Raw genomic sequence first — 40,442 nt, 5'->3', positions numbered from 1 at the left:
GCTCCCGAAAGACCTCTCGATCACCCTTGTGAGCGGCTACAACGTGGTGGCAGACATTCGCAAGATGCTGGATGAACTGGGAAAAGATGTCCTGAGTTTTCAGGAACGGCTCTCGTGCCCGGTCCCAACAACTCCATGCGCCCGGTCCCGGTCTTCAACCTCCCGAAGGGCCTCAGCAATGTGCATCGGGACATCCGCACCATGCTTGATGAACTGAAACTCGACCCGTCCAAATTTGGATCGGTCTATGTGGATGCCAAGGGCGAGAAGCGTAGCGCCTGCTGCCTCCCCAAGGACCTCACGATCACCCTCGTGTCCGGCTACAACGTCACCATGCGGCATCGCATCGTGACCCGCTGGATGGAGCTTGAAGAGGCCGCCAAGCCTGCTACCTGGAAACGTCAAAAAGTGTGTCTTTCGGCTCTTCAGGCTCCCCGGCAGGGGCCCTGTGAGGGCATCGAAAACCGCTTGACAGGACCGAATAAATCTGAATAAAGAGCCTCGAAAATCGAGCCTGAAAATGGAAGATTGTCTTTTAATATCAATGACTTACATAACAAACCATGACCTAAACCCCGGCTTTAGCAGAAAGGCCAATAAAGATTCACTAAAGACTCTCTAAGGACTTCTTTGTTAAGGAGACCAGATAAAGAAGTATCACTTCAGATGCTTCTAAAGAGCCTCTTACTTCGCCCTCTGCATCCCAGGTCACCCTATCCGCCCATTGACCTAAACCCCCTCGACCTCTCGGCAGGCTCTTCCCGGAATCCGGGGATGGTTCTGCAAACTTCCCGGCCTGCCGCGAGGTCACCCCCATCCCATGAACTTCAATCCCAGTCCCATCACCTAGCGTGCTGCCCTTGTGGCGGCCTCACATTCCATCCGTCACAAGGAGAGCACACCCAATGAACGACAACACCATCAACAGCCGGCAAGGCATGGACGGTCAGGCCGTTACCACCTTCCAAGCCGGGCGCCCCGCCCAGGCCCCGGCAGACATCCCGCGGGTCACCATCGGCAACATTCAAGGCGTCACCCGCTACACGGTCGGCGAAGAGACCCAGCAGCCCCAGGAGCCGCCCGCCTTCAGTATGCAGAACGGCCGCATCGGTGACGGCCTCACCCGCTTCACCGCGGGCCAGCGAGGCGGCATTGAATCCGGCAGCATCACCCGTCAGACGGCCGCAGACCTCGCCCCGGCCTCTTCGGGCATCCTCGGCACCCTCCGCAACAATGCAGGCTTCCCGACCGGCATCGTCAGCCCTAACGCCACCGTTGAGCTGCCGGGCATGGGGCGCACCTCGGTCAAGGTCGCGGCTAACCTCGGCTTCCTCGCCCTTACGGCAGATGGCCGCTATGTGGAGGCAGGAGCCCCGGGAAACGCTGAAGGCGGTCTGCGTCAGGGCTCCGCACAGGAGCAGCAGGCCGCCATCAACAACAACGGCAACACCCAGGAGCAGCAGGCCGACGAAGGCCCGGCGCTCTTCGCCACCACGGCCACCGGCAACAACCTGGAAGAGGCTTACGGCAACTTGATCGAGCCCATCCAGCAGGCTACCTACGATTCGATGATGGCAGCGGCTACCGCCTACCTGACCCAGGACGGCGGCCTTGACGGCCTTATCGACTCCCTCGCCGGCCGCTTCGGGTCCGACCTCGCCAACGATTACAGCGCCCTCCGCGGCGAAGACATCGCCATCGAAGGGGACGCCCGGGAGCGGACCGCAGCCGCCATCAGGGCCGGGGCGGAGATGTGGCAGCACCAAGCCGACACCCACGTCAAGGCCGCCGGAATCGACCCAGCAGACTTCTACGAATGGGCCCGCGAGAGCAGCCCGGATGCCCTCAAGCAAGCAATTCAGGGCCAACTCTTCGGGCGCTCTCTGAAGGGTTACACGGACTTGATGAACAGCTACTTCGACAACGTCCCGCCGACCCTGGAAGCCCTGCAGCGGGGCGGCATCCCGACCAAGGAGCAAGGGGGCAAGACCTTCGTGCAGCTCGCCGGCTCCTGGATGCCCCTGGATGTGGCCGTCAAGGCCCGCTTGGTCTGACCGGGCAATGAAGCCAGCCCACGCCCCCACCACGGGCCACCACAGACCCCGGCAGAAGCCCGTAGAGCTCCGCGCCCAGGCTTCCCGCTGGGTGTGTAAGACCATCCAACCCATTGCAGCCTAGGCCCGCTAAAGGGCCTTCACACAGGACACCAAACCCCCATGACCACCTTTGATCTGAACTCCCGTCCCGCCGCTCTCGTGAGCGACACCACCAACGCCACCAACACCCGCCGTGAGGTCGTCTTCCAGCCCCTGCGGTCCGTCACCTCGGCGCAGCCCGGCGACGCCCTCACCGTGACCCTTCAGGCGCCCCCGTGGGCCCGCTCCGTCATCGCCATGCAGGCCACCGACCCGGGCACCGCTCCGGGCAACATGGCGCTTGAAGTCGGCGGCCTGGACATCGCCGGCAACGGCGCCCCCCTGCCCATCTTCCCCGGCACCTCGCCGGGCGGCCGCAACATCCGGGGCGTCATCGTCTCCGATAGCGTCCGCTTGAATGTGTCTCTCGTGCGCGTCCCGTCCGCCCTGGACCTCCGCGTCATCTTCCTGGATCACTGACCCTAAACCATCAAGGGGAGTCGGAATTGCCGACACCCCCAACCAACGAACAGAAAGGAGCCCGGCACATGCAGGAGCTTTTCACCTTCACGCCCTTCGCCTCAAGCGGTGACGGGTTCAACCTCTCGGCCACCGTCAAGGACGGTCAGCCCTGGTTCATCGCGGCCGACGTGTGCCGCTCCCTCGGCCTTGACCGCTCTGCCGTCCGACGGCTGGACGACGACGAAAAGGGTGTGCGTACTATGCACACCCCCGGCGGCCCGCAGTCCGTGGGCGTAATCAACGAGTCGGGCCTCTACTCGCTCATCTTCAGTAGCCGCAAGGAATCCGCCAAGCGGTTCAAGAAGTGGGTTACCTCCGATGTCCTGCCGAGCCTGCGCAAGCACGGCGGCTACATCAACGGGCAGGAAGCACTCCGCCCCGAAGCACAGGCGGAAGTCGTCAAGGTCGTCCATGAGGCCGCCCGCCGGGTCCGTAGCGAACTCGGCGAGGAGCATCGGGACCGTCATCGCCTCTTGAAGGCGGCCTTGCGATGATCGGCCGTCAGGGCCTCGCCATCCCCGCCACCGGGCAGCCGCAAGCGGCGGGCCTGGAAAAGGAGAAGGCCCCCGAAATCCGGGAGCCCTCCGTCAAGTTCAAGCTACCAAGCCAGCACTTCAGCGCCGGCCGCAGGCCCCGCTAGGCGCCCTTAAACCGCCTCTAGCGCGGTCTTCCGGGCTTCCGTGGTGAGCACCCACAGGCGGCCCCGATAGGCCACCTCGAAGCCGCTGCCGTCCCCGTAGGCAAGGACCGTATCCGACAGTCGGCGGGCCTTCATCCAGTCTTGCCCGGCCTCTTCAACAACGACACGGCGGGACGAGGTGACGGCGGAGCGAACGAGGGACACGAGAGCACGGAAGGCGGCGGCGGAGATGATGGATTGCATGTGATGGTTCCTTTCAGCGTATGGGCGTGACGAGACGGGGCCACGATGCCCGGTCTTGACCCCGGATGATTCGGGGGGTCAGGACTCGCCTACGGCGGCCTGCAGATGCTTCTGACGGATGCTCAAGGTGTGGCCGTCGCCATACACCTTATCGCCCACGAACTCCTTCGCCCAACCGCCTATTTCAAGGGCGACCTCTGACGGGCAGCCGGTATTCCGCAGCCGGTCCCGCAAGGTGTGGCGGAAGTCGTGGGTGGAATGCTCTTCAAAGCCTTGCGCCTTGATCCACTTATTCAGCGTCGCGGAGGCGGAGCCGTTCTTAGCCTTGCCGTCCTCGCCCACGTACTGAGGGAAGGCGAACACCTGCCCCGGTGCGGCAGTCTCGTGGATGCGCTTGGCAGCCCACAGGGCCACGCCGACCAGCGGGACACCCCTGAAGCTGTCCTTCTTCCGGCGCCCGTTCGTGGCGGCCTTGTCGGTCTTGATGCCCCGTGCCGAGTTCTTGGTGAAGACCACGTAAGGGATGGGCGCATCAAGGATCACTTCCGCCAGGGTCAGGCCCACAATCTCACCCACCCGGGCGCCTGTGCCCATCTGGAGCGCGATAGCCCAGCGGGCGGAGTCATCGACCTTCCGACAGATGCCCGCCAGCTTCGACCAATCGGCATCACTCAGGGGGCGGCCTTCCTCGGTGTCCTCGCCCTCGTTCTTGATGGTCGGCTTCTCGAAGGGGTTCGGAAGGTGAAGCTCTTTCTCTAGGACGTACTTCGAGAACACCGCCCGCAACTCGTTAAGATAGCGCCGGATGGTCCCGGTCTTCAGCCCGCGGGCCGTCTCATGCTCGATGAAGACCCGGACATGGTCCCGGCGGATGTCCCTGACGGGCTTGTCACCCACGGCGGCCACGAAGACCGCGATAGCGCCTTCCGCAGCCTTCCGGCGGCCCTCGTTGTCGCCCTTCTGGTGCGCCCGCAGATAGACCTCAAGGGCGTCCTTGAGCTTGTCCTTCTTCGGCTTGAGCAAATCGAGGGCGGCCACCTGCACAGGCCCCAGGTAGGACCGCGGATCAGCCTGCCGGTAAGTCTCGTCACAGTCCCCCGCGTAGGCTTCCCGGGCGGCCTCGAAGGGCCTCAGGAGGGCGTCTAGTGAGGCCTCGTCCTGCGTGGGGACGTGGGGGGTAAGACCGTGCTCAAGGAGCAGGTGAAGGGCCTGGACCTCGGCGGCCTCTGCGGAGGCGTTCGGATCAGCCCGGAGCAAGTCCCATTGGCGTTCGTGCTTCGCGTTCAGGAGCTTGACCTTTTTCAGGGCCACGGCGGGATCAGCGGTCCCCAGGGGAACCTTGATGATCTTCGTCGGGAGCCTGCCGCGGAGGTCCGTAGGGACAGCCCGTTGATAGTAAAAAAGCCCGTTGTCGCGTTGCTCGGTGTAACGAATAGCCAAGAGAAGAAGAGAGCGGGAAGGCCGCCGGTGTCGCCTTTTCATGTGGTCCTCTACCATGAAACTACCACAGGCAACACCGGGAAACCGGCTTAACTACTTGATTTTGATTGGATTTTTCAATCCTAGTGGTCCCCCCGACAGGAATCGAACCTGTATCTGGCGCTTAGGAGGCGCCCGTTCTATCCATTGAACTACGGAGAGACTCAAGCCCGACATTCTATCCTGCCGACGCGCTTGAAAGCTACGCCCCTGGCGGCTTGTTCAGGCTGGAACGATGAATTTGCCTGGTACGACCTGGCTCAGCGTGCCGGATGAAGGAGGATGGCTGCGCCGGACTTGGGGTGAGGGGGCGGGCCCATCTGTTCGATGGTCTTGTCCATGCACTGTTTGGCACAGCGGGCGCAGCGGCCGCAGTCTTCGATGATGCCGAGTTCGGTGCGCAGGTCACGCAGGTGGCGTGCCCCGTCCTTGACGGCGGCTTCGATTTGCCTTTCGGTGACAGCCCGGCAGACGCAGACATACATGGCGCGGTTTCCAGATGTAGGTTGGCCCGGCCTCAGCCTGCCGGAAAAAGCCTGATGACGAGACCGAAGGCCGCCAGCCCGCCTGTTGCGCCGAGGCTTACCAAAAGGATGATGCCAGAGGCTGACACGCCCCGGCGGCCCTTGAAAGGCGGGTGGGCTGCAGAATGCCCGGAGAGGTGGCGGAGGACCTGGCTCATTTGGTGAGGATCAGTTTGCCCGCGCGGGTGCTCCGCAGGGCGTAGATCATTCCCTCGTGCTCGATGTAGATGCAGGCGCGTTCCTTGAACAGGTCCTTGCTGCGGATCGGGGTATCGAACTGACCGCTCGGCAAGGCCGCATCGGCGATGGGCTGGGCATCGGCGGGTTGGGCTGGTGGGCTTGTAGTCACTGGACAACAATCGAAATGCGAATAATTCGTATTGTTAATTCGATTTCGGGTTTCGTCAACAAAAGTTGTGAAAATCGCGGCTCTTCCCCGGTGGCGCGCCCGTGAGCCGAGCCCCACCGCGCCGGCCTGCTGGCAGCGTCGGGCAGGGCGGTGCGCTGTTGGCGTGCCAAGGCCAGCGGCTGCCGGCAGGCGGGCCATCGATCCGCAGCCTTCATCGCCGCCCGTCAGGCCCCTCCGGCGGGTTAAAATCGCGCCCTTTCCGTTTGTCACACCTTATCCATGCCGCTGATCACCCTTGATGATGCCTGCCTCGCCTTTGGCCACGTCGCCCTGCTCGACAAGGCCGCCTTTCAGCTCGACCTAGGCGAGCGGGTGGCGCTGATCGGGCGTAACGGCAGCGGCAAGTCCAGCCTGCTCAAGGCCCTGGCCGGCCAGGCGACGCTGGACGATGGCCGGCTGTGGAGGCAGCCGGGGGCGAAGGTGGCCTACGTGCCCCAGGAGGCCGACTTCCCCCTCGAGCGCAGCGTGTTTGCCACGGTGGCCGATGGCCTGGGTGACGTGGCCCAGTTGCTGGTGGATTACCACGCCGCGATGCTGGCGGTGGCCGATGACGCCAGCGAGGCGGCCCTGGCGCGGCTCGAAGACCTGCAGCACCGGGTCGAGGATGCCCAGGCCTGGCGCCTCGAGCAGCGCGTCGAGCAGGTGCTGGGCGAGCTCCGGCTGTCGGGCGAGGCGGTGGTCGGCAGCCTGTCGGGCGGCGGCATCAAGCGGGTGGCGCTGGCCCGGGCGCTGGTGGGCGAGCCCGAGATGCTGCTCCTCGACGAGCCGACCAACCACCTCGACATCGACGGCATCCTGTGGCTCGAAGGCCTGATCCGCGAGTTCCGCGGCGCGGTGGTGGTGATCACCCACGATCGGGTCTTCCTCGACCACGTGGCGACGCGCATCGTCGAGCTCGACCGGGGCATCCTGGCGAGCTTCCCGGGGCGTTTCAGCGATTACCTGCTGCGCAAGGCCGAACAGCTCGACGCCGAGGAGAAGGCCAACGCCCGCTTCGACAAGCTGCTGGCGCAAGAGGAAGTGTGGATCCGCAAGGGCGTCGAGGCGCGGCGCACCCGCAACGAAGGCCGCGTGCGGCGCCTCGAGGCCCTGCGCCGCGAGCGTAGCGCCCGCCGGGATCGCTTCGGCAACGTCAAGCTGGCGCTCGATCGGGGCGACGGCAGCGGCCAGATGGTGGCCGAACTCGAACACGTCACCAAGCGCTTCGGCGAGCGCACCGTCGTGGCGGATTTCTCCACGCGCATCATGCGCGGCGACCGCATCGGCCTGATCGGCCCCAACGGCGCCGGCAAGACCACGCTGCTCAAGCTGATCCTCGGCGGCATCGAGCCGGACGAGGGCCGCGTGCGCCGCGGCACCCGCCAGACGGTGGCCTACTTCGACCAGCTGCGGGCCCAGCTCGACCCGGAGGCCCCGCTCACCGAGGTGATCAGCCCGGGCTCGGATTACGTCGAGATCGCCGGCCACCGCACGCACATCATCGGCTACCTCGGCGATTTCCTGTTCTCGCCCCAGCGCGCCCGCTCGCCGGTCAAGTCGCTGTCCGGTGGCGAGCGCAACCGGCTGCTGCTGGCCCGCCTGTTCGCCCGGCCGGCCAACATGCTGGTGCTCGACGAGCCCACCAACGACCTCGACATCGAGACCCTCGACCTCCTCGAAGAGCTGCTCGCCAGCTACGACGGCACGGTGTTCCTGGTCAGCCACGACCGGGCCTTCCTCGATAACGTGGTGACCCAGGTGATCGCTTCGGAGGGCGACGGCAACTGGAAGGAGTACGCCGGCGGCTACGAAGACTGGCTGCGCGTGCGCAAGCCGGCCGAAGCCGCACCGGCGGCCCAGCCCAAGGCCGCCGCGCCTAAGCGGGAGGCCGCGGCGCCGGTGGCCGTGCCCAAGCCGGTAAAGCTGAGCTGGAAGGAAGAGCGCGAGCTCGAGGCCCTGCCGGACCGCATCGCCGCGCTGGAGGACGAGCAGACGGCCGCCCAGGCCCGCCTCAATGACCCGTCCATCTACCGGGACGCACCCCAGGACGTGCCGGTGCTCAACAGCCGCCTGCAGGCGCTCGAGGCCGAGATCGAGGCGGCGATGCTGCGTTGGGAAGACCTGGAGTCCCGCTCCGGCAAGAAGTAAGGCGGAGGAGGCCCTCAGCCCGGTGGCAGCGCCCCCTCGGCGCGGCCACCTGCGGCGAGCAGGGGTTCGATGGCCTCGTGGGGTGCCGAGACCCGGTTGAGCAGATGCTCCCGGCCGATGTGCAGCAGCGACTCGATGGCGCTCAGGTCGTCAGGGATGGCCGGGTTGCTCCAGCCCTGAGCGGTGTGGCGGGACAGGCTGGCGGCCAGCTGCACGGTGCGCACGCGGGCGTTGTCGATGTGCTTCTCGTCCATCATCGACACCAGCAGATCGGGCAGACGCCAGTGGCGCACCAGCGCCAGCTGGAGCTCCTTGGCCGAAAAATTGAAGATCATGCGCTGGGCTGTGGATGAGCGCAGGCCGGGCTCGGCGTGCTGCATCGCGTAGACGTTTTGGGTGAGGGTGGGCGCAAAGACCCAGCACAGGATCTCGGTGGCCTCCGACAGCAGCGCCGCGACGGTGATCTCGTCCACGTCCAGGTCGTGGCGCAGCACGGCCCAGTCGCGGGCGTAGCGCGATGCCCGCCGGGCGCGGCTGATCACCCGGAGCACGCCCACCAGTGCCTTCGGATAATCCCCCAGCTGGTCCTCGATGGTCGGCACCGCCGAGAACTCCCGCAGGAAGGGCGAGATGCCCATCATCATGACGGCCCGCTCGATGGTGGTGATGTCGTGGTTCTGGCGGGCGCGTCGGTGGGCCTCGATATGGATCAGCACCTTGAGGGTCATCAGCGGGTCGCCCAGCACGAGGGCGGCCACCGTGCGGCCGTTGATGTCGTCCTCCTGCTCGCGCATGGCCTGCAGCTCCCGCACGGTGTGCTTGAGCACGGGCAGGGGCTGCTGGTCGAAGAAGGCGACGTAGCGCTCGAGGCTGTCGAAGGGTTGGGCGATCAGGGCCATTGTGGTGCTCCGCGGGCGATGACCCCATTTACGGCAGCGCGTGCCGCGGATTGAGGCCCGATGCGGTACGGCGGCGAGTCGCTGGCTATAATCTTCCGATCAAAAACACGAGCAGCCAGCCAGGCGCTCGATCGAGAGGAGAAAAACATGTCCACCAGCGTCCCCCCTTTCAAGGCCTACGTCATCCGCCAGGACGAGAACCGCAAGGTGTCCGCCGCCATGGAGCCGCTCAGCGTCGACGGGCTCGACGCGGGCGAGGTACTCATCAAGGTGGCCTATTCGAGCGTCAATTACAAGGACGCGCTGGCGGCCACCGGCGCGGGCAAGATCATCCGGCGCTTTCCCTGCGTGGGCGGCATCGACCTGTCGGGCACAGTGGTCGACAGCAGCGACCCGCGCTTCAAGGCCGGCGACCCGGTGATCGCCACCAGCTACGACATCGGCGTCGCCCACCACGGCGGCTACGCCGAATACGCGCGCATTCCGGCCGGCTGGGTGGTGCCGCTGCCCGACGGCTTGTCGCTGTTCGACGCGATGGCGCTGGGCACCGCGGGTTTCACCGCGGCGCTGGGCATCGTGCGCATGGAAGACAACGGCCTGCGCCCCGAGAACGGCCCGGTGATCGTCACCGGCGCCAGCGGCGGCGTGGGTGGGCTGGCCATCGACATGCTGGCCGGGCTGGGCTACCACGTGGTGGCGCTCACCGGTAAACCCCAGGAAGAGGAATACCTGCGCAGCCTGGGCGCCGCCGAGCTGCGCCTGCGCGACACCATCGACCCGGCCACCACGCGGCCCCTCGACGTGGGCCTGTGGGCCGGCGCCGTCGACAACGTGGGCGGTGACATTCTCGCCTGGGTGCTGTCCACCATGAAGCAGGCCGGCACCGTGGCGAGCATCGGCAACGCCCAGAGCATCAAGCTGAACACCACCGTGTTCCCCTTCATCTTGCGCGGAGTGAGCCTGCTCGGCGTCGACTCCGGCTACATGGGCGAACCGACCCGCAGCAAGGTGTGGGCGCGGCTGGCCTCCGACCTCAAGCCGCGGCACCTGGCGGCCATGACGCGGACGGTGCCGTTTGCAGAACTTCCGGGCGTTTTCCACGACTTCATCGAAGGACGGGTCAAGGGGCGCACGGTGATTGCCGTAAAGGACTGAAGTTACCCACTGTGAGCCCAGCATGAGTGAAGAACGCGATCAGAGCCTTCCCCGAGTCCTGATCATCGACGACTCCCGGATGGTGAGAGCCTCCATCATTCGGCACGTGCGGGGCCGCTTCGAAGTGCGCGAGGAGGCCGACGGCGAGGCCGGCTGGCAGACTTTGCTGGTCGACCCGACCATCCAGGCGGTCATCACCGATATCGGGATGCCGCGCCTCGACGGCTATGGCCTCCTCGAGCGCATGCGTTCATCGCGCCTGTCGCGCATCAACACGCTGCCGGTGGTGGTCATCTCGGGCGACGACGAGCCCGACGTGCGCATCCGGGCCAAGAGCGCCGGCGCCACCGATTTCATCTCCAAGAGCGTCAGCAATGTCGAGCTGCTGGCCCGCCTGGAGGCGCTCACCCAGCTCGCCCGCACCCAGCGCGACCTCGAAGAGAGCCGCGCCGCGCTGGCCACCGCCAGCCCCGTCGACCCCGACTCCGGCCTCGCCACGGCCTCGTATCTGCACCACCACGCCAGCCAGGAGCTCGCCTCGGCCCAGCGCCACAAGGGCGAGCTGTCGGTGCAGGTCATCGAGATCGACCAGTTTGAAAGCCTCGTCGCCCGCTACGGCGCCCACGTGGCCCAGCTGGTGAACCGCAAGCTCTCCAAGATCATGGCCACCAAGCTGCGCAAGGAGGACACCGTCGCCGAGCTGGCGCCGGCGCGCTTTGCGGTGGTCTCGCCCGCCACCAGCATGAACGGTGCGGCGGGCTTTGCGCTGCGCCTGCAAAACGCCATCGACCACATCGTGATGACCTACCGGGAGGAGCGCATCCGCATCCGCCTCACGGTGGGCATCGCCACCTCCAGTGCCGGCCAGGTCGAGACGGTCAGCCACCTGATCGGCGTGGCCGTGCAGCGCCTGGCCCAGGGCCGCGCGGCCGGCGGTAACCGCATCATGGGCGAGAAGGGCGAGATCACCGCCGACATGCTCACCCCCCGTGCGCGCCCGCCGATCAGCATCGACAAGCTGCTCCAGCAGCTTGCCGGCAACCCGGCCGATGCCGGGCTTGTTGCGCAGATCCCCGACGCGATCCGGACCCTCCTGCCGCTCCTGGAATTGATAGAATCCCGTAGCCATTCCGGTGTCCCGCTGGCAAAGCTCGCCAGCTTTGCCGACGCCGAACTGGCAAGCGCCGCCCCCTAAAAAAACATAATTGGCGAACACTGTCCCATGTCGTTTCGTCATGGGCGGCGTCGGTGCATTCGTTCAAGACTGAGGGAGAGAACCCATGACTTCGTACCAGGCATTCCACAAACGCTCCATCGAAGACCGCAACGGCTTCTGGGGCGAGCAGGCCGAGCTGATCCACTGGAACAAGAAGCCCGAGCAGATCTACGATTTCTCCAAACCGCCTTTCGTCAAATGGTTCGTCGGCGGTGAAACCAACCTCTGCTACAACGCCGTCGACCGCCACGCCGAGACCAACCCCGACGGCAAGGCGCTGGTGTACATCTCCACCGAGACCAACGAAGAGAAAACCTACAGCTTCGCCGAGCTGCGCACTGAAGTCATGCGCATGGCAGCGATCTACCAGGCCCTCGGCGTCAAGAAGGGCGACCGCGTCCTGATCTACATGCCGATGATCGCCGAGGCCGCCTTCGCGATGCTGGCCTGCGCGCGCATCGGCGCGATCCACTCGGTGGTGTTCGGCGGCTTCGCCTCGCATTCCCTCGCCACCCGCATCGACGACGCCAAGCCTACCGTGATCGTCTCGGCCGACGCCGGCATGCGCGGCGGCCGCCCGGTGCCCTACAAGCATCTGCTCGACGAAGCCATCAGCCTGGCCGAGCACAAGCCCGCCGCCGTGCTGATGGTCAACCGCGGCCTCGACACCGAGATGAACGTCGTTGCCGGCCGCGACGTCGATTACGCCACCCTGCGCGCCCAGCACATCAATGCCGACGTGCCCGTCACCTGGGTCGAATCGTCCGAGCCCAGCTACATCCTGTACACCTCCGGCACCACCGGCAAGCCCAAGGGCGTGCAGCGCGACACCGGCGGCTACGCGGTGGCCCTGGCCGCCTCGATGAAGCACATCTACTGCGGCAACCCGGGCGAGACCTTCTTCTCCACGTCCGACATCGGCTGGGTGGTCGGCCACAGCTACATCATCTACGGCCCGCTGATCGCCGGCATGGCCACCATCATGTACGAGGGCACCCCGCTGCGCCCCGACGCCGGCATCTGGTGGAAGATCTGCGAGGAGCAGCAGGTCACCGTGATGTTCAGCGCCCCCACCGCGATCCGCGTGCTCAAGAAGCAGGACCCGGCCTTCCTCAAGAAGTACGACCTCTCCCGGCTGCGCGCGCTGTACTGCGCCGGCGAGCCGATGGACGAAACCTCCCACCAGTGGATGATGGACGAGCTGGGCATCCCGGTGATCGACCACTACTGGCAGACCGAGACCGGCTGGGCCATGCTGTCGCTGATGCCCGGCGTCGAAAAGCAGGGCGTGCAGCTCGGCTCCCCCGGCTTCCCGGTGTATGGCTACGACGTGCGCTTGTTCCGCGACGATGGCTCCGAGTGCGGCCCCAACGAAAAGGGCATCGTCGGCGTCGTGCCGCCGCTGCCGCCGGGCTGCCTGTCCACCGTGTGGGGTGACGACAAGCGCTTCGTGTCCACCTACTTCACGCTGTTCCAGGAGCCGCTGGTGTATTCCAGCTTCGACTGGGGCATCAAGGACGACGCCGGCTACTACAAGATCCTCGGCCGCACCGACGACGTGATCAACGTCGCCGGCCACCGCCTCGGCACCCGCGAGATCGAGGAGGCCGTGCAGGCCCACCCGGCGATCGCCGAGGTGGCCGTGGTGGGTGTTGCCGACCAGCTCAAGGGCCAGATGCCGATGGCCTTCGCGGTGGTCAAGGACCCGGCCAGCGTGGACACCCCCGAAAAGGTGGCCGAGCTCGAGAAGGCCGTCATGAAAATCGTCGACGGCAGCCTCGGCGCCATCGCCCGGCCGGCCCGCGTGCATTTCATCTCAGGCCTGCCCAAGACCCGCTCCGGCAAGATGCTGCGCCGCTCCATCCAGGCCCTGGCCGAAGGCCGCGACCCGGGTGACCTGACCACCATCGAAGACCCGAGCACCCTCGAGCAGATCAGGGCGGCTCTGGTCGCCAAGTAAGCCGGCTGCGCGCAGCCAGTCAGAAGGCCGACCGCTCATCCGGTCGGCCTTTTTCGTGGGCGCTGCTGCCTCGATGCGAGCGATCAAGTCAATCCAATCAACACGCCCGCATTGCGCCAGCGCCCCCGGGCAAAACACTCCTTGCGCAGTCCTCAGCGCTCCAGCTTCATAAGGCTCCAATGAAACCCCTGCTACCCGCCGTATTGTCGGCACTGCTCCCATTCACGGCCGATGCCGCGCCGCGCATCGTCTGCCACACCCACTACAACGGCGAGAGCCAGGCCCACGTGGCGCATCCGGTCGCCACGCCCTACGGCGTCGAGGGCGTCACCCTGGGCGAGCGCTTCGTCTTCCGGGTGGTGTTCCAGAACAAGCCGGCCGACATCGCCGCGGTGAAGGTGTTCACCTCCATCCTCCCCGACGAAGGGCCCGCGCAGCCCGTCCATCAGGCCACTTACCGGTGGCCCGTGCCTCGGGGTGCGCAGCCGGAAGGGCAGGGCTTCACCGGCCTGCAGCGGGTGTTCGAGCCCACCTACAACGGCCACCTGGAATACTGGTGCGAAGCCGAGCGGGGGGGCCGGCGATGAAGCGCCTGCGCCGTATCGCCGCCAGCCTCGTACTCGTCGCCGGCACCGCCTGGGCCGGGGATCACAGCGCGACCCTGATCTTCGCCGGCGACGTGATGCTCGACGACGGCCCCGGCCGCCTGATCGCCGATGGCGGTGACCCGCTGGCGGCGGTGGCGCCCCTGCTGGCCGACGCCGACTACCGCATCGCCAACCTCGAGTGCTCGGTGTCCACCCGCGGCGCCAGCCTGCCCGGCAAGCCCTACACCTTCCGGGCCGACCCCCGCGCGCTCCGCGTCATGCAGGGGCGCTTCGATGCGGTGGCCGTGTCCAATAACCACTCGGGCGACTTCGGCCCCGACGCCTTCCTCGACACCATCGACCACCTGCGGCAAGCCGGCCTTCGCAGCTTCGGTGGCGGCCGCAACCTGCGGGACGCCCACGCGCCCCTGTGGCTCCACAAGAACGGCCTGCGCATTGCCGTGCTCGGCTACAACGAATACAAGCCCCGCAGCTTCGAAGCCGGCGCCAGCCGCCCCGGCGTGGCCTGGAGCGAGGACAGCGAGGTGATCTCCGACATCCGCGCCGCCCGCAAGGCCGGCGCCCACATCGTGATCCCCTTCATGCACTGGGGCTGGGAGAACCGCCACACCCCCAGCCTGCGCCAGCGGATGCTCGCCCGCAGGATGATCGACGCCGGCGCCAGCCTCGTCGTCGGCGGTCACCCCCACGTGATCCAGGGCGCCGAGCTGTATCGTGGCAAGCTCATCGTGCACAGCCTCGGCAACTTCGTCTTCGACGGCTTCGATCTGCCCGAGGAGCGCCAGGGCTGGCTGTTGCGGCTGGAGGTCGACCGGCGCGGCCTCAAGGCCTGGCAGACCCGCCTGGTGCAGATCGATGCCGCCGGCACGCCGGTACCGGTGAGCGGCGCCGAGACACCCTGCGGCAGGCGAGGGCGCGGCGTGATCGACGACTGCCGCAATCCCTGAGGGCGTCGTGCGCCGGGCAGGCCGGCAATTGCCACCGACATGCACCCGGATGGTATATCCTGTGCCACCTTGCCCTATTTGCATGACACCCCAGGAGAAACCCTAAATGAAACCCACGACGAAGCCCGTGCTCGCCGCCCTTGCCCTGTGCATCACCCTGCTGCCGGCCTTGGCCCAGGCGGCCTGCCCCAGCGATCTGGAAGCCGCCGCGGTGGCGTCGGCCATCGTCGCGCGCCAGCCGGTGCCGCAACCGGCCGGCACGCTGAGCATGGCCGACGGCCTGTGCGGGCGCGACAAGGTGGTGCGCTACCTGGCCCAGGCCTACGGTGAATCGGTCGGCTACAAGGCGGGCCTCACCAACCCGGCGGTGCAGCAGCGCTTCAAGTACGACGCGCCCCTGCGCGGCACCCTGTTCAAGAGCATGCTCACCACCGACGGCGCCGAGCTGCTGGCCGCCTTCGGCACCCGCCCGGTCTTCGAGGCCGACCTGATCGTCGAGGTGGCCGACCCGGTGGCCCTGGCCCGGGCCGAAACCCCGCTCGCCGCGCTGCGGGCGCTGCGCAGCTACGCTCCCTACATCGAGCTGCCCGACCTGATGGTGGCCGACCCGTCCACCCTGGGCGGGCCGATGCTGGCGATGGTCAATGTGGGCGCCCGCGCCGGCGTGGTGGGCAAGGCGATCCCGGTGAAGGCCACGCAAGAGCTCGCCGACGCCTTCGCCAGCATGACCGTGAGCCTCACCGATGGCAACGGCGTGGTGCTGGACAGCGGCAAGGGCAACGCCACCCTCGGCAACCCGCTCAATGCCGCGATCTGGCTGGCCCGCGATCTGGCCGCCGACCACATGCCGCTCAAGCGCGGCGATCTGCTGTCGCTGGGCTCATTCACCAAGCTGCTGCCGCCCCGGCCGGGCCTGGCGGTGAAGGCGACCTACGAAGGCCTGCCCGGCAAGCCCGGGGTGAGCGTCCGCTTCCGCTGAAGCGCTGCCGGGCCTTATTCGTCCCGCGGCTGGGTGAGGATTGCCCGGCCGTTGTCGAGGTGTTCCACCTGGGCCAGCGTAGACACCGGTACCCCCAGCGATTCGATGAACTGCCGGCCGTGCTTGAAGCACTTCTCGACCACGAAACCGGCCCCCAGCACCTGGGCGCCGGCCTCCCGGGCCATGTCGATGAGGGCCGCGGCGGTGCGCCCGTTGGCGAGGAAGTCATCGACGATCACCACCCGCTGGCCCGGCTTGATGTAGCGCCCCGATATCACCAGCCGGTTGTCGTCGCCCTTGGTGGGCGAGTGGATCAGGCGCGACAGGGCCGGCGCCTCGACCTGGCGTGAATACTTCTTGGCGTACACCATCGGCACGCTGAGGGTCTGGGCGACGATCAGCGCCGGCGCGATGCCGCTGGCCTCGGCGGTGAGGATCAGATTGGGCTGAAAGGCCGACAGGCGCTTGGCGAGCTCGTGGGCCAGCTCGAAGATGAAGGCCGGCTCGATGCGGTGATTGAGAAAATGGTCGATCCGCAGGATCTGCCCGTCCACCGAGGCCTCGGCTTCGATGCGGCGCACGAGGGGGGCGTAGGGGGCGGTGAGGTTCAGGTGGGGGCTCATGGTGAGGCTCTTGACTCGGATGGGGGCGGGGCCGGGGTTCCACTGGAAAGGCCCGCGTTCAGGACAGTTTCAATCTAGCAATCGGCGCCTCAGGGTTGCGTGACGGTTTCCGCAAGGTGACGCAGACGGCGGCGCACCAGGCCGATATGTTCACGCAGGGTGTAAAGCTCGTTGCTGAAGGCCAGCGGCAGCTTGCGCCGGGCGGCCCGCTCCTCGATGCGGTCGAGCCGGCCCAAAAAAGTGTCGAGCGCCGCCAGGCTGTGGCCGTCCTGCCCGGCGCGGTCGATCTCCGCCTCGAGAAACTTGAGCTCCCCGTACCAGCGATAGACCCGCGCGCGCATGCGCCAGTTGTAGATGGCCGGGATCACCTTGGAGAGCGGGATTACCACCGCGAAGAGCGGCAGCAGCATCACGAAGAGGCGGTCGATCAGCACTGCCAGCCAGAAGGGCAGGTAGCGCTGCAGGAGCGGCGGGCCGGAATCGTAAAAGCGCCGCGCCATCGGGTGGATCGGCAGGGCGTGGTCCTGGGGCGCAGGAAAGCTGTTGGCCGCCTGCAGCAGGCCCGGCGGGCTGTGGATGTCCCGGGCATGCTTGAGGAGCAGGGTGACGATGGCCGGGTGGATGTCGGCCTTCACCACCAGGTTGGCGGTGGCCGCCAGCAGCTGCACGTCACGGGGCGGCTGGTCGCCGCGGATGTCGATGGCGCCGCGGGGCAGCGTGATCTTGACGAGGTGGGGAAAGTGCCGCACGTAGCCGTCGGCCTGGGCAAAGCTGAGCAGGCCGATGCCCGGCGTGTGGAGGAGGGCGTCCACCACCGGCGCCTGGGGCGCGCCGACCACAAAAAACGCCTCCACGTCGCCGCGCCTGAGGGCCGCCACCGCGTCCATGCCGCCAAGCGCCACGAGACGCGGGTCGTCGGTGGCGAAGCCGTTGGCGGCCAGGAGCTGCAGCGCAAAGAGCTGGGCGCCGCTGCCCGCCGTGCCGACGGCGATGCGGCGGCCCTTCAGCTGGTCGATGCGGTCGAGGCGGGCGTCGGCCTTGCGGTGGAAGACCCACACGGGCTCGAGGTACATGCTGCCGAGGGTGGCCAGGTCGTCGGAATCCGGCTCGTTGGCGATGCCGCCCTGCAGGAAGCCGACATCGACGCTGTCGTCGGTCTTCAGCCGGCGCAGGTTTTCGACGGCGCCGGACGATGGCCGCAGTTCGACCTCGATGCCGTCCTGGGCCAGCTTGTCCCGATAGCGTTCGCCGAAATAATGGTAGGCCCCGCCGGGCGCCCCGGTGCTGATGACGATCTTCTTGGGCGGCGCCGGGCGCACGAACTGCCAGGCCAGCGCAAACGCCGCGGCGATCAGGACGAGGGCCGGCAGCGCGAAGATCAACAGCTCGCGGCGGCTGGCGGAAGGGGTGTCGGAGCGGCGCATGGCGCGGGCATTCTGCGGGTGGGTGTCGAGGGCTCAGGCCGCGCATCTTACGCCTGTTGCCGCGCGCCCGCCGGGCGGCGTGGGCGCCTATCGGCGGGCGGCGCTTTGCGGTACAGTCCGCCCCCTTGAAAGTCTTGAATCCGCTGGATATTCCTGCCATGCCCCGCCTCTTGCTCGCCCCCATGGAAGGCCTCGCCGACGACGTGCTGCGCGAGGTGCTGACCCGCGTCGAGGGCTATGCCCACGCGGTCACCGAGTTCGCCCGGGTGTCGGGCTCGGTGCTCCCGGCGCGGGCCTTCACGCGGATCTCCCCCGAGTTGCGGGCCGGCAGCGCCACCTCCAGCGGCACGCCGGTGCGGGTCCAGCTGCTCGGCTCCGACCCGGCCTGCATGGCCGACAACGCGGCCCAACTGGTGCGGCTCGACCCGGCGGGCATCGACCTCAATTTCGGCTGCCCGGCGCCCACGGTCAACCGCCACCGGGGCGGGGCGGCGCTGCTCGACGAGCCGGAGCTGCTCCACGCCATCGCCTGCGCGGTGCGCCGGGCGGTGCCGCCGCACATCCCCTTCACCGCCAAGATGCGCCTGGGCGTGGCCGACACCGGCAAGGCCCTCGACTGCGCCCGGGCTCTCGCCGATGGCGGGGTCGTGGGCCTGGTGGTGCATGCCCGCACCAAGAACGACGGCTACCGCCCGCCGGCGCACTGGGAATGGGTCGGGCGCATCGCCGACGTGGTGGTGGTACCGGTGGTGGCCAATGGCGAGGTGTGGACCGAGGACGACTGGCGACGCTGCCGCGCCGTGAGCGGCGCCACCGATGTGATGCTCGGCCGCGGCGCGGTGGCCGACCCGTTTCTGGTGCGGCGCATTCGCGCCGGCGCCGACGCGCCCGCTGACCGCGCCGCCGAATGGGCCGAGCTCCTGCCGCTGATCGCAGAGTTCTGGCTGCGAGTGCTGGCCAAGGTCGAGGCCCGCCACGCACCGGGCCGGCTCAAGCAGTGGCTCAACCTGCTGCGCCGCAACTTTCCCCAGGCCGAAGCCCTGTGCCGCGAGCTGCGCCCCCAGGCCGATCCGCGGCAGATCGACCCCATCCTGGTCGGGCATGGCGTGCCGCTCTTGCGGGCGGCCGCGTAGAATTGCACCGATGTACGCCAATTCCCGCATCCCCGAGAGCGCCCAGCAGGGTGTCCATGAACACCTCGTCGAGCTCGTCGCCAAGCACGTCCGCTGCGAATTTCGCAAGCCTTATCTCGATTACAACAAGGCCGCCTTCGAACACAGCCTGGCCGGCTGGGACGGCAAGGCGCCGCTGATCCTCGACGCTGGCTGCGGCGTCGGCCACAGCACGATCCAGCTGGCCCGGGCCTTCCCCGACCATTGGGTGATCGGCGTCGATCAGTCCGAAGACCGCCTCACCCGCAAGAAGCCCTATCCCGATGCGCTGATGCCCACCAACCTGGTCTTCGTGCGCGCCGACCTGGTGGATTACTGGCGCCTGATGGCCGAGGCCGGCATCCGCCTGGCGCGGCATTACATCCTGTACCCCAACCCCTGGCCCAAGATCGGCCACCTGGCCCGGCGCTGGCATGCCCACCCGGTGTTCCCGTTTGTGCCGCGGCTCGGCGGGCGCCTGGAATGCCGCAGCAACTGGAACATTTATGTAGAAGAATTCAGTGCCGCGCTTAGCCTGCTGACCGGCCGGCCGGCGCCCTTCGAGGCCTTCGAGGCCCCGTCGCCGCTCACCCCTTTCGAACGCAAGTACCGGGATTCCGGCCAGACCCTTTACCGGTGTGTGGTGGAGCTCGATCACCTGGAGGAAAACCCGTCATGACCCAAGCCCGCTCCATCCCCCTTACCGAAGACGAACTCGAGCAGCTCGAAGAACTCCTCGTCTCCGACGAAGTGCCCGCCGACTGCATGAACCTCGAGATGCTCGACGGCTACCTCGCCGCCATCGTCGCCTCGCCGCTGCCGATCCCGGTCGAAGACTGGCTGCCCGCGGTGTGGACCGCCGACGAGGGCGAGGTGGGCTTCGGCTCCGGCAGCACCCTGCAGAAGGCCATCGAGCTCGTGCTGCGTTATTACAACGACCAGCTGGCCGCCATCGCCGACGAGGAAGGTGACGAGGAGGGCGAGGCCGAAGGCTGGCAGCCCTTCTGCTACGCCCAGGGCGGCGACGACGACCCGGCCATCGGCGAGGAGTGGACCAACGGTTTCGAGCAGGGCTTCGAGATGTGGCCCGTCGAGTGGCCCGACAAGGTGAGCGACACCGCCATCGCCGAAGAGCTGCTCGAGCTGATCCTCGGCCCCGAAGAAGAAGTCTCGGTGCCCGCCGATGCCGAAGCCCAGCTCGCCGAGCTCGAACAAAAGGGCTTCGCGGTCCAGCACCTCTTCCAGAACTGGCGCGCCCTCGGCCTGCCGGTGCCGGAGCCCGTCGCAGTGAGCGCCACCGCGGCCGCCAAGAGCGGCCCGGGCCGCAACGAACCCTGCCCCTGCGGCAGCGGCAAGAAGTACAAGAAGTGCTGCGGCGCCGCCTGACCCGTGGCTGACCCCTGCCTCTCGTGTGGCGCCTGCTGCGCCAGCTTCCGGGTGGATTTCCATGTCTCCGACCTGGAGAGCCAGCCCGGCGGTTGTGTGCCGGTGGCCCTGACGCTGCCGGTCACCGCCAGCCTGTACCGGATGCGCGGCACCGACGACGGGCCACCGCGCTGCATCGCGCTGGCAGGCGACATCGGCGGAGAGGTGCTCTGCACCATCTACGACCGCCGCCCCGGGCCGTGCCGCGACTTCGCGCCCTATGCGGCGCTCGGCATCGGCGACGAGGGCTGCGCCCGCGCCCGCCGGCGCCACGGCATGCAACCCCTGGGCGAGTAAGGGCAACGTTGGGGCAAGGTCGGGGCGGCGCGGCGCGAGTTTGCCTTCGGACACACTTTTGGGGTGCATTGGCGGGCCGTTCGCCTTAGTCTCTCATCTCCTCAACATCAGTCAGGAGCACGACATGGGATTGCTGAGCTTTGTGCGTGAAGCAGGTGAAAAACTCTTTGGCCGCAAGGACGTCGAAGCGGCCGCCGCGGAAAGCGCCCAGGACAAGCTGGCCGACCTCAACCAGAAGGCCGCCGCCGCCATCGTCGCCTACATCGACAAGCAGGGCCTGGACGCCAGCGCCCTCACCGTGAGCTTCGATGGCGCCAGCAGCACCGTGACCGTCGCCGGCACCGTTGCCGACCAGGCCACCAAAGAAAAAGTGCTGCTGTGCTGCGGCAACGTGGATGGCGTCGACAAGGTGGACGACCAGCTCACCGTCACCAACCCCGAGCCGCCGGCCACCTTTCATACCGTCGTGCGCGGCGACACCCTGTCGGCGATCGCCAAGGCCTGCTACGGCAACGCCAACGCCTACATGAAGATCTTCGAGGCCAACAAGCCGATGCTGAGCGACCCGAACAAGATCTACCCGGGCCAGGTACTGCGCATTCCGGCCTGACCTGCGGGCTTTGCGATGATTGGCGGATTGTGTCGGCTCTGACACAATCCGCCACTCTTTTTTCATCACGCCGTAACGTACCGGAGCCTCAAGCCATGACCATCCGCTTTCCCGTCGAAGGGGAATTCATCCAGCTCGACCAGCTCCTGAAGGCCACCGGCCTGTGCGGCTCTGGTGGCGAAGCCAAGCAGCGGGTCGCCGACGGTGACGTGTTCGTCGACGGCGAGATCGAGAACCGCAAGCGGGCCAAGCTGCGCCCGGGCCAGCGCGTCGATTTTGCCGGTGAGACCATCGAGCTCGTGCTCGAGGGCTGAGGCCGCGTCAGGCTGGGTGGATGTCGCCGTCGACGTAGAGCCAGCGGCCATCCACGCGCAGGAAACGGCTTGTTTCGTGCAGGCGGTGGGCCCGCCCGCCGACCTTGTAGCGGGCCACGAACTCGACGACGGCGTGGGTCTCGTCGACCCGCTCGTGACGACGCACCTGCAAGCCCAGCCATCGGGTCTGTGAGTCTTCGGCCAGGCCGAGCTCCGCCGGGCGGTAATCCGGGTGCCAGGTGGCCAGCAGGTAGGCCTCCCGGCCCAGCGTGAAGGCAGTGTAGCGGGAGCGCATCAGCGCCTCGGCGTCGGGTGCCGGAGCGCCGCCATCAATGTAGCGCCCGCAGCAGGCGGCGTAGTCGGCGGGTTTGCCGCAGGGGCAGGCTTGGGGCATGGCGGCGTCTGATAGGGCAGGGCGCTCATTCTGGTCCGGCAGCCGCGCCGGCGGCAAGAGTTGCGTGTAGGCTGTGTCCATGAAGTTTTTCACGGTGAGGCCGTTAAAAGCGGCGGGAGACCTGCCTCGCCGTCGGGCGTGTGTCTGCGTGCCCGACTCGATCAATGCCGGCCTGGCCGCAAGGCTCCGGCTCACTTGTGGGTGAGGACATGGGATTCAAGCGCTGGATGATGGGGATTCGCGGCAAGCTGATCGCGATCTTCGTCGTCATCAAGGTACTGCCTTTGCTGTTGCTGGCCCTGGTGGCCTGGACCATGGCCCAGCGCCTTGGCGACACCGTCAGCCGGCAGGCCGGCGCGATGGCCGACTCGATGCTGGCGACCATCCGTCAGATGGGCGACACGGCCACCGGCGACGCCATCAAGGCCCTCGACGACCGGGCCCGCGAGGGCATCGAACGCCTCACCACCGACACCGCCCGGGCGGTGGCCGGCTTTCTGTACGACCGCGACGCCGACATCCTGCAGGCCGCCCAGGTCGAGCCCGACGAGGCGGCCTACCGGCGCTTTCTCGCCCACCGCAGCCGCGCGTTGCATCGGCACGGCAGCTGGCGCCTGTCGGACGATCAGAGCCGCTGGGAGAGTGCCGGGCCAGAGGGCTGGGACGAAGCCCTGGCCGCCGACGCGAGCCAGGCGCTGCCCGACAATGCCAAGCACTTCAATGCTCGCCCGCCCGAGTACATCGGCGTCCCCGAGCAGCGCCCGCTGTTCGTCGAGATGAGCTTCATCGACCTCAATGGCCGCGAGCGCGTCAAGATCACCACCGGCGAGCTGATGCCCACTGCCTTGCAGGATGTGAGCCGGCCGGAGAACACCTTCATGAAGGCCGAGCGCTACTGGCCCGAGCTCAGGAAGCTGAAAGCGGGCGAAATCTACGTTTCGGAAGTGATCGGCGCCTACGTGGGCAGCCGCGTGATCGGGCCCTACCTGCCGGCGTCGGCCAAGAAGGCCGGCATCGAGTTCAAGCCCGAGGAGTCTGCTTACGCGGGCACCGAGAACCCCGTCGGGCGCCGCTTCCGCGGCATCGTGCGGTGGGCGACGCCGGTGCTGAAGGGTGGCCGCATCGTCGGCTACGTGAGCCTGGCCCTCGACCACGACCACATCCGCGAGTTCACCGATCACCTGAGCCCCACCGACTCCCGCTACACCGCGATCAACGACGCGATCGTCGGCAACTACGCCTTCATGTGGGACCACCGCAGCCGCAACATCTCGCACCCGCGGGACTATTTCATCGTCGGCTATGACCCGGCCACCGGCGAGCAGGTCACGCCGTGGCTGGACCAGGGGCTCTACGACGCCTGGCAGGCTTCCGGCAAGCCCTCCGGGGCCTTTCTGGCGGGCGTCACACCCTTCGACGGGCAGTCCCTCAAGAAAAAGCCCGCCGCCGCCCAGGTGAAGGCCGGCACCGTGGCCCTGGATTGCCGCTACCTCAACTTCTCGCCCCAGTGCGCCGGCTGGAACCAGCTCACCGAGAGGGGCGGTTCGGGGTCTTTTGCGATCTTCTTCTCGGGCCTGGACAAGCTCACCACCGCCGCAGCGATCCCCTATTACACCGGCCAGTACGGCTACTCGCAGCGGGGCTTCGGCTTCGTCACGATCGGTGCCAACGTGGATGACTTTCACCGCGCCGCCACCGCCTCGGCCAAGCGTATCGGCGAGGCGATCACCGAAACCGACAAGGAGTTCCAGCAGAAGCGCGAGGCCCTGCGTGGCGACATCGGCAGCAACCTGACCCAGACCGCCGGCGCGCTGACCCTGTCCACGCTGGTGATGGTGGTGCTGGTGATCATCGTGGCGATCTGGATGGCCGAGTTCATCACTCGCCGCATCACCGGCATGATCGACGGGCTCGGGCGCTTCCAGGCGGGCGATCTGTCCCATCGGCTGCAGGCGCGCTCCACCGACGAAATGGGCGAACTCGCCCGCTCGTTCAACCGCATGGCCGACACGGTGCAGGAGTCCTTCAAGCGTTCCGAGGACGGCCGGGCCCGGGCCGAGGAGGCCAACAAGCTCAAGTCGGACTTCCTCGCCAACATGTCCCACGAGCTGCGCACGCCCCTCAACGGCATCCTCGGCTATTCGGAGCTGCTGCAGGTCGAGCTCGAAGACCCGGCCCAGCAGGAGTACGCGGCGAGCATCCACACCTCGGGCCAGCACCTGCTCGACATCGTCAATGACCTGCTGGATCTGGCCAAGGTCGAGGCCGGGCGGATGGAGCTCAAGGTGGCCGAGCTCGAGCTCTCCCGCCTGGTGGCCGACCTGATCGGCGCCCACCGGGCCCACGCCCAGGGCAAGTCGCTCACCCTCACGAGCACGCTGGCGGACGATCTGCCGGCGCAGATCTCGACCGACCCCCAGCGGCTGCGGCAGATCATCAACAACCTCTTGAACAATGCGATCAAGTTCACCGAAAATGGCGAGGTCGAGTTGAAGGTGCGCCGGCTTGACGACCGGCTCGCCTTCGACGTCCGCGATTCCGGCCCGGGTATTCCGCCCGAGGCGCAGGGCGTCATCTTCGAGAAATTCCGTCAATTGGATCAGTTCATCACGCGAGACCACGGTGGCACCGGCCTGGGCCTGGCCCTGGCCCGGGAGCTCGCCCATCTGCTCGGCGGTCAGCTGAGCCTCGAATCCCGTGTCGGCGAAGGGTGCACCTTCACGCTGACCCTGCCCATCGCAGGGCCGTCCACCCCTCCCACCTGACAGGCATCAGCCCATGAGCGATACGTCACCCCCAGCGTCCAGGCGCATCCTCGTCGTGGACGACAACGCAATCAATCGCCGGCTGGCGATGGCCTTCGTGAAGCGGCTCGGCTTCGTGACCGAGGAGGTCGAGGACGGCGCCTCCGCCTTGGCCAAGCTCGCCTCCAGCCCCTTCGACGTGGTGTTTCTCGACATCAGCATGCCGGGCATGTCGGGCGAGGAGGTGCTGGCCAGGCTCCGCGCCGACCCTCGTTTCAGCGGGCTCCACATCATCGCCTACACCGCCCACGCGCTTCCCGAAGAAAAACAACGTCTTGTCGATGCCGGCTTCGACGACCTGCTCATCAAGCCGATCTCCCTGAAGGCAGTCGAGCTCGCCCTGGCGAATTTTCTGCCCGCCTGAACCGCGGGCGGGCGGCGGTTAACGGCGTAAGATCATGGGCTGGGCAAATTTGGATTGTGCAGTCGCACAATTCATGAGGTTTAAAATATAATATATATAAGACTGAATTTTGCTCGAAAAGCCGCATCAGTCTGAGAGGGAGAAGCGTCCGCGGCCGCACAAGGGCCGGGGCGCCAGTCGAAACACCGTCACGTAACCACCGTCTAGGAAGGATCTACCCATGCTTGAAGCCTATCGTCAGCATGTTGCCGAGCGCGCCGCGCTTGGCATCCCGCCGCTGCCCCTGTCGAAGCAGCAAACCCAAGCTCTGGTCGAACTGCTGCAGAATCCCCCGGCCGGTGAAGAGGCCTTCCTGGTGGAGCTGCTGACCTACCGCGTTCCCGCCGGCGTTGACGACGCCGCCAAGGTGAAGGCCGAGTTCCTGGCCAAGGTTGCCAAGGGCGAACTCGCCTGCGGCCTGGTCTCCAAGGTCAAGGCCACCGAGCTGCTGGGCACCATGCTGGGCGGCTACAACGTGAAGCCGATGATCGACCTGCTGGGCGACGCCGAATGCGGCGCGACCGCGGCCGAAGGCCTCAAGAAGACCCTGCTGGTCTTTGACTTCTTCCACGACGTCGCCGAACTGGCCAAGGCCGGCAACGCCAACGCCAAGGGCGTGATGCAGTCGTGGGCCGACGGCGAGTGGTTCACCTCCCGCCCCGAAGTCCCGGCCAGCCAGAAGCTCACCGTCTTCAAGGTCACCGGCGAAACCAACACCGACGACCTGTCGCCGGCTCCGGACGCCTGGTCCCGCCCCGACATCCCGCTGCACGCGCTGGCCATGCTCAAGAACCCGCGTCCGGGCATCGAAGCCGATGAGCCGGGCTCCCGCGGCCCGATCAAGCAGCTCGAGGCGCTGGCCGCCAAGGGCAACCTGATCGCCTACGTCGGTGACGTGGTCGGTACCGGTTCCTCCCGCAAGTCCGCCACCAACTCGGTGCTGTGGTTCACCGGCGAAGACATCCCCTTCGTCCCGAACAAGCGCTTCGGCGGCGTCTGCCTGGGCTCCAAGATTGCTCCGATCTTCTTCAACACCATGGAAGACGCGGGCGCGCTGCCCATCGAGATCGACGCCGGCCAGATGGACATGGGCGACGAGATCGAGCTGAAGATCGACGCCGCCACCGGCACGGTCACCGCCACCAAGAACGGCGCCACCATTGCCGAGTCCCAGCTCAAGACCCTCGTCATTCTCGACGAAGTCCGCGCTGGCGGCCGTATCCCGCTGATCATCGGCCGTGGCCTCACCACCAGGGCCCGTGAAACCCTCGGCCTGCCCCCGTCCACCCTGTTCCGCCTGCCCCAGAACCCCTCCGACAACGGCAAGGGCTTCTCGCTGGCGCAAAAGATGGTCGGCCGCGCCTGTGGCCTGCCGGAAGGCCAGGGCGTTCGCCCGGGTACCTACTGCGAGCCCAAGATGACCACCGTCGGCTCCCAGGACACCACCGGCCCGATGACCCGCGACGAGCTCAAGGACCTGGCCTGCCTCGGCTTCTCCGCCGACCTGGTGATGCAGTCCTTCTGCCACACCGCCGCCTACCCCAAGCTGGTCGACGTGCGCATGCACCGCGAGCTGCCGTCCTTCATCTCCACCCGCGGCGGCGTGTCCCTGCGCCCGGGCGACGGCGTGATCCACTCCTGGCTCAACCGCCTGCTGCTGCCCGACACCGTCGGCACCGGTGGCGACTCCCACACCCGCTTCCCGATCGGCATCTCCTTCCCGGCCGGCTCCGGCCTGGTGGCCTTCGCGGCCGCCACCGGCGTGATGCCCCTCGACATGCCCGAATCGGTGCTGGTCCGCTTCAAGGGCACGATGGAAGATGCCACCAAGCGCGGCATCACCCTGCGTGACCTGGTCAACGCGATCCCGCTGTACGCCATCAAGGCCGGCCTCCTCACCGTCGAGAAGAAGGGCAAGAAGAACATCTTCTCCGGCCGCATCCTCGAAATCGAAGGCCTGCCCGATCTGAAGGTCGAACAAGCCTTCGAGCTCTCCGACGCCGCCGCCGAGCGTTCGGCTGCCGCCTGCTCGGTGCAGCTCAACAAGGCCCCGATCGTCGAGTACATGCGTTCCAACATCACCCTGATGAAGTGGATGATCGCCGAAGGCTACGAGGATGCCCGCACCCTCAAGCGCCGCATCAAGGCCATGGAAGACTGGATCGAGAACGGCGTGCTGCTGCAGCCGGACGCCAGCGCCGAATACGCCGCCGTGATCGAGATCGACCTGGCCGATGTGACCGAGCCGATCCTGGCCTGCCCGAACGACCCGGACGACGTCAAGGTGCTGTCCGAAGTCCAGGGCGACAAGATCGACGAAGTGTTCATCGGCTCGTGCATGACCAACATCGGCCACTTCCGCGCCGCGGGCAAGGTGCTGGACGGCAAGTCCGACATCCCGACCCGCCTGTGGATCGCCCCGCCGACCAAGATGGACGCCCTCATCCTCACCGAAGAAGGCTACTACTCCGTCCTCGGCAAGGCCGGCGCCCGCATGGAAATGCCGGGCTGCTCACTGTGCATGGGCAACCAGGCGCAGATCCGCAAGGGTTCCACCGCGGTGTCCACCTCGACCCGTAACTTCCCGAACCGCCTGGGCATCGACACCCGGGTGTACCTGGCTTCGGCCGAACTGTCTGCGATCGCTGCCCTGCTGGGCCGCCTGCCGACCGTCGCCGAGTACCAGGAGAAGGTTCAGGCGGTCAATGCCAAGGCGGCCGACGTTTATCGCTATATGAACTTCGACCAGATCCCGGCGTTCGTCGAAGTGGCGAACACCGTCGAAGTCTGAGCCTCCGCATGAAGGCCGGGCCAACGCCCGGCTGAGCATGCACTGACAGCGCCCCAGCCGGGTTTCCGGCCGGGGCGCTGTGTCGTTCACCGTCTGGAAACCCGGCGGCAGCCTCAGGCGGGTGGGGTTTCGAAGGCCTGGAGGGCCGCCTCGGCGGCGTCGAAATCGAAGTTCTGGAGGGCCGTGATCAGCTTCGCGTGGGCCTCGGGATTGGCGTGCAGCAGGATCTCCCCCTGAGCCGCCAGCCACGGCAGCGCCGAGATATCACCCAGCCGGATCAATTCACCCAGCTCACGGCGTGCCACCTCGACGGCCGCCGGGCCGGGCCGCAGGCCGGCGGCAAGCGGTGGGGCGACGGGAAGGGCAGGAGCCGCTGCGGGTGCCGCCACGGCGAGGGCATCATCTGACGTGCCATCCGCGGCGATGCCCAGCCGCAGCGTCAGCCAGAAGCGGCTGCCCTGGCCGGGCGTGCTGCTCACCCCGATGGTGCCACCCAGCAGGCTGGCGATCTGGCGTGCGATGGCGAGGCCGAGGCCGGTGCCGCCGTACTGCCGCGTGCTCGACCCATCGACCTGCTCGAAGCCCCTGAACAGGCGGCCCTGATCCGCCTCCGGAATGCCGATGCCGCTATCCTCGACGATGAAGCGCAGCACCAGCGCGTCCGCCTCGCGGGATTCGACCTCGACGGCAATGCACACCGCGCCACGTTCGGTGAACTTGACCGCGTTCTCCGCATACTTGCTGAGCGCCTGGCGCAGCCTCGGCGCATCCCCCACGAGCTGCCGGGGCAGCCCCGGCGGAACCCGCTGCAGCACCTCCAGGCCCTTGGTGGCCGCGGCCTCGGCGATGCCCTGTTGCACCTCGGCCAGCACCTGATCGAGCAGGAAAGGCTGCTGCTGCGGCCTGACCCTCTGGCCATCGAGATCGGAAAAATCGATCAGATCGTTGATGATCACCAGCAACTGGCGGCCCGAGTCGTTGATCAGCCGCACAAACTCCTTCTCGCGGCTCGGCAGCTCACTCAACTGCAGCATGTCCGAGAGCCCGAGGATGCCGTTCATCGGTGTGCGCAGTTCGTGGCTGACGTTGGCGAGAAAGTGGCTCTTGGCCCGGTTGGCCTGCTCCGCCGCGTCCTTGGCGGCCAGCAGTGCGCGCTCCTGGCTGGCCAGGCTGGCCGAGACGTGGTTGAGGGACTGGAACAGGCTGTTGATCTCGGCGATCGCCTCGCAGCCCGGCGCCTGGCCACCGCGGGCGTCGGCGAGGGTGCGGGCAAAGTTGGCCGCGCGCTGCAGTTCGGCGAGCGGGCGATGGAGCAGGATGAACACGCCGCCGATGGAGATGACGATCACCCCCATCAGCAGCAGCAGATTGTTGAGCCAGATCCCGCTCTGGATCTGTTCGATGGGGCTGCTGTCCACCGTCACCCGCACCCAGCCCAGGCCGTCCCGGTCGTTGTGGATGGCCTGCCACAGCACCGGATCACCGTCGTGGCGGTGCAGGCTGAGGCCCAGCACGTTGAGCTCACGCACATTCTCGGTGCGCTCGGCGCCTTCGCCCGGGGGCAGCAGCGGGGCGGCCCGGCCGAAGTGGGTGAGCACCTTCCCATCTTTCATTTCGACGTCGGCGACCAGCCGGCCCCGCGCGTCAAGGATCTGGACGGCCTGCACGCGGCCGTAGCGCAGGTTGCTGATCAACAGTTGCTCGAGGGCCTCCAGATCGCGCATCAGGAGCGGGCCGACGCTGGCGGCAGCCACGCTGCGGGCGAGGTTCTGGGCGCGGGCATTGAGCATCCCGGCGACGGTGGACGACTGCTGCAGGGCGGTCGTTGCGCCATACACCAGCAGCACCGCGCTCAACAGGGACACGACGGGCAACGCAAGGCGCCACTGGAGGCTGCGGGGGATGCGGCTGACGAGGGCTGAGCGGAGGGACATTCAGGCTAGGAACAGTGGTGGCTTGCAGCTGCCGACATGGGGCACAAGGCGCGGGCTCCCCGAGGGGAGGCGACGAACGGGGGGCGGCCCACGAAGCCTTGCGGGTTCATTCTTCGAGAACCAGGTATTTGTCGAGCCGCAGCTTCTCGAGCGGGCCGTAGTCGCGCCCGTAGTCGGCCGCGACCGGGTTGGGCATCCGCACGTCTTTCAGGAGCGCCTTGCCCTCAGCGTCGCTGGCCTGTTTCAGAAAGGCCGCGGTGATACGTTTGCGCACCCCGTCTGGCACGCGGGGATGGGCGGCGAAGGGATGGGGCGCGGCGCCCGGGGTCTCGTAGAGCACCTGCAGCTTGTCGCGCATGACGGCGGGAAGATCGGCAAAGGTCTGGTTGACGCCACCACCTGCCACAAAGTCACCCACCAGAACCTGGCGATACACGTTGCCGTGGGTTTTCACATAAACCGGCTCGATACGCAGCTGCTCCTTCTCGATGAGCAGCGCGCGCATGTAGAGGGATGCCCCAAAGGCGTTCGGCGCCGGGAAGGCGATCTTCTGGCCGGCGAGGTGCTTCAAGGATGACACCGGGCCGTCCTTGGCCACGACCAGGATGCCGGTGAGCAGCTTCTCGTCGCGCACGAGGGGAATGTAGCCCTGCTTCCGCCGGGCCATGACCGCGTGGTAGGGGTTGCCGAAAATGAAATCCGGCTCACCCTGCAGAAAGGACGTCTCGAAGGTCGGGATCGTGCTCGGGAAGCGCATCTCCAGCTTCACGCCGGCCTCGTCGCCGACCCGCTTCAGGAGCGGCTGCCACTCGGCGTGGATCTGCTGGGCGCTGAACTGCGGGACGATGGCGACGCTGTAGGTGGGCGGCGCGGCGACGGCCGCCTTCAGCGTCGCCAGCAGCAGGACGAGCCCAAACACGGGGCGGAGCAGGGAGCGCAGGGGGGTTCTCATGATGCAGGCACAAGGACGGTTCGTGACGGGATGGTTATACGGCGTCGAAAAGCCAGACTTGAGCAACGCATCGAGCGGGCAAACGAGAAATTTCTCCTTAGTCGAAAACGATGAAATGCATAATGATTCGGCAAAGTTGTTAAAAGTTACAAACTTGGTACCTCAACCATGACGCAACGCCCGAATTCGACGATCAACTGTTCAACGCGCATCGCCACCCGGCGGCTCGGCGGGAGCGTGCGCACTGCACGCCTGTTGGCGGAGAGCGGTCAGCCCAAAGGCTGGAAGAGCCGGGCAGGGCGGCCGCGGATTCTGGTCTCGCCGGTGGATACGCTGCTGCGGACAAGGCGTACCGACAAGGCGCGGGGCCTCCTCATCGTGTGCGAGGACGACGAGCGCAGTGCGCTGGCCGCGCTCGCGGGCAACGCTGTGCCGGCGATGCCCACCGATTTCGCCAGTGACGGCTTCGATGCGCTGATCCGCATCGGCGCCGAGGCGCCGGCGGTGGTGCTGACCCACCTGGGCCTCGCCGGCATGGACACCATCCGGATGCTGCACGCGCTGGCCAGCCACGCCCGGGCGCGCGGCACGCTGGTCATCGTCCTGCTGGAGGCCGAGTGCGAGCGGGCGATGGTGCGGACACGGCTGCCCGACGAGGTCGTGCTGCTGGGGCCTGGCGGCAACCCTTCCGAGCAGGCGGCGCGCCTCCGGGCCTGCCTGGACGAGTGGCGCAGCCGAGCCGGTGCCGCTGCGGCGATGCTCGACGGTCACCACTGAAGCCCGCGTTAGCTGATATCGTGGCGGAGCGCGCACCGAACACCTAAGTTGAAAGGGACGGCCGCGGGCAGAAAAAGAGGGGCGGATGCTGACTTCCTTTCAATGGCGCTGGGGCGTTGCCCAGTGGGTGGAGTTCCTTAAGGACAAGGAAATTCCGGTGCTGCTGCGCACCCAGGCCCTGCTGCAGGCGCTTGCCAGCCTCGATTCCGCGTCCACCGAGGCCATCTCGGCCCGCGAGCTGGCCGGCTACGTGTTTGCCGACCCCTACCTCTCCCTCAAGCTGCTGCGCCATGCCGAGAACCGTCGCTCCCGGCGCCTCGGCCAGGAAACCACCACCACCCTTGCTGCCGTGCTACACACGGGCTGGAACGAGCTCGTCCAATTGGTGAGCGCCAGCAGCGTCAGCGACGACAGCTGCAAGGGCCGCAACGATTGCGAGTTCCGCGCCGTGCTCGCCTCCAGCATCGCCCGCGGCTGGGCCAGCCTGCGCTCCGACGTCTCGCCCGACGAGGTGGCCCTGGCGGCCCTGCTGTCGGAGAGCGGCGAGCTGCTGCTGTGGTACTTCGCCCCCGAGCTGCCCCTCAAGGTGGCCGATGAGCTCGCCTCCGGCCGGGCCTTCCGGCCCCTGCGGGCCCAGGAGCAGGCGATCGGTTTCACCTTCCGGCAGATGACGCTCGCGCTGGTGGAGGCCTGGGAGTTGCCCCCCATCATCGCGCTGCTGATCCGTGGCACCGATTCCCTGCGGGCCAACATCGCGCGCATGGCGGTCGACACCGCGCGGGACATCGTGGCCAACAACCGCCACCCGTCGATCCCGGCCCAGCTCGTTAACCTCCAGCGCCTGATTCCGGCGGCCAGCCATGCCCAGCTGCTGGCGCCCCTTCCGATTGCCGACGACTACCGCGAGGAGGTCCTGCTCGCCATATCGGCACAAACCGCGCCGCAGGGCGGCAGGAAACCGTCATGAAACCGCGTCACATCGTCCCCAACGACAGCGAACGTATCCTTCCCACCGATCGCTACATCCTCTCCACCACCGATCTCGCCGGCCGCATCACCTCGGTCAACGACCTCTTCGTCGAGTATTCCGGCTACACCGAGCCCGAGCTGGTGGGCCAGCAACACAACATCGTCCGCCACCCCGACATGCCCCGGGCGGTGTTCCAGCTGCTGTGGGACGCCGTCGCCGAGGGCGAGCAGTTCATGGGTTACGTTAAAAACCTCTGCAAGGACGGCAGCTTCTACTGGGTGTTCGCCCACGTCTCGCCCATCACTGACGCCCGGGGGCAGATCACCGGCTATCGCTCGGTAAGGCGGCATGCCCGCCCAGAGGCCATCGCCCGGGTGCGCGTGCTGTACGCCGAGATGCTCGCCGCCGAAAAGGCGGCCGGCCCCCGCGACGCCATCACCGCCGGCCTGCGCGTGCTGTCGGCCCATCTCGCCGCCGAGGGGCAAAGCTACGAGGCGATGGTCGCGGCGCTGTGAGCGGCCGCCTGCCGCGCTGAGCCTGCTGGAACCCTCCGGCCGCAGCGCGTAGCATTGCGCCCTTTCAAGGCGGAGCGCAGCGTGTTCTACGGCGTCACGGACCTCGGCACCTTCGTGCTCGGCACCATCTTCATCGTCCTCGTCCCGGGGCCGAACTCGCTCTACGTGATGACCATCGCCTCGCGCTTCGGCATCGCCGCCGGCTACCGGGGGGCAGCCGGGATCTTCGTCGGCGACCTGATCCTGATGACCCTCGCCGCCACCGGCGTGGCGTCGGTGTTCCAGGCCAATCCGGCGCTCTTCGTGGCACTCAAGTATGCCGGCGCGGCCTATCTGGTGTTTCTCGGGCTCAGCCTGCTGCGCACGGCCCTTGCTCGCCGTCCCGCCACCGATGCGGCCCCCGCGCTGCCCGAAGCCGGCACCGCCAGGCCGTTCCGGGTGGCGCTGTTGATCAGCCTGATGAACCCCAAGGCGATCCTGTTCTACGTGTCCTTCTTCATCCAGTTCGTCTCGCCCGGCTATGCCCACCCGGCCTTGTCGTTCCTGATCCTGGGGGTGGTCGTCCAGCTCTGCAGCATGGCCTACCTGTCCGTATTGATCTTCGGCGGCACCTGGCTCGCCGACGCCTTCCGGCGCCGGCCGCGGCTATCGGCCACCGCCACCGGCGGCGTCGGCGCGCTGTTCATCGGCTTCGGCGTGAAGCTGGCCGGCGGCGGGCTGGCCTAGCGGTATCCCCTCATCCGACAAACCCGGCGTGCTTTCGCGCTCTCCGCAATCGCCGCCATTGTCGTCCAGGCCAGCCGCACGGCGGGCGCGCAGATCCCGGTACAGCGCCGCGCGCATCAGCAGCATCGCCACCACCGGCGCGGTCATCAGCAAGAACGCCCCGATCAGCAGCTCGTGAACCACCAGCCGCGACTGGGCGGCCGTGAAATACACCATCGACGCCACCAGGATGCAGCCCGCTCCCAGCGAGATCGCAATCGCCGGGCCGTGGATGCGCTGGTAGAAGGTCTTGAGGCGCAGCAGGCCAAGGGTGCCCACCAGCGTGATCAGCCCGCCGATGACGAGCAGGACGGCCACCGGCACGGCAGCCCACCAGGGCAGCGTGGCGACGCTCATTCGATCACCTCCCCACGCATCAGGAACTTGGCCAGCGCGATTGTGGATACGAAGCCGAGCAGCGCGATCAGCAGCGCCGCCTCGAAATACACCAGGCTGCCGTGGGCGATGCCCAGCAGGAGCGCCAGCAGCATGGTGCACATCCACAGCGTATCCAGGGCCAGCACGCGGTCCTGCGCCGTCGGGCCGACCGCCAGGCGCAGCGCGCACAAGACCATGCCCAGCACCACACAGCCCAGCGCAAAGTAAACCGCCGCCGACAGCAGCGTCGTGGTCGTCATGGCTTTTCTCCTTCGGGCGCGCGCCCGGCCGTCTCGAACACCTCGATGATCGGACCCTCGTAACTGGTCTTGATGGTGTCGATCCACCACGCCTCGTCGTGCAGGTCGAACACATGCAGCAGCAGCTCGTGGCGCTCGGGCAGCAAATCCACCCACACCGTGCCGGGCGTCGAGTTGATCAGGCACGACAGCAGCGCGAGGCCGTGGGGGCTGCGCAGGTCGAGCGGCACCCGGATGAACTGCGAGTTCACCGCATCCGGCTTGCGTAGCAGGATGAGCTGGCCGACGTTGAACGCCGACCGGACGATCTCGATCGCCGACAGCCACAAAAGCCGCAGCAGCGCCCGCGGGCGACGCAGGCGGGCGTGGCCGTGGGGCAACAGAGGCCGCACCAGCAGCGGCGCGACGACCGCCAGGGCGCCGCCGAGCAGCCAGTGTGCCGCCGCGACGCTCTCATTGAGCAGCAGCCAGGTGAGCAGCAGGCCGATCGACAGCAAGGGGGAGGGCAGCCAGCGGCTCATCGCGCCACCTCCCCGCCCGCCGGCCGCATCACGGGCGGCTCGCCCAGCACCCGCTCGGTGTAGGAGCCGCTGCGCGCCAGCCCGTCCACCGTGCGGCTCAGGTAATCGAACACCGCGCCGGCCTGCAGGGTCAGCGCCACGCACAGCGCCACCAGCCCGCCCACCGGCAGCACCTCCGAGATTTGCAGCCGCGGCGGCGTGACGGCGCCCGAGGCCCAGAAGGTGCGCACGCCCAGGCGCATCAGCGCGATGATCGCCGCCAGCCCGGCCAGCAGCATCAGCGCGATCAGCAGCCAGGTGGCCGGGGGCACCCGGCCCGGCATCGCCAGGAGCGCATGGAAGAGGCTGAACTTGGCCACGAAGCCCGACAGCGGCGGCATGCCGCTGATGACCAGCGCGCAGGCCACGAAGCTGAGGCCCAGGAAGGCCAAGGTGCCGGGGATGCCCACGCCCACCGGGTCTTCGGGCTTGTCCTCGATGGCGAAGGCCTCCATGGTGATCGCCAGCAGCGCGGCGCCCGGCGGGCGGATGCGCTCGGTGAGCTCGATCAGCAACATGAAGGCCGCCATCGCCAGGGTCGAGCCGATCAGGTAGTAAAGCCCCGACGCGAGCACCGCGCTGCCCGAATGCCCGAGCACCGCCAGCAACGTGCCCGACGAGATGATCGCCCCGTAGCCCGCCATGCGCCCGCCGTCCTGGCTGGCGAGCATGCCTACGGCCCCGAACAGCAGGGTCGCCATGCCGCCCACCGAGAGCGCCGCCAGGCCGAAGCCCTCGAGCTCGCCCGCCGCGTCGCCGAACACCGCCAGCCAGACGCGCAGCAGCGCATACACGCCGACCTTGGTCATCAGCACCAGCATCGCCGCGACAGGCGGCGACGCGGCGGCGTAGGTGGTGGGCAGCCAGAAGCCGAGCGGCCACATCGCGCCCTTGGTCAGGAAAGCCAGCGCCAGCACGCTGGCCCCGATGCGCAGCAGATAGGTGTCCTGCGGCCCGAGCGCCGCCACGCGCAGGGTCAGGTCGGCGATGTTGAGGGTGCCGGTGGCGCCGTAGATCAGCGACACCCCGATCAGGAACAACAGCGACGCCACCAGGTTGACCGCCACATACTGCATGCCGGCCTGGATGCGGCGCAGGTTGTAGCCGTGCAGAACGAGGCCGTAGGAGGCCGCCAGCATCACCTCGAAGAACACGAACAGGTTGAACAGGTCGTTGGTGAGGAAGGCGCCGTTGAGCCCCATCAGCAGAAACTGGAACAGCGAATGGAAATGCACCCCCACCCGGTCCCAGCGGCGTGCCCCGAACACCAGCGCGGCGAGGGCGATGGTCGAGGTGAGCACCAGCATCAGGGCCGAGAGGCGGTCGACCATCAGCGCGATGCCGAAGGGCGCCGCCCAGTTCGAGGCCAGATAGACGCCGATGCCGTCCGGCCAGTGGCCGCCGTCGGCCATGCCCAGCAGGGCCAGCGACAGCAGCCACAGCAGCACGCCGCTCACCGCGCTGGCCGCAAACTTGAACCCGTGGCGGTTCTGCGCAACCGGGATCAGCAGCGCGCCCACCAGCAGCGGCAGCAGCACGGGCACCACGATGAGGTGCTGCATCCAGGGCAGGGCGCTCATTCGCGGGGCTCCTCGCCATCGACGTGGTCGCTGCCGGTGAGGCCCCGCGCGCCGATGATCATCACCAGGTACAGCGCGGTGGTGGCGAAGCCGATGACGATCGCGGTGAGCACCAGGCCCTGGGGGACGGGGTCGGCAAACAGCGCCGGATCGACGGCCGGCGTCGGCGTGATCGGCGGCTGGGCCACCCACAGGCGGCCCATCGCAAAGATGAACAGGTTCACCGCATACGACATCAGCAGCAAGCCGGTGATGAGCTGGAAGGTACGGGGGCGCAGGATCAGCCACACCCCCGCGCCGAACATCACCCCGACCGCGATCGATAACGTGAGCTCCATCAGAGCGTCCTCCGTCCGCTAACAGGTGGCGCTGCCCGGGCCGCTTCGTCGCCGGGCAGGCGATGGGCGCGCAGCGACTGGTGGGCCAGCGCCACCAGCATCAGCATGGTCGTGCCGACCACCACCACGAACACCCCGAGATCGAACACGAAGGCGCTGGGCAGGTGCAGCTCGCCCACCAGTGGCCAATCGACATGCGCGGTGTGGGTGGTGAGGAAGGGGTGTCCGAACAGCCACGCACCCAGACCCGTCGCGCAGGCCAGCACCAGCCCGAAGCCCAGCCAGCGGTGGGGCCGCAGTTGCAGGTGGCTCTCCACCCACACCGTGCCGGCCAGCATGTACTGCACCAGGATCGCCACCGAGAAGATCAGCCCCGCCACGAAGCCGCCGCCCGGCAGGTTGTGGCCACGCATGAAGAAATACACCGCCACCACCCCCATGAAGGGCAACAGCAGGCGCAGGTAGATGCCGGCCACCAGCAGATAGCCGCTGCCCGCCTGCTCGGCCGGCGTCTGCGCGCTGGCCGGGTCCACGTCGTGGCGCTGCTGGGCCGGGATGGCGACGCTCTCGGGGGCCGGGCGGAAGCGGCGGAGCAGGGCATAGACGGTGAGTGCGACGATCGCCAGCACGGTGATCTCACCCAACGTGTCGAAGCTGCGGAAATCCACCAGCAAAACGTTCACCACGTTGCTGCCGCCCCCGCCGGTAAGGGCGTTCTGCAGGAAGAAGTCGGCGATGGTGTCCGAGGCCGGATGCACCAGCACGGCGTAGGTGAGCGCCGCCATGGCGAGCCCGCCGGCCGTCGCCACCAGCAGGTCGCGCGACCGGCGCAGCCAGGCCAGCCGCCCGGGCGCCGGCTGGCCCGCGCCGGCCTTGATGCGCGGCGGGAGCCAGCGCAGGCCGAGCAGCAGGAGCACCGTGGTGACGGTCTCCACCATCAACTGGGTCAGCGCCAGGTCGGGCGCCGACAGCCACAGAAAAGTGGCCGCCGTGACCACGCCCGTGCCGCCCACCAGCGCCAGCGCCGCCAGGCGGTGATACTTGGCCACCCACGCGGCAGCGATCGCGCAGCCCCCGCCGATCACCCAGATGGCCGTAAACAAGGGGTCGAAGCCCTGCCGCGGGCTGTCGCTCCAGGCCGGCGGCGCGCCGGCCAGCAGCAGCGGAACCCCCAGCAGCGCCAGCATCAGCAGCAGCAACTGGGGCTGCAGCCGCAGCGTGCCGAGGTGCTTCAAGAGCCAGCCGGCCCCGCGGGTGAGGCGCAGCATCGTGTTCTCGTAGATCTGCGCGCCGTTGAGGCGGTGCACCAGCGGCACCGTGTCGCGCTCTTTCAGCTGCAGGTAGCGCCGCAGCAGCCCGTAAAGCAGCACACCGCCGGCCAGGGCGAGCGTGCTCATCAGCAGCGGAATATTGAAGCCGTGCCACACCGCAAGGTCGTATTCCGGCATTGCCGGGCCGAGGGTCGCCACGGCCGCCACGTGCAGGATCGGCTCGATGCTGAGGCCAGGCAGCACGCCCACCACCAGGCAGGTCAGCACCAGCAGCTCGACCGGCGAGCGCATCCAGCGCGGCGGCTCGTGGGGCGCGCGGGGCAGCGCCTCGCTGGGCGCGCCAAAAAAGATCGAGATGAAACGCAGCGAATACGCCACCCCGAACACCCCCATCGCCAGCGCCGCGTAGGACATCCACCAGTTGGTGTCGCCGCCCACCAGCAGGGTCTCGGCAAAGAACATCTCCTTCGACAAGAAGCCGTTGAGCAGCGGCACGCCCGCCATCGCCGCGCTGGCGACGATGGCCAGCGTGGCGGTGACCGGCAGCGCGTGGCGCAGGCCGCCGAGCACCCGCATGTCACGGGTGCCCGTCTCGTGGTCGATGATGCCGGCCGCCATGAACAGCGACGCCTTGAAGGTGGCGTGGTTGAGGATGTGGAAGATCGCCGCGACGATGGCCAGCGGCGTGCCGATGCCGATCAAGGTGGTGATGAGCCCCAGGTGGCTGATCGTCGAATAGGCCAGCAGGCCCTTCAGGTCATGCTGGAAGATCGCGATGAAGGCGCCGATCATGAGCGTGCACACCCCGGCCCCGCCGATGATCCAGGTCCACTCCGGCGTGCCGGCCAGCGCCGGCCACAGCCGCACCAGCAAAAACACACCGGCCTTCACCATGGTCGCCGAGTGCAGGTAGGACGACACCGGCGTGGGCGCCGCCATCGCGTGGGGCAGCCAGAAGTGGAAGGGAAACTGCGCGCTCTTGGTCAGCGCCCCCAGGGCGATCAGCACCAGCGCCGGCAGGTACAGCTCGTCCGCGCGGACGCGCTCGCCCGCCGCCAGCACCACATCCAGATCGTAGCTGCCGACGATGTTCCCCAGCACCAGCACCCCCGCCAGCAGGCACAGCCCGCCGGTGGCTGTAACGGTGAAGGCCATCCGCGCCCCGCGCCGCGCATCGGCCCGGTGGTGCCAGTAGCCGATCAGCAAAAATGAGGTGAGGCTGGTCAGCTCCCAGAACACCACCAGCTGCACCAGGTTGCCCGACAGCACCACCCCCAGCATCGAGCCCATGAAGGCCAGCAGAAACGCGAAGAAGCGCGGCACCGGGTCGGCCGGCGACATGTAATAGCGCGCATACACCACCACCAGAAGGCCGATGGCCAGCACCAGCATGGTGAACACCCACGCCAGCCCATCCACCCGCAGCACGAAGTACAGCCCCTGGGCGGGCAGCCAGGCCAGCTCCTCGCGCAGCACCTGCCCGGCGGCCACGTCGGGGTAGAGCGAGCCGGCCATGAGGAGGCCGCCGGCCGCAACCGCAATGGCCAGCCACGACTCGCGGTTGCGGGCATCCGCCGGCATCACCGCGGCGAGCAGGCTACCCAGAAAGGGGACAAGAACGAGGGCGGCAAGCAACATCGGAACCTGGATCAGACAACACAGCGATTCATCGGAGGCGGCCAGGTGGCGCCAGACGGAGTGCAGCAAGGATTGCAGCAGCGCGCCGGCGGTGCTGACTGCAATCTTAATGCCAGACAGGGCAAACCGCTGTAGGTTCCGCCGATTGCACGCAGCCGAGGATGGAACAAAGCCCGACCGCAGCCACCCGCGAAGGCTACAACGGCCCCGTAGGTCGGGTCAGCACAACGTGACCCGACATCGCCGCGCGGCGCTCGAAGGTGTGGGGCGTCGGGTTACGCTGCGCTAAGCCGATCTACCTTGGCTGCCGGCGACCACACCGTGCTGTGCGAGCAAGCTCGCACCTACAAGCAACTCCACGGTTCGTGCCACAAGGCGGCTGGGGAGGGGAGGGCCACCGAGCGCGGTTCCCCCCTGCCAAGGGC

Annotated in this window: 40 protein-coding genes and 1 tRNA gene; 24 read left to right on the top strand and 17 right to left on the bottom strand. The window is 67.5% G+C overall.

Annotation, left to right across the window (positions count from 1 at the left end; genetic code table 11):
* Positions 1–114 precede the first annotated feature (114 nt).
* The 4 genes from ZRA01_RS13655 (at position 115) to ZRA01_RS13640 (ending at position 3,151) form a co-directional block, all read left to right on the top strand.
* On the top strand, positions 115–495 hold the full coding sequence (locus ZRA01_RS13655; protein ID WP_218028726.1) for a Rha family transcriptional regulator: 381 nt from the start codon (positions 115–117) through the stop codon (positions 493–495).
* A 410-nt stretch (positions 496–905) separates the two neighbouring features.
* Entirely contained in the window at positions 906–2,054 is a 1,149-nt protein-coding gene (locus tag ZRA01_RS13650; protein WP_141353110.1) for a hypothetical protein, read from the top strand.
* Positions 2,055–2,216: 162 nt separating this feature from the next.
* Positions 2,217–2,615: a hypothetical protein gene (locus ZRA01_RS13645; protein WP_141353107.1), complete on the top strand. Its 399-nt coding sequence runs from the start codon at positions 2,217–2,219 to the stop codon at positions 2,613–2,615.
* 68 nt (positions 2,616–2,683) lie between these two features.
* A complete protein-coding gene (locus ZRA01_RS13640; RefSeq protein ID WP_141353105.1) occupies positions 2,684–3,151 on the top strand; it encodes a BRO-N domain-containing protein in 468 nt (155 codons plus the stop codon).
* Between the two features lie 152 nt (positions 3,152–3,303).
* Here ZRA01_RS13640 and ZRA01_RS13635 read toward each other — a convergent pair whose 3' ends face one another.
* From ZRA01_RS13635 to hemP, 5 genes are all read right to left on the bottom strand, one after another.
* Complete coding sequence (locus tag ZRA01_RS13635; protein ID WP_141353103.1) at positions 3,304–3,540, bottom strand: hypothetical protein; 237 nt, start codon at positions 3,538–3,540, stop codon at positions 3,304–3,306.
* Positions 3,541–3,618: 78 nt separating this feature from the next.
* On the bottom strand, positions 3,619–5,037 hold the full coding sequence (locus ZRA01_RS13630; RefSeq protein ID WP_141353101.1) for a DUF6538 domain-containing protein: 1,419 nt from the start codon (positions 5,035–5,037) through the stop codon (positions 3,619–3,621).
* Positions 5,038–5,106: 69 nt separating this feature from the next.
* Positions 5,107–5,181: transfer RNA gene (locus ZRA01_RS13625), tRNA-Arg, on the bottom strand.
* Positions 5,182–5,279: 98 nt separating this feature from the next.
* The gene (locus tag ZRA01_RS13620) at positions 5,280–5,504 is read right to left on the bottom strand and encodes a (2Fe-2S)-binding protein (protein ID WP_141353099.1); all 225 of its coding nucleotides are present in this window, start codon (positions 5,502–5,504) and stop codon (positions 5,280–5,282) included.
* Between the two features lie 193 nt (positions 5,505–5,697).
* Entirely contained in the window at positions 5,698–6,162 is a 465-nt protein-coding gene (hemP, locus tag ZRA01_RS13615; RefSeq protein WP_246093676.1) for a hemin uptake protein HemP, read from the bottom strand.
* A 9-nt stretch (positions 6,163–6,171) separates the two neighbouring features.
* Between hemP and ZRA01_RS13610 the strand changes: the two genes are divergently transcribed.
* Entirely contained in the window at positions 6,172–8,079 is a 1,908-nt protein-coding gene (locus ZRA01_RS13610; protein WP_141353097.1) for an ATP-binding cassette domain-containing protein, read from the top strand.
* A 14-nt stretch (positions 8,080–8,093) separates the two neighbouring features.
* Here the strand turns inward: ZRA01_RS13610 and ZRA01_RS13605 are convergent, their stop codons facing one another.
* Positions 8,094–8,978, bottom strand: coding sequence for an HDOD domain-containing protein (locus ZRA01_RS13605; RefSeq protein WP_141353095.1), 885 nt, complete (start codon positions 8,976–8,978; stop codon positions 8,094–8,096).
* A 147-nt stretch (positions 8,979–9,125) separates the two neighbouring features.
* On the opposite strand from ZRA01_RS13605, the gene ZRA01_RS13600 reads away from it, so the two are divergent.
* From ZRA01_RS13600 to ZRA01_RS13575, 6 genes are all read left to right on the top strand, one after another.
* Positions 9,126–10,133, top strand: coding sequence for an oxidoreductase (locus tag ZRA01_RS13600; RefSeq protein ID WP_141353093.1), 1,008 nt, complete (start codon positions 9,126–9,128; stop codon positions 10,131–10,133).
* Between the two features lie 22 nt (positions 10,134–10,155).
* Positions 10,156–11,328, top strand: coding sequence for a GGDEF domain-containing response regulator (locus ZRA01_RS13595; protein ID WP_141353091.1), 1,173 nt, complete (start codon positions 10,156–10,158; stop codon positions 11,326–11,328).
* An 85-nt stretch (positions 11,329–11,413) separates the two neighbouring features.
* Positions 11,414–13,309, top strand: a complete 1,896-nt coding sequence (locus ZRA01_RS13590) for a propionate--CoA ligase (RefSeq protein WP_141353089.1) — start codon at positions 11,414–11,416, stop codon at positions 13,307–13,309.
* Positions 13,310–13,488: 179 nt separating this feature from the next.
* Positions 13,489–13,896: a hypothetical protein gene (locus ZRA01_RS13585; RefSeq protein ID WP_141353087.1), complete on the top strand. Its 408-nt coding sequence runs from the start codon at positions 13,489–13,491 to the stop codon at positions 13,894–13,896.
* On the top strand, positions 13,893–14,864 hold the full coding sequence (locus ZRA01_RS13580) for a CapA family protein (protein WP_141353085.1): 972 nt from the start codon (positions 13,893–13,895) through the stop codon (positions 14,862–14,864). The genes ZRA01_RS13585 and ZRA01_RS13580 overlap by 4 nt, the downstream gene beginning before the upstream one ends.
* A 106-nt stretch (positions 14,865–14,970) precedes the next feature.
* Positions 14,971–15,843, top strand: coding sequence for a 2-keto-4-pentenoate hydratase (locus tag ZRA01_RS13575; protein WP_218028725.1), 873 nt, complete (start codon positions 14,971–14,973; stop codon positions 15,841–15,843).
* 14 nt (positions 15,844–15,857) lie between these two features.
* On the opposite strand, the gene ZRA01_RS13570 is transcribed toward ZRA01_RS13575, so the two are convergent.
* On the bottom strand, positions 15,858–16,466 hold the full coding sequence (locus ZRA01_RS13570; protein WP_141353083.1) for a xanthine phosphoribosyltransferase: 609 nt from the start codon (positions 16,464–16,466) through the stop codon (positions 15,858–15,860).
* An 89-nt stretch (positions 16,467–16,555) separates the two neighbouring features.
* Entirely contained in the window at positions 16,556–17,890 is a 1,335-nt protein-coding gene (locus ZRA01_RS13565) for a TAXI family TRAP transporter solute-binding subunit (RefSeq protein ID WP_141353081.1), read from the bottom strand.
* A gap of 158 nt (positions 17,891–18,048) precedes the next feature.
* Between ZRA01_RS13565 and ZRA01_RS13560 the strand changes: the two genes are divergently transcribed.
* From ZRA01_RS13560 to ZRA01_RS13535, 6 genes are all read left to right on the top strand, one after another.
* Complete coding sequence (locus ZRA01_RS13560) at positions 18,049–19,023, top strand: tRNA dihydrouridine synthase (RefSeq protein ID WP_141353079.1); 975 nt, start codon at positions 18,049–18,051, stop codon at positions 19,021–19,023.
* 10 nt (positions 19,024–19,033) lie between these two features.
* Positions 19,034–19,720 (top strand): tRNA (guanine(46)-N(7))-methyltransferase TrmB, encoded by a 687-nt coding sequence (trmB, locus tag ZRA01_RS13555; RefSeq protein ID WP_141353077.1) that lies wholly within the window; start codon positions 19,034–19,036, stop codon positions 19,718–19,720.
* Positions 19,717–20,427: a UPF0149 family protein gene (locus tag ZRA01_RS13550; protein ID WP_141353075.1), complete on the top strand. Its 711-nt coding sequence runs from the start codon at positions 19,717–19,719 to the stop codon at positions 20,425–20,427. Before trmB ends, ZRA01_RS13550 begins: the two co-directional genes overlap by 4 nt.
* Before the next feature lie 3 nt (positions 20,428–20,430).
* The gene (locus tag ZRA01_RS13545; protein ID WP_141353073.1) at positions 20,431–20,763 is read left to right on the top strand and encodes a YkgJ family cysteine cluster protein; all 333 of its coding nucleotides are present in this window, start codon (positions 20,431–20,433) and stop codon (positions 20,761–20,763) included.
* A gap of 124 nt (positions 20,764–20,887) precedes the next feature.
* The gene (gene lysM, locus ZRA01_RS13540; RefSeq protein WP_141353071.1) at positions 20,888–21,373 is read left to right on the top strand and encodes a peptidoglycan-binding protein LysM; all 486 of its coding nucleotides are present in this window, start codon (positions 20,888–20,890) and stop codon (positions 21,371–21,373) included.
* Between the two features lie 95 nt (positions 21,374–21,468).
* A complete protein-coding gene (locus ZRA01_RS13535) occupies positions 21,469–21,687 on the top strand; it encodes an RNA-binding S4 domain-containing protein (protein ID WP_141353069.1) in 219 nt (72 codons plus the stop codon).
* A 7-nt stretch (positions 21,688–21,694) separates the two neighbouring features.
* On the opposite strand, the gene ZRA01_RS13530 is transcribed toward ZRA01_RS13535, so the two are convergent.
* On the bottom strand, positions 21,695–22,162 hold the full coding sequence (locus ZRA01_RS13530) for a YchJ family protein (protein WP_170182978.1): 468 nt from the start codon (positions 22,160–22,162) through the stop codon (positions 21,695–21,697).
* 128 nt (positions 22,163–22,290) lie between these two features.
* Between ZRA01_RS13530 and ZRA01_RS13525 the strand changes: the two genes are divergently transcribed.
* The 3 genes from ZRA01_RS13525 to acnB all read left to right on the top strand — a co-directional run bounded on the left by ZRA01_RS13525 (position 22,291) and on the right by acnB (position 28,079).
* Complete coding sequence (locus tag ZRA01_RS13525; RefSeq protein ID WP_141353067.1) at positions 22,291–24,846, top strand: sensor histidine kinase; 2,556 nt, start codon at positions 22,291–22,293, stop codon at positions 24,844–24,846.
* A 13-nt stretch (positions 24,847–24,859) separates the two neighbouring features.
* Positions 24,860–25,249: a response regulator gene (locus ZRA01_RS13520; protein WP_141353065.1), complete on the top strand. Its 390-nt coding sequence runs from the start codon at positions 24,860–24,862 to the stop codon at positions 25,247–25,249.
* Positions 25,250–25,469: 220 nt separating this feature from the next.
* Positions 25,470–28,079, top strand: coding sequence for a bifunctional aconitate hydratase 2/2-methylisocitrate dehydratase (gene acnB, locus ZRA01_RS13515; RefSeq protein WP_141353063.1), 2,610 nt, complete (start codon positions 25,470–25,472; stop codon positions 28,077–28,079).
* A 113-nt stretch (positions 28,080–28,192) separates the two neighbouring features.
* Here the strand turns inward: acnB and ZRA01_RS13510 are convergent, their stop codons facing one another.
* Positions 28,193–30,013 carry a sensor histidine kinase gene (locus tag ZRA01_RS13510; RefSeq protein WP_141353061.1) on the bottom strand — a complete coding sequence of 607 codons (1,821 nt, stop codon included), beginning with the start codon at positions 30,011–30,013 and terminating at the stop codon, positions 28,193–28,195.
* 106 nt (positions 30,014–30,119) lie between these two features.
* Positions 30,120–30,965, bottom strand: coding sequence for a phosphate/phosphite/phosphonate ABC transporter substrate-binding protein (locus ZRA01_RS13505; protein ID WP_141353059.1), 846 nt, complete (start codon positions 30,963–30,965; stop codon positions 30,120–30,122).
* Positions 30,966–31,133: 168 nt separating this feature from the next.
* Here ZRA01_RS13505 and ZRA01_RS13500 point away from each other — a divergent pair, with 168 nt between their 5' ends.
* The 4 genes from ZRA01_RS13500 to leuE all read left to right on the top strand — a co-directional run bounded on the left by ZRA01_RS13500 (position 31,134) and on the right by leuE (position 33,953).
* A complete protein-coding gene (locus tag ZRA01_RS13500) occupies positions 31,134–31,742 on the top strand; it encodes a response regulator (protein WP_141353057.1) in 609 nt (202 codons plus the stop codon).
* An 85-nt stretch (positions 31,743–31,827) separates the two neighbouring features.
* Entirely contained in the window at positions 31,828–32,709 is an 882-nt protein-coding gene (locus tag ZRA01_RS13495; protein ID WP_141353055.1) for an HDOD domain-containing protein, read from the top strand.
* On the top strand, positions 32,706–33,227 hold the full coding sequence (locus ZRA01_RS13490; protein ID WP_141353053.1) for a PAS domain-containing protein: 522 nt from the start codon (positions 32,706–32,708) through the stop codon (positions 33,225–33,227). Before ZRA01_RS13495 ends, ZRA01_RS13490 begins: the two co-directional genes overlap by 4 nt.
* Positions 33,228–33,308: 81 nt before the next feature.
* Positions 33,309–33,953 (top strand): leucine efflux protein LeuE, encoded by a 645-nt coding sequence (leuE, locus tag ZRA01_RS13485; RefSeq protein WP_141353051.1) that lies wholly within the window; start codon positions 33,309–33,311, stop codon positions 33,951–33,953.
* Here the strand turns inward: leuE and mnhG are convergent.
* Genes mnhG through ZRA01_RS13455 form a run of 6 tightly spaced genes read right to left on the bottom strand, consistent with a single transcriptional unit; the run spans position 33,873 to position 40,017 of the window.
* Complete coding sequence (gene mnhG, locus ZRA01_RS13480) at positions 33,873–34,349, bottom strand: monovalent cation/H(+) antiporter subunit G (RefSeq protein WP_141353049.1); 477 nt, start codon at positions 34,347–34,349, stop codon at positions 33,873–33,875. The genes leuE and mnhG overlap by 81 nt on opposite strands.
* Positions 34,346–34,630 carry a K+/H+ antiporter subunit F gene (locus ZRA01_RS13475; RefSeq protein ID WP_141353047.1) on the bottom strand — a complete coding sequence of 95 codons (285 nt, stop codon included), beginning with the start codon at positions 34,628–34,630 and terminating at the stop codon, positions 34,346–34,348. Before ZRA01_RS13475 ends, mnhG begins: the two co-directional genes overlap by 4 nt.
* On the bottom strand, positions 34,627–35,151 hold the full coding sequence (locus ZRA01_RS13470) for a Na+/H+ antiporter subunit E (RefSeq protein WP_141353045.1): 525 nt from the start codon (positions 35,149–35,151) through the stop codon (positions 34,627–34,629). The genes ZRA01_RS13475 and ZRA01_RS13470 overlap by 4 nt, the downstream gene beginning before the upstream one ends.
* Positions 35,148–36,770: a monovalent cation/H+ antiporter subunit D gene (locus ZRA01_RS13465; protein ID WP_141353043.1), complete on the bottom strand. Its 1,623-nt coding sequence runs from the start codon at positions 36,768–36,770 to the stop codon at positions 35,148–35,150. Before ZRA01_RS13465 ends, ZRA01_RS13470 begins: the two co-directional genes overlap by 4 nt.
* On the bottom strand, positions 36,767–37,108 hold the full coding sequence (locus tag ZRA01_RS13460) for a Na+/H+ antiporter subunit C (RefSeq protein ID WP_141353041.1): 342 nt from the start codon (positions 37,106–37,108) through the stop codon (positions 36,767–36,769). The genes ZRA01_RS13465 and ZRA01_RS13460 overlap by 4 nt, the downstream gene beginning before the upstream one ends.
* Entirely contained in the window at positions 37,108–40,017 is a 2,910-nt protein-coding gene (locus tag ZRA01_RS13455) for a monovalent cation/H+ antiporter subunit A (RefSeq protein WP_141353112.1), read from the bottom strand. Before ZRA01_RS13455 ends, ZRA01_RS13460 begins: the two co-directional genes overlap by 1 nt.
* Positions 40,018–40,442 lie beyond the last annotated feature (425 nt).

Origin of the sequence: Zoogloea ramigera (genome assembly GCF_006539865.1) — a bacterium.
Lineage (GTDB): Bacteria > Pseudomonadota > Gammaproteobacteria > Burkholderiales > Rhodocyclaceae > Zoogloea > Zoogloea ramigera.
This window is presented reverse-complemented; position numbering and strand designations above follow the sequence as displayed.

Bases quoted from the DNA above. Each gene is read 5' to 3' on its own strand.
- ZRA01_RS13650 (WP_141353110.1), top strand. From the start codon at position 906: ATGAACGACAACACCATCAACAGCCGGCAAGGCATGGACGGTCAGGCC.
- ZRA01_RS13645 (WP_141353107.1), top strand. From the start codon at position 2,217: ATGACCACCTTTGATCTGAACTCCCGTCCCGCCGCTCTCGTGAGCGAC.
- ZRA01_RS13640 (WP_141353105.1), top strand. From the start codon at position 2,684: ATGCAGGAGCTTTTCACCTTCACGCCCTTCGCCTCAAGCGGTGACGGG.
- ZRA01_RS13635 (WP_141353103.1), bottom strand. From the start codon at position 3,540: ATGCAATCCATCATCTCCGCCGCCGCCTTCCGTGCTCTCGTGTCCCTC.
- ZRA01_RS13630 (WP_141353101.1), bottom strand. From the start codon at position 5,037: ATGGTAGAGGACCACATGAAAAGGCGACACCGGCGGCCTTCCCGCTCT.
- ZRA01_RS13620 (WP_141353099.1), bottom strand. From the start codon at position 5,504: ATGTATGTCTGCGTCTGCCGGGCTGTCACCGAAAGGCAAATCGAAGCC.
- ZRA01_RS13610 (WP_141353097.1), top strand. From the start codon at position 6,172: ATGCCGCTGATCACCCTTGATGATGCCTGCCTCGCCTTTGGCCACGTC.
- ZRA01_RS13605 (WP_141353095.1), bottom strand. From the start codon at position 8,978: ATGGCCCTGATCGCCCAACCCTTCGACAGCCTCGAGCGCTACGTCGCC.
- ZRA01_RS13600 (WP_141353093.1), top strand. From the start codon at position 9,126: ATGTCCACCAGCGTCCCCCCTTTCAAGGCCTACGTCATCCGCCAGGAC.
- ZRA01_RS13595 (WP_141353091.1), top strand. From the start codon at position 10,156: ATGAGTGAAGAACGCGATCAGAGCCTTCCCCGAGTCCTGATCATCGAC.
- ZRA01_RS13590 (WP_141353089.1), top strand. From the start codon at position 11,414: ATGACTTCGTACCAGGCATTCCACAAACGCTCCATCGAAGACCGCAAC.
- ZRA01_RS13585 (WP_141353087.1), top strand. From the start codon at position 13,489: ATGAAACCCCTGCTACCCGCCGTATTGTCGGCACTGCTCCCATTCACG.
- ZRA01_RS13580 (WP_141353085.1), top strand. From the start codon at position 13,893: ATGAAGCGCCTGCGCCGTATCGCCGCCAGCCTCGTACTCGTCGCCGGC.
- ZRA01_RS13575 (WP_218028725.1), top strand. From the start codon at position 14,971: ATGAAACCCACGACGAAGCCCGTGCTCGCCGCCCTTGCCCTGTGCATC.
- ZRA01_RS13570 (WP_141353083.1), bottom strand. From the start codon at position 16,466: ATGAGCCCCCACCTGAACCTCACCGCCCCCTACGCCCCCCTCGTGCGC.
- ZRA01_RS13565 (WP_141353081.1), bottom strand. From the start codon at position 17,890: ATGCGCCGCTCCGACACCCCTTCCGCCAGCCGCCGCGAGCTGTTGATC.
- ZRA01_RS13560 (WP_141353079.1), top strand. From the start codon at position 18,049: ATGCCCCGCCTCTTGCTCGCCCCCATGGAAGGCCTCGCCGACGACGTG.
- trmB (WP_141353077.1), top strand. From the start codon at position 19,034: ATGTACGCCAATTCCCGCATCCCCGAGAGCGCCCAGCAGGGTGTCCAT.
- ZRA01_RS13550 (WP_141353075.1), top strand. From the start codon at position 19,717: ATGACCCAAGCCCGCTCCATCCCCCTTACCGAAGACGAACTCGAGCAG.
- lysM (WP_141353071.1), top strand. From the start codon at position 20,888: ATGGGATTGCTGAGCTTTGTGCGTGAAGCAGGTGAAAAACTCTTTGGC.
- ZRA01_RS13535 (WP_141353069.1), top strand. From the start codon at position 21,469: ATGACCATCCGCTTTCCCGTCGAAGGGGAATTCATCCAGCTCGACCAG.
- ZRA01_RS13530 (WP_170182978.1), bottom strand. From the start codon at position 22,162: ATGGACACAGCCTACACGCAACTCTTGCCGCCGGCGCGGCTGCCGGAC.
- ZRA01_RS13525 (WP_141353067.1), top strand. From the start codon at position 22,291: ATGGGATTCAAGCGCTGGATGATGGGGATTCGCGGCAAGCTGATCGCG.
- ZRA01_RS13520 (WP_141353065.1), top strand. From the start codon at position 24,860: ATGAGCGATACGTCACCCCCAGCGTCCAGGCGCATCCTCGTCGTGGAC.
- acnB (WP_141353063.1), top strand. From the start codon at position 25,470: ATGCTTGAAGCCTATCGTCAGCATGTTGCCGAGCGCGCCGCGCTTGGC.
- ZRA01_RS13510 (WP_141353061.1), bottom strand. From the start codon at position 30,013: ATGTCCCTCCGCTCAGCCCTCGTCAGCCGCATCCCCCGCAGCCTCCAG.
- ZRA01_RS13505 (WP_141353059.1), bottom strand. From the start codon at position 30,965: ATGAGAACCCCCCTGCGCTCCCTGCTCCGCCCCGTGTTTGGGCTCGTC.
- ZRA01_RS13500 (WP_141353057.1), top strand. From the start codon at position 31,134: ATGACGCAACGCCCGAATTCGACGATCAACTGTTCAACGCGCATCGCC.
- ZRA01_RS13495 (WP_141353055.1), top strand. From the start codon at position 31,828: ATGCTGACTTCCTTTCAATGGCGCTGGGGCGTTGCCCAGTGGGTGGAG.
- ZRA01_RS13490 (WP_141353053.1), top strand. From the start codon at position 32,706: ATGAAACCGCGTCACATCGTCCCCAACGACAGCGAACGTATCCTTCCC.
- mnhG (WP_141353049.1), bottom strand. From the start codon at position 34,349: ATGAGCGTCGCCACGCTGCCCTGGTGGGCTGCCGTGCCGGTGGCCGTC.
- ZRA01_RS13475 (WP_141353047.1), bottom strand. From the start codon at position 34,630: ATGACGACCACGACGCTGCTGTCGGCGGCGGTTTACTTTGCGCTGGGC.
- ZRA01_RS13470 (WP_141353045.1), bottom strand. From the start codon at position 35,151: ATGAGCCGCTGGCTGCCCTCCCCCTTGCTGTCGATCGGCCTGCTGCTC.
- ZRA01_RS13465 (WP_141353043.1), bottom strand. From the start codon at position 36,770: ATGAGCGCCCTGCCCTGGATGCAGCACCTCATCGTGGTGCCCGTGCTG.
- ZRA01_RS13460 (WP_141353041.1), bottom strand. From the start codon at position 37,108: ATGGAGCTCACGTTATCGATCGCGGTCGGGGTGATGTTCGGCGCGGGG.
- ZRA01_RS13455 (WP_141353112.1), bottom strand. From the start codon at position 40,017: ATGTTGCTTGCCGCCCTCGTTCTTGTCCCCTTTCTGGGTAGCCTGCTC.